Origin of the sequence: Prevotella sp. khp1, assembly GCF_900102205.1 — a bacterium.
In the GTDB taxonomy this organism is placed as follows: domain Bacteria; phylum Bacteroidota; class Bacteroidia; order Bacteroidales; family Bacteroidaceae; genus Prevotella; species Prevotella ruminicola.
Genome location: NZ_FNJZ01000004.1, coordinates 57,672 through 113,715, shown reverse-complemented (window position 1 = coordinate 113,715; position 56,044 = coordinate 57,672). Strand labels below are relative to the sequence as shown.

At 49.0% G+C, this 56,044-nt stretch carries 65 protein-coding genes (2 of these 65 only partly in view); 10 read left to right on the top strand and 55 right to left on the bottom strand.

Features of this window, described 5'->3' with window-relative positions; translation table 11 throughout:
• On the bottom strand, positions 1-828 hold the 5' portion of the coding sequence (locus tag BLR73_RS11570) for a glycoside hydrolase family 43 protein (protein WP_233456391.1). It extends 141 nt beyond the left edge of the window; 828 of the gene's 969 nt are visible here — the first part of the coding sequence; the start codon lies at positions 826-828; its stop codon lies beyond the left edge, outside the window.
• Positions 829-1,047: 219 nt separating this feature from the next.
• Here BLR73_RS11570 and BLR73_RS11565 point away from each other — a divergent pair, with 219 nt between their 5' ends.
• Positions 1,048-5,031 (top strand): hybrid sensor histidine kinase/response regulator transcription factor, encoded by a 3,984-nt coding sequence (locus BLR73_RS11565; protein ID WP_091862161.1) that lies wholly within the window; start codon positions 1,048-1,050, stop codon positions 5,029-5,031.
• 1 nt (position 5,032) lies between these two features.
• Here BLR73_RS11565 and BLR73_RS11560 read toward each other — a convergent pair whose 3' ends face one another.
• Positions 5,033-6,589: a carboxylesterase/lipase family protein gene (locus BLR73_RS11560; RefSeq protein ID WP_176763683.1), complete on the bottom strand. Its 1,557-nt coding sequence runs from the start codon at positions 6,587-6,589 to the stop codon at positions 5,033-5,035.
• Positions 6,590-6,662: 73 nt separating this feature from the next.
• On the opposite strand from BLR73_RS11560, the gene BLR73_RS11555 reads away from it, so the two are divergent.
• Complete coding sequence (locus BLR73_RS11555; protein WP_255327354.1) at positions 6,663-7,079, top strand: DUF6078 family protein; 417 nt, start codon at positions 6,663-6,665, stop codon at positions 7,077-7,079.
• A gap of 4 nt (positions 7,080-7,083) precedes the next feature.
• Here BLR73_RS11555 and BLR73_RS11550 read toward each other — a convergent pair whose 3' ends face one another.
• Entirely contained in the window at positions 7,084-8,058 is a 975-nt protein-coding gene (locus BLR73_RS11550) for a S66 peptidase family protein (RefSeq protein WP_091862155.1), read from the bottom strand.
• Between the two features lie 144 nt (positions 8,059-8,202).
• Between BLR73_RS11550 and BLR73_RS11545 the strand changes: the two genes are divergently transcribed.
• The 6 genes from BLR73_RS11545 (at position 8,203) to BLR73_RS11520 (ending at position 16,036) form a co-directional block, all read left to right on the top strand.
• Positions 8,203-9,486 carry an O-acetylhomoserine aminocarboxypropyltransferase/cysteine synthase family protein gene (locus BLR73_RS11545; RefSeq protein WP_013063038.1) on the top strand — a complete coding sequence of 428 codons (1,284 nt, stop codon included), beginning with the start codon at positions 8,203-8,205 and terminating at the stop codon, positions 9,484-9,486.
• Positions 9,487-9,616: 130 nt separating this feature from the next.
• Positions 9,617-12,073: an outer membrane beta-barrel family protein gene (locus tag BLR73_RS11540; protein ID WP_091862152.1), complete on the top strand. Its 2,457-nt coding sequence runs from the start codon at positions 9,617-9,619 to the stop codon at positions 12,071-12,073.
• Between the two features lie 77 nt (positions 12,074-12,150).
• Positions 12,151-13,200: a sensor histidine kinase gene (locus BLR73_RS11535; protein ID WP_091862149.1), complete on the top strand. Its 1,050-nt coding sequence runs from the start codon at positions 12,151-12,153 to the stop codon at positions 13,198-13,200.
• A 42-nt stretch (positions 13,201-13,242) separates the two neighbouring features.
• The gene (locus BLR73_RS11530; RefSeq protein ID WP_091862147.1) at positions 13,243-13,983 is read left to right on the top strand and encodes a LytR/AlgR family response regulator transcription factor; all 741 of its coding nucleotides are present in this window, start codon (positions 13,243-13,245) and stop codon (positions 13,981-13,983) included.
• 106 nt (positions 13,984-14,089) lie between these two features.
• Positions 14,090-15,427, top strand: coding sequence for an NADP-specific glutamate dehydrogenase (gdhA, locus tag BLR73_RS11525; protein WP_013063372.1), 1,338 nt, complete (start codon positions 14,090-14,092; stop codon positions 15,425-15,427).
• 96 nt (positions 15,428-15,523) lie between these two features.
• Positions 15,524-16,036: a septal ring lytic transglycosylase RlpA family protein gene (locus BLR73_RS11520; RefSeq protein ID WP_073046932.1), complete on the top strand. Its 513-nt coding sequence runs from the start codon at positions 15,524-15,526 to the stop codon at positions 16,034-16,036.
• Positions 16,037-16,044: 8 nt separating this feature from the next.
• On the opposite strand, the gene BLR73_RS11515 is transcribed toward BLR73_RS11520, so the two are convergent.
• From BLR73_RS11515 to BLR73_RS14205, 38 genes are all read right to left on the bottom strand, one after another.
• Positions 16,045-16,743, bottom strand: coding sequence for a glycine zipper domain-containing protein (locus BLR73_RS11515; RefSeq protein ID WP_091862144.1), 699 nt, complete (start codon positions 16,741-16,743; stop codon positions 16,045-16,047).
• A gap of 132 nt (positions 16,744-16,875) precedes the next feature.
• The gene (gene rplQ / locus BLR73_RS11510) at positions 16,876-17,370 is read right to left on the bottom strand and encodes a 50S ribosomal protein L17 (protein ID WP_013065636.1); all 495 of its coding nucleotides are present in this window, start codon (positions 17,368-17,370) and stop codon (positions 16,876-16,878) included.
• 30 nt (positions 17,371-17,400) lie between these two features.
• Entirely contained in the window at positions 17,401-18,393 is a 993-nt protein-coding gene (locus BLR73_RS11505) for a DNA-directed RNA polymerase subunit alpha (RefSeq protein ID WP_013064365.1), read from the bottom strand.
• Between the two features lie 14 nt (positions 18,394-18,407).
• Complete coding sequence (rpsD, locus tag BLR73_RS11500; RefSeq protein ID WP_013064747.1) at positions 18,408-19,016, bottom strand: 30S ribosomal protein S4; 609 nt, start codon at positions 19,014-19,016, stop codon at positions 18,408-18,410.
• A gap of 40 nt (positions 19,017-19,056) precedes the next feature.
• Positions 19,057-19,446: a 30S ribosomal protein S11 gene (gene rpsK, locus BLR73_RS11495; protein WP_013063216.1), complete on the bottom strand. Its 390-nt coding sequence runs from the start codon at positions 19,444-19,446 to the stop codon at positions 19,057-19,059.
• A 32-nt stretch (positions 19,447-19,478) separates the two neighbouring features.
• Entirely contained in the window at positions 19,479-19,859 is a 381-nt protein-coding gene (gene rpsM / locus BLR73_RS11490; protein ID WP_013065210.1) for a 30S ribosomal protein S13, read from the bottom strand.
• Positions 19,860-19,971: 112 nt separating this feature from the next.
• On the bottom strand, positions 19,972-20,088 hold the full coding sequence (rpmJ, locus tag BLR73_RS11485) for a 50S ribosomal protein L36 (protein ID WP_009160995.1): 117 nt from the start codon (positions 20,086-20,088) through the stop codon (positions 19,972-19,974).
• A gap of 15 nt (positions 20,089-20,103) precedes the next feature.
• The gene (infA, locus tag BLR73_RS11480) at positions 20,104-20,322 is read right to left on the bottom strand and encodes a translation initiation factor IF-1 (protein WP_004341775.1); all 219 of its coding nucleotides are present in this window, start codon (positions 20,320-20,322) and stop codon (positions 20,104-20,106) included.
• A gap of 9 nt (positions 20,323-20,331) precedes the next feature.
• A complete protein-coding gene (gene map, locus BLR73_RS11475) occupies positions 20,332-21,132 on the bottom strand; it encodes a type I methionyl aminopeptidase (protein WP_013064374.1) in 801 nt (266 codons plus the stop codon).
• Positions 21,133-21,138: 6 nt separating this feature from the next.
• Positions 21,139-22,479, bottom strand: a complete 1,341-nt coding sequence (gene secY / locus BLR73_RS11470; protein WP_013063504.1) for a preprotein translocase subunit SecY — start codon at positions 22,477-22,479, stop codon at positions 21,139-21,141.
• 8 nt (positions 22,480-22,487) lie between these two features.
• A complete protein-coding gene (rplO, locus tag BLR73_RS11465; RefSeq protein ID WP_013064744.1) occupies positions 22,488-22,934 on the bottom strand; it encodes a 50S ribosomal protein L15 in 447 nt (148 codons plus the stop codon).
• A 26-nt stretch (positions 22,935-22,960) separates the two neighbouring features.
• The gene (rpmD, locus tag BLR73_RS11460) at positions 22,961-23,137 is read right to left on the bottom strand and encodes a 50S ribosomal protein L30 (RefSeq protein ID WP_013063208.1); all 177 of its coding nucleotides are present in this window, start codon (positions 23,135-23,137) and stop codon (positions 22,961-22,963) included.
• Positions 23,138-23,151: 14 nt separating this feature from the next.
• A complete protein-coding gene (rpsE, locus tag BLR73_RS11455) occupies positions 23,152-23,664 on the bottom strand; it encodes a 30S ribosomal protein S5 (RefSeq protein WP_028902366.1) in 513 nt (170 codons plus the stop codon).
• A gap of 6 nt (positions 23,665-23,670) precedes the next feature.
• Positions 23,671-24,015, bottom strand: coding sequence for a 50S ribosomal protein L18 (rplR, locus tag BLR73_RS11450; protein ID WP_033149489.1), 345 nt, complete (start codon positions 24,013-24,015; stop codon positions 23,671-23,673).
• Between the two features lie 34 nt (positions 24,016-24,049).
• Entirely contained in the window at positions 24,050-24,619 is a 570-nt protein-coding gene (rplF, locus tag BLR73_RS11445) for a 50S ribosomal protein L6 (RefSeq protein ID WP_013064742.1), read from the bottom strand.
• A gap of 14 nt (positions 24,620-24,633) precedes the next feature.
• Entirely contained in the window at positions 24,634-25,029 is a 396-nt protein-coding gene (gene rpsH / locus BLR73_RS11440) for a 30S ribosomal protein S8 (RefSeq protein WP_013064141.1), read from the bottom strand.
• Positions 25,030-25,109: 80 nt separating this feature from the next.
• Complete coding sequence (rpsN, locus tag BLR73_RS11435) at positions 25,110-25,412, bottom strand: 30S ribosomal protein S14 (protein WP_013063532.1); 303 nt, start codon at positions 25,410-25,412, stop codon at positions 25,110-25,112.
• 5 nt (positions 25,413-25,417) lie between these two features.
• The gene (gene rplE / locus BLR73_RS11430; protein WP_013065667.1) at positions 25,418-25,975 is read right to left on the bottom strand and encodes a 50S ribosomal protein L5; all 558 of its coding nucleotides are present in this window, start codon (positions 25,973-25,975) and stop codon (positions 25,418-25,420) included.
• Positions 25,975-26,292 carry a 50S ribosomal protein L24 gene (gene rplX, locus BLR73_RS11425; protein WP_013065652.1) on the bottom strand — a complete coding sequence of 106 codons (318 nt, stop codon included), beginning with the start codon at positions 26,290-26,292 and terminating at the stop codon, positions 25,975-25,977. The genes rplE and rplX overlap by 1 nt, the downstream gene beginning before the upstream one ends.
• 33 nt (positions 26,293-26,325) lie before the next feature.
• Positions 26,326-26,691: a 50S ribosomal protein L14 gene (gene rplN / locus BLR73_RS11420; RefSeq protein WP_013065032.1), complete on the bottom strand. Its 366-nt coding sequence runs from the start codon at positions 26,689-26,691 to the stop codon at positions 26,326-26,328.
• 2 nt (positions 26,692-26,693) lie between these two features.
• Positions 26,694-26,960, bottom strand: coding sequence for a 30S ribosomal protein S17 (gene rpsQ / locus BLR73_RS11415; RefSeq protein ID WP_013063072.1), 267 nt, complete (start codon positions 26,958-26,960; stop codon positions 26,694-26,696).
• A 2-nt stretch (positions 26,961-26,962) separates the two neighbouring features.
• On the bottom strand, positions 26,963-27,157 hold the full coding sequence (gene rpmC, locus BLR73_RS11410; protein WP_013065209.1) for a 50S ribosomal protein L29: 195 nt from the start codon (positions 27,155-27,157) through the stop codon (positions 26,963-26,965).
• A gap of 6 nt (positions 27,158-27,163) precedes the next feature.
• A complete protein-coding gene (rplP, locus tag BLR73_RS11405; protein WP_028902374.1) occupies positions 27,164-27,592 on the bottom strand; it encodes a 50S ribosomal protein L16 in 429 nt (142 codons plus the stop codon).
• Positions 27,593-27,617: 25 nt separating this feature from the next.
• Positions 27,618-28,340 (bottom strand): 30S ribosomal protein S3, encoded by a 723-nt coding sequence (gene rpsC / locus BLR73_RS11400; protein ID WP_013064542.1) that lies wholly within the window; start codon positions 28,338-28,340, stop codon positions 27,618-27,620.
• 2 nt (positions 28,341-28,342) lie between these two features.
• A complete protein-coding gene (rplV, locus tag BLR73_RS11395) occupies positions 28,343-28,750 on the bottom strand; it encodes a 50S ribosomal protein L22 (protein ID WP_013064877.1) in 408 nt (135 codons plus the stop codon).
• Between the two features lie 40 nt (positions 28,751-28,790).
• Positions 28,791-29,057: a 30S ribosomal protein S19 gene (rpsS, locus tag BLR73_RS11390; protein WP_013065476.1), complete on the bottom strand. Its 267-nt coding sequence runs from the start codon at positions 29,055-29,057 to the stop codon at positions 28,791-28,793.
• Positions 29,058-29,078: 21 nt separating this feature from the next.
• Positions 29,079-29,906, bottom strand: coding sequence for a 50S ribosomal protein L2 (rplB, locus tag BLR73_RS11385; protein ID WP_013064908.1), 828 nt, complete (start codon positions 29,904-29,906; stop codon positions 29,079-29,081).
• A gap of 5 nt (positions 29,907-29,911) precedes the next feature.
• Entirely contained in the window at positions 29,912-30,259 is a 348-nt protein-coding gene (rplW, locus tag BLR73_RS11380; protein ID WP_013065472.1) for a 50S ribosomal protein L23, read from the bottom strand.
• 16 nt (positions 30,260-30,275) lie between these two features.
• Positions 30,276-30,905: a 50S ribosomal protein L4 gene (gene rplD / locus BLR73_RS11375; RefSeq protein ID WP_033149488.1), complete on the bottom strand. Its 630-nt coding sequence runs from the start codon at positions 30,903-30,905 to the stop codon at positions 30,276-30,278.
• Position 30,906: 1 nt separating this feature from the next.
• A complete protein-coding gene (gene rplC, locus BLR73_RS11370; RefSeq protein WP_013064246.1) occupies positions 30,907-31,521 on the bottom strand; it encodes a 50S ribosomal protein L3 in 615 nt (204 codons plus the stop codon).
• A 321-nt stretch (positions 31,522-31,842) separates the two neighbouring features.
• Entirely contained in the window at positions 31,843-32,265 is a 423-nt protein-coding gene (locus BLR73_RS11365; RefSeq protein WP_091862141.1) for an N-acetylmuramoyl-L-alanine amidase, read from the bottom strand.
• Entirely contained in the window at positions 32,253-32,357 is a 105-nt protein-coding gene (locus tag BLR73_RS14785; RefSeq protein ID WP_224082987.1) for a DUF6486 family protein, read from the bottom strand. Before BLR73_RS14785 ends, BLR73_RS11365 begins: the two co-directional genes overlap by 13 nt.
• A gap of 21 nt (positions 32,358-32,378) precedes the next feature.
• A complete protein-coding gene (locus BLR73_RS11360; RefSeq protein ID WP_091862138.1) occupies positions 32,379-32,942 on the bottom strand; it encodes an HU family DNA-binding protein in 564 nt (187 codons plus the stop codon).
• Between the two features lie 129 nt (positions 32,943-33,071).
• Positions 33,072-33,242: a helix-turn-helix domain-containing protein gene (locus BLR73_RS14395; protein WP_176763681.1), complete on the bottom strand. Its 171-nt coding sequence runs from the start codon at positions 33,240-33,242 to the stop codon at positions 33,072-33,074.
• A gap of 172 nt (positions 33,243-33,414) precedes the next feature.
• A complete protein-coding gene (locus tag BLR73_RS11355; protein ID WP_091862135.1) occupies positions 33,415-34,785 on the bottom strand; it encodes a VapE domain-containing protein in 1,371 nt (456 codons plus the stop codon).
• Positions 34,786-34,906: 121 nt separating this feature from the next.
• Positions 34,907-35,080: a helix-turn-helix domain-containing protein gene (locus tag BLR73_RS11350; RefSeq protein ID WP_255397374.1), complete on the bottom strand. Its 174-nt coding sequence runs from the start codon at positions 35,078-35,080 to the stop codon at positions 34,907-34,909.
• A 294-nt stretch (positions 35,081-35,374) separates the two neighbouring features.
• Complete coding sequence (locus tag BLR73_RS14635) at positions 35,375-35,497, bottom strand: hypothetical protein (protein WP_255397373.1); 123 nt, start codon at positions 35,495-35,497, stop codon at positions 35,375-35,377.
• A gap of 12 nt (positions 35,498-35,509) precedes the next feature.
• The gene (locus BLR73_RS14205) at positions 35,510-38,017 is read right to left on the bottom strand and encodes an autotransporter outer membrane beta-barrel domain-containing protein (protein ID WP_143010945.1); all 2,508 of its coding nucleotides are present in this window, start codon (positions 38,015-38,017) and stop codon (positions 35,510-35,512) included.
• A gap of 1,150 nt (positions 38,018-39,167) precedes the next feature.
• Here BLR73_RS14205 and BLR73_RS14200 point away from each other — a divergent pair.
• Both BLR73_RS14200 and BLR73_RS14195 read left to right on the top strand, forming a co-directional pair.
• The gene (locus BLR73_RS14200; RefSeq protein ID WP_143010944.1) at positions 39,168-39,413 is read left to right on the top strand and encodes a hypothetical protein; all 246 of its coding nucleotides are present in this window, start codon (positions 39,168-39,170) and stop codon (positions 39,411-39,413) included.
• Entirely contained in the window at positions 39,410-39,628 is a 219-nt protein-coding gene (locus tag BLR73_RS14195; protein ID WP_143010943.1) for a hypothetical protein, read from the top strand. Before BLR73_RS14200 ends, BLR73_RS14195 begins: the two co-directional genes overlap by 4 nt.
• A 223-nt stretch (positions 39,629-39,851) precedes the next feature.
• On the opposite strand, the gene BLR73_RS11340 is transcribed toward BLR73_RS14195, so the two are convergent.
• The 14 genes from BLR73_RS11340 to rpoC all read right to left on the bottom strand — a co-directional run.
• The gene (locus tag BLR73_RS11340) at positions 39,852-40,934 is read right to left on the bottom strand and encodes a helix-turn-helix domain-containing protein (protein WP_233456390.1); all 1,083 of its coding nucleotides are present in this window, start codon (positions 40,932-40,934) and stop codon (positions 39,852-39,854) included.
• 20 nt (positions 40,935-40,954) lie between these two features.
• Positions 40,955-42,544, bottom strand: coding sequence for an ABC transporter ATP-binding protein (locus tag BLR73_RS11335; protein WP_091862123.1), 1,590 nt, complete (start codon positions 42,542-42,544; stop codon positions 40,955-40,957).
• 24 nt (positions 42,545-42,568) lie between these two features.
• A complete protein-coding gene (locus tag BLR73_RS11330) occupies positions 42,569-42,838 on the bottom strand; it encodes a PqqD family protein (protein WP_091862121.1) in 270 nt (89 codons plus the stop codon).
• Positions 42,839-42,865: 27 nt separating this feature from the next.
• A complete protein-coding gene (locus tag BLR73_RS11325) occupies positions 42,866-43,291 on the bottom strand; it encodes a S24/S26 family peptidase (protein WP_091862119.1) in 426 nt (141 codons plus the stop codon).
• Positions 43,292-43,312: 21 nt separating this feature from the next.
• Positions 43,313-44,167, bottom strand: a complete 855-nt coding sequence (locus BLR73_RS11320) for a hypothetical protein (protein WP_091862116.1) — start codon at positions 44,165-44,167, stop codon at positions 43,313-43,315.
• Positions 44,158-45,255, bottom strand: a complete 1,098-nt coding sequence (locus BLR73_RS11315; RefSeq protein ID WP_091862113.1) for a nucleotidyltransferase domain-containing protein — start codon at positions 45,253-45,255, stop codon at positions 44,158-44,160. The genes BLR73_RS11320 and BLR73_RS11315 overlap by 10 nt, the downstream gene beginning before the upstream one ends.
• Positions 45,256-45,357: 102 nt before the next feature.
• Positions 45,358-46,461, bottom strand: a complete 1,104-nt coding sequence (locus BLR73_RS11310) for a tetratricopeptide repeat protein (protein ID WP_091862110.1) — start codon at positions 46,459-46,461, stop codon at positions 45,358-45,360.
• An 18-nt stretch (positions 46,462-46,479) separates the two neighbouring features.
• Complete coding sequence (locus BLR73_RS11305; protein ID WP_091862107.1) at positions 46,480-48,087, bottom strand: M56 family metallopeptidase; 1,608 nt, start codon at positions 48,085-48,087, stop codon at positions 46,480-46,482.
• 28 nt (positions 48,088-48,115) lie between these two features.
• Entirely contained in the window at positions 48,116-48,475 is a 360-nt protein-coding gene (locus BLR73_RS11300; RefSeq protein WP_013063741.1) for a BlaI/MecI/CopY family transcriptional regulator, read from the bottom strand.
• A 220-nt stretch (positions 48,476-48,695) separates the two neighbouring features.
• Positions 48,696-49,001 (bottom strand): 30S ribosomal protein S10, encoded by a 306-nt coding sequence (rpsJ, locus tag BLR73_RS11295; RefSeq protein WP_013064715.1) that lies wholly within the window; start codon positions 48,999-49,001, stop codon positions 48,696-48,698.
• Positions 49,002-49,121: 120 nt separating this feature from the next.
• On the bottom strand, positions 49,122-51,248 hold the full coding sequence (gene fusA, locus BLR73_RS11290) for an elongation factor G (protein ID WP_013063203.1): 2,127 nt from the start codon (positions 51,246-51,248) through the stop codon (positions 49,122-49,124).
• 34 nt (positions 51,249-51,282) lie between these two features.
• Entirely contained in the window at positions 51,283-51,759 is a 477-nt protein-coding gene (gene rpsG, locus BLR73_RS11285) for a 30S ribosomal protein S7 (RefSeq protein ID WP_091862105.1), read from the bottom strand.
• A 156-nt stretch (positions 51,760-51,915) separates the two neighbouring features.
• The gene (gene rpsL / locus BLR73_RS11280) at positions 51,916-52,296 is read right to left on the bottom strand and encodes a 30S ribosomal protein S12 (protein WP_013063973.1); all 381 of its coding nucleotides are present in this window, start codon (positions 52,294-52,296) and stop codon (positions 51,916-51,918) included.
• A 277-nt stretch (positions 52,297-52,573) separates the two neighbouring features.
• Positions 52,574-56,044, bottom strand: the 3' portion of a protein-coding gene (gene rpoC, locus BLR73_RS11275) for a DNA-directed RNA polymerase subunit beta' (protein WP_091862103.1). 861 nt of this gene lie beyond the right edge of the window; the window shows 3,471 of its 4,332 coding nt (coding positions 862-4,332); the start codon falls outside the window, past its right edge; its stop codon occupies positions 52,574-52,576.

The window sequence follows — 56,044 nt, the reverse complement described above, 5'->3', positions numbered from 1 at the left end:
CTGGGCATCCTTAAACATATCACCATGACCGGTGCCGTAATAGCCTATGTTGGCACGATTGATAACCGACTGCGATGATTTGGTCCAAGGACCGAAAGGCGACGAGGCTGTAGCCACACCAACGGCATAGTCGATATTACGGAAATCGTTAGCCGAGTAGAACATATAATAGGTATCGCCAAGATGCAGTACAGTAGGACCCTCGGTTACTCCCCAACTGGCCTGTGCCGTATTCTCCCACAGCTCCGAGGCATGGATACACTCCTGGGCTGTTTCTTCCTTAATGCCCATCAGGTCGTCGGTCATCTCGGCCACAAAGATACGGTTGCCATCCTGCAATCGCACATGATACAGATAAACCTTACCGTCGGTATCAAACAGCAGAAAAGGATCGATCGCTTTTCCTGGGGTAGCAATGCACTTTTTCTCCTGCTGGGTAAAAGGTCCTTTGGGCGAGGTGGCTATTGCTACGGCAATCTGCTCGTTGGCTGTGTAGAACATATAATAGGTATCACCACGCTTCACTACCTGTGGTGCCCAGAAACCTGTAGTACCATACGAGGTAGCTCCTGTTAAGCAGAATCCATTGGCTTTACCAACTGGTCCCTGCCAGGTTTTCATATCGGCAGAACGGTATACATAGAAACCAGTATCCGAGTTGCTACCTGTACCATATAAATAATAGGTGCCATCGGTATCAACAAAAATGGTGGGGTCGGCTTCAGTCAGCACTTCCTGTTGGGGTACAGATGGTTTCTCGGGCACAGGTGCTACTGCGCTACCCGTGTCGTTCGAACTACATGATGGTAAAACAGTAAATACTGCCATCAGAGTCATCGATAATCTTAAATTGGCTTTCTTATACATTTAGTTACAATTGGGTTGGTAATAAAGATTTCGGCGGCAAAAGTAATAAAAAGGATTATTAGGCACGGGTAATATTGTTCTGAAAACGGGTAATATCGTCAAAAGTACAGAATTACTGCACAAAAATAGGGTTAAAATCAGAATTAATCGCTAAATTTGCACACAGATAAAAACGAAGCAATGCGATATATAACGTTACTCCTTACTTGGATATTTGCCAGCGTCATGGTAAATGCTGCCGACTTTAAGTTCCAGCATCTGAACACCTCGTGCGGTTTACCCAACCAGCAGGTCGAGTGCATGGTGCAGGATAACAACGGCTATATATGGATAGGTACACGTAACGGACTGGCCAGATATGATGGTTATAATGTAGATACCTACTACCATGTTGAGGGACAGCCCAACTCATTAGTGCATAACTTTGTTCATGGATTGTTTGTGGATAGCAAGCACCGCCTATGGATTAGTACCGAGAACGGTGTGAGCATGTATCGCCCCCAAACCAACGACTTCCGTAACTATTTCAACGTGCGGGGCTACTGTACCAGTTTTGTAGAAACCAACGATGGCAGGATACTCACCGGCTCGGGACAGTTGTATGCTTACGATGCCAAGACCGACTCGTTTGTAGTGATTCCATCGCTCAATGCCGGCACCATTGCCTCGCTGGCTAAGGATAGGGCTGGCAACATCTACGTGTCGGCCAGTCAGATGATATTCTCGATGAGCGCCAACCTCACCAAAATACTACCGCTAAACATCAGTCTTAACGATGGACAGCCCGTAAGCCATAACGCCATCCTCCCCTTGCTAGTTGATTCAAAACAGCGCCTATGGGTGGGCTGCAACGATGGTAGTGCCATCTGCTACAATCTGAAGAGTCATGCCCAACAGCGTTATACCGCCAACCAACTAACCGGCGGCATCATCCGTGTGATTATCGAGGACAAGCAGCACCGCATCTGGTTTGGTACCGAGAACGGCATCCTGACGTTGAATCCCGATGGCAGCAGCATACTCACACAGAAGCACTATGGTAGCGACGGTCTGTCGGACAATGCGGTATATACTATCCTGGCCGACCGTCAGAACAACATCTGGATAGGCTCATACTTCGGTGGCGTAGATTATCTGTCGACTCAGAAACCGCAGTTCCGCCATTTCGAGCCCAGTGCCGCGAAAGGCGAGTTAAAGGCGCGCATACCACGCATGATTACCGAGACATCGCCTGGCATCTTCTGGATTGCTAGCGAAGACCAGGGTGTAAACATCTACAACTCTATCACAGGTCTGTTCACACCTTTTACCGAGATTCCTGGTCTCGACTCGAACACGCACAGCATCTACTACGATGCCAAGACTGCCGACATCTGGATTGGTACACGATTCAAAGGGTTGTACCGCTACAACCTGCAAACCCGCAAAACCACCCAGTATTACCGTACCAAGGGACTTACATCGGAGGGTATTTTTTACCTGACCCGTGATAAGAACAGACGCTTGTGGATAGCCACCATGGAGGGACTGCGCTACTACGACGAGCAATCGGATACGTTCTGCACGATAGGCGACGACCTGCTGGACCGCACATTTATCTACTCGCTGTTTGTAGATCGCCACAACCAGTTATGGGCCAGCACTGTAGCTTGCGGCTTGTATTGCATCAGCAACGGCAAGGTAACAAGTTACAGCAGGGATAACGGCAGCGGACTGACCGATAATTACATCATATCATCATTCGAGGACTCGAAAGGTCGCCTGTGGATAGGCACCAACAACAACGGCTTGTTCTGGCTCGACAACAAGAACGGAAAAATTCATCAGGCAGGCACATGGATACCCCGCCAATGTACGGTTTGCAGCATTGTTGAGGATAAAACGGGTAGCTTGTGGATTGGTACCGACCAAGGTTTGTTCAGCCACCGACTGAGCGATGGGCATACCCGCTGTTTCTCGGCAGGTGCCGAACTGCCCGTCAACCAGTTTAACTTCACATCAACCTATCTGGCCACCGACGGACGCGTGCTGATGGGAACCTTCGACGGTCTGATAGCCTTCCAGCCCAAACAGATGCACACCGAGGCCAGGAACATGTATGTGCATTTCAAGAAACTGTTTGTAAACGATCAGGTACGCTCGCAGATCGACTATACCGACTGCATCACACTCACCTACGAAGAGTCGCACTCGTTCCACATCGAGTATGGTGTAGTGATGCCCGAGAATGTGCAGGGCATACAGTATCAGATAAAGGTGGATGGTATTGATAAGGAATGGCGCAGTGTAGGTGCCGAAAGCCGGTTCTATGGTTATCTGCTCAGTCCGGGCACCTACCAGCTGCACGTAAGGGCAAACACCTGCGACAGCGACTGGGATAAATGTCCTGAACGCACGCTTACCATCGTTATCAAGGCACCGTTCTATCTCTCCACCCTCGCGTACATTATATACTTTATATGTTTTGCCGCACTGGTGTGGGGCGGACTCACGCTCTACAATATCCGCATGAAAGAGCAGGCCAAGGTGCGCTATGCCAACATGGAGAAAGCCAAGGTTGAGGAGATCGACCGCATGAAGTCGAACTTCTTCACGATGGTATCACATGAGCTCAAGACACCACTCTCGCTCATCATCGCGCCACTAAAGAGTATCAGCGCCAGCGAGGTGGATAAGGAGGTGGGCGAATCGCTGAACCTTGCCATTCGCAACTGCTCTAAGATGGAACACCTGATTAACGAGCTGGTGACCTTCAACAAGATTGAGTCAGACAATTTCCCGTTCTACGTGCAACAGGGCAACCCTGTAGAGTTTGTGGGTGTGGTGGCCGATAACTTTAACGAGGCCGTTCAGGCCAAGGGCTTACACCTCACCGTGAACTGCATCGACAACGGCGAAGACGGTTGGTTCTCGCCCTCGTATATCGAGCATATACTGAACAACCTCATGTCGAACGCCATCAAGTTCACAGGTAACGGCGGCGCCATCACCATCCATGCCGAGATTACACAGACGGCGGATTCGCCCGACCTGTTTCTGAAGATGCAGGTAACCGATACCGGTATCGGCATTATCAAAGACGAGCAGAAGAATATATTTGAACGTTTCTACCAAACCAAGCGCGGCTACAGCACCAACAGCAGTGGCTGGGGTATCGGTCTGGCGCTCATCCGCCGACTGGTTGAGATCCATAAAGGCTCGGTATCGGTAGAGAGCGAGCTGGGCAAGGGCAGCACGTTTACGATACTGCTGAACATCTCTGGCAACGCATTCTCGGATAAGAACAAGATAGCAGGCGATAGCGAACAAGCCACGGTAAGCAACTATCTCAGTAAACTCGATGCCACACCCGTTACCATTGCGGGCAGTGCCGTTTCGGCCACTGCTGCCCCATCGGCCTCAGCAACACATAAACATACCTTGCTGGTGGTTGAGGATAATGAGGATATGCTGAAATTCCTGGAGCAGCTGTTTGCTGCCGATTACAACGTGATAACGGCGCCCGACGGACAGCAGGCATGGGACATCGCCATCAGTCGTTCGGATATCGACCTGGTGGTATCGGATGTGATGATGCCTGTGATGACCGGTGCCGAGCTATGTAACATGATAAAAGGCAACATGAGCACCAGTCATATACCCGTGATTCTGCTCACTGCCAAGGGCGATCCCGAGGACGTGAAGGATGGTTATCGCAACGGTGCCGATGCCTATGTACTGAAGCCTTTCGACCCCGAATCGCTTTCGCTACAGATCAGTAACCTGCTCAAACTGATACAGAACCGTCAGCAATCCATCTTTAATGACGGTGAAGAATCGCTGAAACAGAACGACAGTCTGACGCAGCTCGACCGCGACTTTATCCAGCGACTGATGGAACTGGTGGACAGCAACATCGGCAACGCCAACTTCTCGGTTACCGATATCACCACCGAATTAGGTATGAGTCGCAGTCTGCTGCACACCAAGATGAAGAATCTGATGAACACCTCGGCTGGCGACTACATCCGCCACAAGCGCATACAAAAGGCTTGCCAGATGATTACCGACGGACATAATGTTTCGGAAACAGCCTACAGCTGCGGCTTTGCCGACCCCAACTACTTCTCAAAGGTATTCAAGAAAGTAGTTGGCGTGGCACCATCCGAATATACTAAACAGTAACTTAGTGCGATTGTTTAAACGCATCTAACTGCTTAAAGCAGTGGCGGTTGATGATTTGCTGCAACTGGCGGTCGGGATTGTTGCGGATATAGCAACGATGATCGAACACCATCAGTTCGCCATTCACAGCCGAATAAGGATGCCAGCCTGGTAGCCCTTTGATATTTGGATTACCGGTATGGGCAAACTGCGCCCAAGCACTGCTCATCTTATCGGCCAACAGCAGATCCTGAGCCGATGGCTGTGGCAACTCATTAGGCGACTGATGCAAGGTGTTGAAACAGAACTTCAACTCGTGACCATGTACCGAGCCCTTGTTTACAGGCGAGCGCCAGGTAAACATATACATATAGGTAGGTGTCTTACGACTCTTGGTCATGGCATCGGCAGTAATCAGTGTTTTGGGACGGAACAGCCAGTCGATACACAGCAAATCCTGTGGCACATAGTCGGGATGTGCCTTGGCAAAGGCGGCAATATAAGCATCGGTATCATCGCCAAAGGTAGCCTTCAGCTGCTCACGAGCCTCATCTTCGGTCATGGGCTGATCGTAACGCAGGCGCTGTAACTCGTTAAAGGTAGTACCAATCATCACGGGGATGTCGTCTGATATCTGGGCAAACGTAGGCTGGAAAGGCTGTTGCAACAGCACCTTACCATCGGGTGTTGGACCGAAGCCCCACATCATAGGCGTGCCCGGTTTGCGGGTACCGATACTGGCAGCCATCGCACGCTGACCGGCATCATAGAGTGTCTGATAAGGCACATCTTTTATTTTATCCACTTCGGCCTCGCTGATGCCAAGCTCCTTCAGCACAGCCTTACCGAGTGTCTGTGTCATCTCGTGGTTGTTCACGTTCAGGATGGTGCCACTCATAATAATGGCTTTATGGAATAAACCTTTGGCCTGAGGCATACACATCAGCGTGCCTACCTTACCGCCACCACCCGACTCACCGAACACGGTTACGTTCTTAGGGTCGCCACCAAAGTTAGCGATGTTATCACGAATCCACTCCAAGGCCTGCACCACATCCAGCATACCTACATTACCCGAGTATTCGTATTTCTTGGATACTGCCGAGAGGTCGAGAAAGCCCAGGATGTTCAAACGGTGGTTGATGCTTACCACTACCACATCCTTCTTAGCCAACTGCATACCTGGATTCCAGGCCGACGTGCCCGAATCGAAACCACCACCATGCAACCACAGCATCACAGGCTTACGGGCTTTCAGGTCGGTGCTCCACACATTCAGCACGCACGAGTTCTTCTCCGACATCTCATCCTCAGAGAGCTGCTGCCCCCACGTCTGCTGCATCACCTGCGGTCCCCAGTGGTCGCACTTGCGTATGCCCTTCCACTTATCCACAGGCAGTGGCGGCATCAGTCGTTCCACCTTGGCATAGGGAATACCCAGCCACGCCATCGTGCCCTCCTGCACAATGCCGCTCACCTTTCCACTCTTGGTGCTAACCACCAGTTCACTACTCTCTTGCGCCGTTGCCGTAACCGCGCACAACAGCAAAACCATTAGGCTTATAGTTATTTTTTTCATAATCATGCCGCAAAGATAGAAAAATTATTGCAAAAAGTGATGCACATTCGGTATTTATTTGTATATTTGCCACATGAAAGATAAAGTTGACCACTATACTATATGTTTTATAGACAGTTGCCCGTTGCACAGGCACTGTTTGAGATGGATGGTAGGCCGTTATGCCGATACCAGTAGAGAAACATACCTGTCTGTTAACCCACATAACCCACTGATGGGAAGCGACAGTTGTCCGTTGTATCGCGAAGATATACGTGTTATCAAGAAGAAAGGCTTTACCAACATGTATTACGACATGCCTTGGCACCTGGAGTTTAAGATACGTCGACAGCTGATTGCCAAGTTCGGGCGCAAGCAGTATTTCCAGATGCGTAAGGGCGAACGCCTGATAACACCCGACCAGCAAAAGGTGATAGAACAGGTAATGCGTGCCAACAACTGGCAAGGCCCCATCAAGTTCGACGGGGAGGTAGAAGATTACCTGTGGTAAGAACTTAATCTTTTTGTGATTTCAAGAGTTGTTGATCGGCAGGTGCCACATCAACAGTCTGTACGTCGCCCTCAACATCAAAGGCAAGCGTAGTTACATCGGGTGTTACATCAAGTGTGCATGTAGCTCCCACATACAGCGGCATACACCTGTTAGCACCAAAGGGCAGTCCGCAGGCAATAGGAATATCCAGATCGTTAAGATGCGCAATAAGCATCTGCTCAACGCTATCGTACTGAATATCGAACCTGATAGAACTGAAAGTACCGAAGATAATACCTTTTACACGCGAGAAATCTAACTGCAGTCGCAACATATAGAACAAACGGTCGATATCGTGCAACGACTCTTCCATCTCCTCAAGAAACAGAATAATGTCCTGATCTTCGGGCAGGTTGAACTTTGTTCCTGCGATGGCCGAATAGCTCGACAGATTTCCACCTATCAGAATACCTTCGCCATGACCGCACTGGTTGTGTGGATTACCAGGCACCTTAAAAAGCGGCACCATGCCAAACAGCATATTGCGCATCAACGTAGAACAGGGCTCCAGATTACCTGCCAACTGGAATGCCATCGGTCCGTGCATGCTCATCACCCCTGCCCCAGCCTCAGCATAAAGCAGTGTGGTAATATCGCCATGCCCCACCAGCCACTTGGGGTGCTGACGATAACTCTCCCTACTGATACGGTTAAGCAGATGGATAGAGCCGTAACCACCTCGACTACAGATGATGGCCTTAATGCTATCATCCTGCAGTGCCCACATCATATCGGCTGCACGCTCATCGGCTGTGCCTGCATACACATCAGCATTCAAACAGTTGGTATGAGGACCGATAACAGGTTGTAAGCCCCAGCTCTCGATAACTGCTGCGGCTTCGGCTATCACTGCCTCATCTACCCTGTAGGCAGGCGACACCAATGCGACCTTATCACCCGGTATTAGAAACGGTGGTGGTACAATTGTTTTCGTCATAAAGTTAATAGATAGTCACGGAGACATGTTTCTGTTGCAAAGATAAACAATTCTTTCAATTTATGCAAGAAAAACGCCCAAAATTTGGCATATTGCCATCTTTTTTGTACTTTTGCCGGCAAATTGTAAAACAAGAGGATCAAGATGGTAAAGAAACTAAGACAAGGTACACTTTGTGTACAGGCCGGCTACAAGGCCAAGAACGGAGAACCAATTGAGTTGCCCATCATCCAGAGTACCACGTTTAAGTACGACGACTCTGAGGAGATGGCAAAGTTGTTCGACCTGGAGAAGGAGGGCTATTTCTATACCCGCCTGCAGAATCCCACCAACGATGCGGTAGCAGCTAAGATCTGCACACTCGAAGGCGGTGTAGGTGCTATGCTCACATCTAGCGGTCAGGCAGCTAACTTCTACGCTATGTTCAATATCTGCCAGGCTGGCGACCACTTCATCACATCGAACGAGATTTATGGTGGCACTTACAACCTCTTTGGCGTCACCATGAAGAAGCTGGGCATCGAATGTACCTTCGTATCGCCCGAAGCCAGCGACGAGGAGATTCAGGCAGCCTTCCGCCCGAACACAAAGGCTGTGTTTGGCGAGACTATCTCGAACCCTGGTTGTGCCGTGTTCGATATTGAGCGTTTCGCTAAGATTGCTCACAAGAACGGTGTTCCCCTGATTGTGGATAACACCTTTGCCACACCAGTAAACTGCCGCCCCTTTGAGTGGGGTGCCGATATCGTAACCCACAGTACCACCAAGTATATGGACGGAATGGCCACACAGGTTGGCGGTTGTGTTGTGGATAGCGGTAACTTCGACTGGTTGGCTCATGCCGAGAAGTTCCCCGGACTATGTACACCTGATGAGAGCTACCACGGACTTACCTACGTAAAGGCCTTTGGCAAGATGGGCTACATGACCAAACTGGTGGCTCAGCTGATGCGCGACCTGGGCTCTATCCCTGCCCCACAGAACTCGTTCCTGCTGAACATGGGACTGCAGACACTGCACCTGCGCATGGCCCAGCACTGCAAGAATGCTCAGAAGGTGGCCGAGTTCCTGAACGCCAACGATAAGGTGGCTTGGGTACACTACTGCGGACTGCCTACAGATAAGTACTACGCACTGGGACAGAAGTATCTGCCCAACGGCAGTTGCGGTGTGATTGCCTTCGGACTGAAGGGTACTCGCGAGACAGCCATTAAGTGGATGGACTCGCTGGAGATGATCAACATCGTAACCCACGTGGCCGATGCCCGCACCTGTGTGCTGCATCCTGCCAGTCACACCCACCGTCAGCTCAGCGATGAGCAGCTGCGCGAGGCTGGTGTAGCACCCGACTTGATCCGTCTTTCAGTAGGTATCGAGGATGTAGAGGATATCCTGGACGACATCAAGCAGGCACTCGAAAAGATATAAGCCGACGGCAAACGTCGAAACACATGGGGGTAAACGTCGAAAGAGATTTCACGCTTGCCCCCATTTTTCATACCTTTGCAGCAGAAAAATTTAAAAATTCAAGAATGTAAAAATTAAAAATATAAAAGGTATGAAACAGATTAGATTTTTCCTGGTAACAATGATGCTGACACTCTCAGCAGTAGTAATGGCACAGAAGACTACCGTTAGTGGTGTGCTGATGGACAAGACCCTGAACGAGGGCGAACCATTTGCCACCGTACGCGTGTTTAAGGCAGGCAAGAGCGATAAACCCATCGCCATGTTTATCACCGACGAGAACGGTCGCTTCCAGCAGGAGGTAAAAGGTAAGGGTAAGTTCGACATCGTATTCAGCAGCGTAGGTAAGGAAGAGCTGCGCCAGAGCATCGAACTGGGAAAAGAAACACCACTCGATCTGGGCACCATTTTTATGAAGGAGAACGAGACCATGCTGAAGGGCGTTGAGGTAGTAGCCCAGAAGCCATTGGTAAAAATGGAGGTCGACAAGATGAGCTACAACGTAGCCGAGGACGAGGATTCGAAATCGAATACCGTACTGGATATGCTGCGTAAGGTGCCCATGGTAACGGTTGACGGACAGGATAACATCACCGTTAACGGATCGTCATCATTCAAGGTATATGTAGATGGTATGCCCAACGTGATGTTCTCGAGCAATCCATCGATGGTATTCAAAAGCATGCCAGCCTCAGCCGTTAAGAGCATCGAGGTAATGACCAACCCAGGCGCCAAGTACGATGCCGAGGGTGCCGCAGGTGTACTGAACATCGTGATGAACAAGCAGAACCCACAGGCTGCACAGAGCATGAACGGCTATAACGGAACTGTACGTGCATCGGCTGGTAACAAGCAGTTGGGCGGAAGCCTGTTCCTGAACGGACAGCAGGGTAAGCTGAGCTATAGCGCTAACGTGATGACCAGCTACAACAAGCCTGGTAACACCACCACCGAAATGGAGCAGATTCAGGACAACGGAGTTAGCCAGTTGATGACATCGAGCAACAACGTAAAAACACCATTCACCATGGGAAGCTTGAGTCTGGGATACCAGCTCGACTCGATGAGTGTGCTGAACCTGACTGCCCAGGTGAACTCGATGAACATGAAGAGCACCGGCACATCTACCACCACCATGGGTGGCAACGCTTACGGCAATGGATTCAGTTACGGCAGTACTACAGATATGAAGAACTCGCGTACTTCATTCAGCGGAAGTATCGATTACCAGCGCTTCTTCAACAAGGAGCACACCCAAAGCCTGGCTCTGACCTACCAGTTGAACTACAGCCCCGCCACCACCGAGATGACCAACAACTTTGGAACAAGCTCGACCATTATCGATCTGACCGACCGTTTCTCGGAGAATAAGGATAAGACCACCAACCACATCTTCCAGCTCGACTACACCATGCCACTGGCACAGGGACAAACACTGAGTATGGGTAGTAAATTGCAACTGCACGATGCCACATCAGATGCCAAGTACTATCTGAAGGGCACCTACGATCCCAACTCAAGCTCCGATTACGAGTACAAGAACTCTATCTTGGCTGGCTATGGCGAGTATGTAGGCAACTTTGGCAAGTTCGGTATGAAGGCAGGCTTGCGTTACGAATATACCTGGCAGGATGTAGAGTACCATTTGGGTAACGGTCAGGACTTCAGCACCAGTTACGGTAGTCTGGTTCCTACAGCCAGCATGCAGTACACCATCTCGCAAGGTTCAAATCTCGGTCTTACCTACAATATGCGAATCAGTCGTCCTGGTATCTCATATCTTAACCCATACGTAGATAAAACCAACCCCATTGCACTGAGCTACGGTAACCCCGACCTGGATGTAGAGAAGGCACATAACGTATCACTGGTTTACAATGCCTTTACATCAAAGTTGATGGTGAACCTGAACCTGCATCACAATTTTGTGGATAACGCCATCTCGCAGTACAGTTTCTACGATACCGACAACCTGTTGAACACCACCTACGGCAACGTTGTAAAGAGTCATCAGACTGGTTTGAGCGGCTATGTTAACTACCTGCTCACAAAGGATACCCGTATCTTCTTCAACGGCGGTCTGAACTACACCGACCTGCGCAGTACAGCCCTCGACCAGAAAAACAGCGGTTGGACAGCTAACATCATGGCCGGCATACAGCAGACACTGCCTTGGGACCTGAAGCTGAGCGCCTTTGCCATCACCTCTACCAAGAGCTACAACCTGCAGGGCTACAGCGGCGGTTTCAACCTGGTAACAGCCAGCGTATCGAAGAGTCTGCTCAAGGATAAGCTGAACCTGAGCATTTCAGGACTGATGGGACTGAACAAGGGCGGCAACATCAATATTGAGACATCAAGCCGCGGTAAGGACTTTACCAGCAACACCAGCATCAAGGTGCCCATCTACGGCGTAACCTTCACCGTCAGCTACACCTTCGGCAACTCAAGAGTATCGCAGAAGCAGCATCAGAGCCGCGTACAGAACGACTTCATCGAGCAGCAGTCGCAGGGCGAGATGTTGAACAGCATCGGCAGCGATATGTAAGAAAAAGATGGAATAAAGCGTTCTTTTTACAAAAAAGGACGCTTTATTCTAAATTATTTCATATATTTGCAAGCGTTATGAAGAAGATAGATAAAAAAAATATCTGGTTACTACTGACACAACTTGGTGTTTGGGCCATCATCATACTGGCAATGCCGCTGGCCACATTCCTTAGCACGCAAGACTTACATGCCACAAAGACCTCGTTCTTTGTGGTTTGGGGTATTCTACACTCGCCCTTCGTAATCTATTTCATCAACTTCTACCTGTTCGGTCCATTCCTGTTTTTCCGCCGCAGGTTCTGGTGGTTCGCACTGTGCAACCTGCTCACTATCCTACTGATGAACAGTCAGTTCTTCATGCTATGGTTCCATCGTGACCGCATTCCGCATGAGATAACGATGACACCAAACATGTGGATAGGTATCTTTGCAGGTATGTTGATGTTCATACTGCTCAACTGCTTTGTGGGCGCCATTGCCATCGGCATCCGTCACTTTATGCGCATCCGACAAATCAAACAGCAACTGAAAGATGAGAAAGCCAAGAACACTGAGGCCGAACTGGCTTGGCTCAAAAATCAGATAAACCCACATTTCTTATTTAATACACTCAACAATATTTCGAGTTTGTGTCAAATAGATGCAGATGCCGCCCAGGATGCTATCGCACAACTGAGCGATTTGTTGCGCTACGCTATGTACGAGACAAATAAGAAAACGGTGCCCATCGAGGGCGAGGTGGAGTTTATGCGTAACTATATCGAACTGATGAAACTGCGCTGCAACGAAAAGACCGAGGTAACCACATCGTTCGATGTAAAACAGACCATGGAGATTGCCCCATTGCTGTTTATCTCGTTGGTTGAGAATGCCTTTAAACATGGTGTGAGCAGCAACCGTCCGTCGAAGATCGACATCCGATTGCTGCAGAACGCCGACGAACTGATATTCAACTGCGACAACACCAACTTCCCCAAGGATGATGCCGACCGTAGTGGTTCGGGCATCGGACTGGAGAACACCCGTCGCCGCCTCGACCTGATGTACAAGGGGCATTATACCTGGGAGCAAACGCTCGAAGATGATATCTATCACGTGAGGATTACTTTAAACATTATACATTAAACATTATACATTAAACATTAAAGATTAAACATTAAACATTATATGCCATTAACCTGTATTATAGTAGATGATGAGCCACTGGCCGTAAAGCTGATGGAATCGTTTGTAGCTAAGACACCCGACTTGAAACTGCTGGGCAGTTTTACCGACTCTGTCGAGGCCATCAATGCCGTGAAAGAGCAGAAACCCAACCTATTGTTTCTCGACATACAGATGCCCGACCTGAACGGCATGGAGCTGGCCCACATGATTCCAGCCGAAACACGTGTGGTGTTCACCACCGCCTTCAAGGAGTATGCCTTTGAGAGTTACGAGGTGAGTGCCCTCGACTTCCTGCTCAAGCCCATCCGCTATAACAAGTTCATGGTGGCCGTAGAGAAAGCCAAGGAGTGGTTTGCCAAAAGCGAATCGCCTATCAGCCAACACCCATCCCCCATCACCAATCACCCATCAGCCATCTTCGTTCGCGTGGATGGCGAGTTGCGTAATATCACCATCAGTGATATCATCTATGTAAATGGTATGAAGGATTACGTGATGTTCTATCTCGACAGCGAGCCCAAGCCACTCATCACCCACCTCACGATGAAAGCTGTTGAGGAGATGCTGCCACCTGAGAAATTTCTGCGTGTACACCGATCATATATTATAGCGGTTGACAAAATAAGAAAGGTTGACCGCAACGATTGCATTTACATCGGAAACGAGATTATTCACGTGCCCGATGGCTACCAAGATGCCTTCCATAAATTCCTGGGAACGCGCACAATTAACAAAATGTAACTTTGCGATAAAAATTTTCGGGTTTTTACTTGGATGGTATCGGTAATTTTCCTACTTTTGCAGTACAATTAGTAACAAAATGTAAACTTAAAACGTTTTAACGACAATGGAAGTTGAGAAAATTATGCAGGCCTTGGAGCAGAAGCATCCAGGCGAAATGGAGTACTTACAGGCAGTAAGAGAGGTGTTGGACAGCATTAAGGATGTGTACAACCAGCACCCCGAGTTTGAGAAAGCCAAAATCATAGAGCGCATCGTAGAGCCAGAGCGTATCACAACCTTCCGTGTGCCCTGGGTCGACGACAAGGGCGAGGTACAGGTAAACATTGGCTACCGTGTGCAGTTCAATAGCGCCATCGGCCCCTACAAAGGCGGTTTGCGTTTCCACCCATCAGTAAACCTCAGTATCCTGAAGTTCCTCGGTTTCGAGCAGACCTTCAAGAATGCACTTACCACCCTGCCTATGGGTGGCGGTAAGGGCGGATCCGACTTTGCTCCCCGTGGTAAGAGCGATGCCGAGATTATGCGTTTCTGCCAGGCATTCATGTGCGAGCTGTACAAGGTGATCGGTCCTGATATGGACGTACCTGCCGGTGATATCGGCGTAGGTGGTCGCGAGATTGGTTATCTGTTCGGCTACTACAAGAAGCTCACCAGCCAGTTCCATGGCGCTACCCTCACTGGTAAGGGTATGGAATGGGGCGGCTCTATCCTGCGCCCAGAGGCTACAGGTTATGGTGCACTCTACTTTGTTCACCACATGCTGGAGACTCACGGACTCGACATCAAGGGTAAGACCGTTGCTCTGTCAGGTTTCGGTAACGTAGCATGGGGTGCTGCCAAGAAGGCCACCGAGATGGGTGCCAAGGTTATCACCATCTCAGGTCCTGATGGATACATCTACGATCCCGCAGGTCTCGATGCAGAGAAGATTGAGTACATGCTGGAGCTCCGTGCCAGTGGTAACGACGTATGTCAGCCATACGAGGAGGAGTTCGAGGGTTCTAAGTTCTTCGCAGGCAAGAAGCCTTGGGAGCAGAAGGCCGACATCTATCTGCCATGTGCTACTCAGAACGAGCTGAATGGTGCTGATGCCGACATGATTCTGGCCAACAAGCCACTCTGCGTAGCCGAGGTATCTAACATGGGTTGCACAGCCGAGGCTGTCAACAAGTTCATCGCCGCTGGTCAGCTGTTCGCTCCTGGTAAGGCTGTTAACGCCGGTGGTGTAGCCACATCAGGTTTGGAGATGACTCAGAACTCAATGCGCATGAGCTGGACCGCTGAGGAGGTTGACCAGCGTCTGCACCAGATTATGAGTGGTATCCACGAGCAGTGCGTGAAGTACGGTAAGGAAGGCAACTACATTAACTATGTAAAGGGTGCCAACGTAGCCGGCTTCATGAAGGTCGCTAAGGCTATGCTCGCTCAGGGCATCGTATAGAGCTCGGCGATAGCCAAGGTCTATTCTGCCATGCTGTCAGGCATTGGCGGCGATAGCCAAGGTCTATTCTGCCATGCTTCGGCATGAAGGCATTGTATGATCAAATTCATAAAGATAGTCGCAACGACACTAACACTAATAATAAGCTTTACCGCTCAGGCGCAAACCGAGAGCGGTAAGGCTTCGTTTTATTCTAAAAGCTCCAGCGGCCGCCGAACGGCCAGCGGTGTGCGACTGCATCACGACAGTCTTACATGCGCCCACCGCACCTACCCTTTCGGTACACTGCTGTTAGTAACCAACCCAGCCAATGGTAACCATGTTATCGTAAAGGTCATCGACCGTGGTCCGTACGTTAAAGGTCGCGTTATCGACCTCTCGCATCGTGCCGCCAAAGAGTTAGGCATCATCGCCCAGGGCATAGCCCCTGTGATTGTCGAGGAGTTTAACGAGTCGGTCATCCCGTTCAAACCTGCCGAGGTATTCAGCAAGCCAGAGCTCGACTTAAGTACCAGCGATGGCGATGCCGCCACACCAATCTGGGTTGAACTAAACCAACAGATGAAACTGAAAAAGCAGCAGGAGCATAAAGAAAAAAAGAAGCGATAGGACGAACCCTATCGCTTACTTGTTTGAATCCTGAACTCCCTTGTCTGGGAAACAATCTCATTACGACCTAGAAAAACTCCTATACGGAAAACAGCCTCGCCATCTCTTAATCCATTATCAGCCCGTACGAGCGCTGTATATCTGATGCCCTTGCCTGGGGCTATACTCTCTATCATAACGTTGTCAGAAACCTCTATATGCTTGTTTCCGCTTATTTCTGTTACATTGGGACGTACGCGGTATAGAATCTTATCCGTAGTATTGAAAACCTCGAACACAATTCTGGCCTCCTCACCACGTGCCAGCACCTGGTCGCGACTACTGTCGATCAGCATCGGACGGCGGATCTCCAACACATCAGGTGTGCGAGCTGGTGTATTATCCATATATATGCGATCATCGGGATAATCATAATCCGACTGGCGTTGAACGCTGCCACGATCCATACGGCGCTGCTGATACTCCTCCATCTTCTTTTGATGTGCTTCATCGGCTGCTTGTCCTACAGCTGCACCAACAATTGCACCGCCGGCCATGCCAATCAGCGTACCGACATCACTGCCACGTGGACCGCCAGAAAGGCCTCCGATAGCCGAACCGATGATTGATCCGAACCAGGCACCTGTGGTAGCCCCTGTCTCCGTGTAGGTGCCACAACTACTCAGCAGCAGCATGGCACCAAGCGACATAACAAACAACTTCTTCATAACCAATCTAACTAACTAATTAACTATTTCGGTGCAAAGATACGCATATATACAAAAAAAAGAAAAGGAATTCCCCCACACTTTGGTAGGAAAATCCCTATTCTTTATAATTAGAATATAAAATTCTAACGATTACTCAGCCTTAGCCTCTTCAGCAGGAGCCTCAGTTGCAGGAGCCTCAGCTACGGGAGCCTCAGCAGCCTCTGCCTTAGGAGCAGCCTTGCGTGAACGACGGGTTGACTTCTTCTTAGTGTCCTTTGCCATCTCTGGATCAAAGTCAACGAGCTCGATGAAGCAAACCTGAGCAGCGTCACCCTGACGAGTACCGAGCTTAATGATACGAGTGTATCCACCGGGACGATCGCCAACCTTCTCACTTACAGTAGAGAAAAGCTCCTTGATAGCCTCCTTGTTCTGGAGGTAGCTGAATACTACACGACGAGAGTTGGTAGAATCCTCCTTAGCCTTAGTGATCAGGGGCTCTACATACTTCTTCAGGGCCTTAGCCTTTGCTACGGTCGTAGTGATTCTTTTGTGCATGATCAGCGAGATAGCCATGTTTGCGAGCATGGCACTGCGGTGAGATGCAGTACGACCGAGATGATTAAATTTCTTATTATGTCTCATAATTATTTTTTGCTTTTATTGGGCAAGAGATTACTCTCTGTCCAGTTTGTATTTTGAAATATCAGTTCCAAACGACAGATTCAGACTCTCGAGCAAATCATCAAGCTCAGTGAGCGATTTCTTACCAAAGTTACGGAACTTCAGGAGGTCTGTCTTATTGTACTGTACCAGATCGCCAAGTGTCTCAACATCAGCGGCCTTGAGGCAGTTGAGGGCACGAACCGAGAGGTTCATGTCAACGAGACGAGTCTTAAGCAGCTGGCGCATGTGCAGGATCTCCTCGTCGAACTCCTGGTTGCTCTCAGTCTCAGAACTCTCGAGAGAGATCTTCTCGTCAGAGAACAGCATGAAGTGGTAGATGAGGATCTTAGCAGCCTCTTTCAGTGCATCCTTTGGGTGGATGGAACCGTCCGTAGTAACCTCGAGTACCAGCTTGTCATAGTCGGTCTTCTGTTCAACACGATATGGCTCAACAGCGTACTTTACGTTACGGATCGGAGTGTAAATAGAATCGATTGCAATTACATTAACGTCGGTGCAGAACTCGCGATTCTCATCGGCGGGAACATATCCACGACCTTTGTTGATTGTAATATCAATCTGCATCGATGCTTTGGAATCTAAATGACAAATCACCAAATCGGGATTTAACACTTCAAATCCAGAAAGATACTTGCTGATATCACCAGCCTTGAATTCTGTAGAATTCTCGACCGTGATACTTACTTTCTCGTTCTCGAATTCTTCTACTATTTGCTTGAATCGAACTTGCTTCAGATTCAAGATAATGTTGGTTACATCTTCCTTTACACCGGGAACTGATGAGAATTCATGCTCAACACCAGCAATGCGGATGGTGTTGATAGCATAACCCTCGAGTGATGAAAGCAGAATGCGGCGAAGGGCGTTACCAATGGTCACACCAAAGCCAGGCTCCAAAGGACGGAATTCGAACTTGCCGAACTTGTCGTTGGCCTCCAACATTACGACTTTATCGGGTTTTTGAAATGCTAATATCGCCATTAATTTAAATGATTTTAGTTCTTAGAGTACAACTCAACGATTAACTGCTCCTTAATATTCTCGGGGATGTCGGCGCGCTCAGGCTTGTGCAGGAACTTACCGCCCTTTACATTCTCATCCCACTCAATCCAAGGATACTTGCTGTGATTGAAACCTGCGAGAGCAGCCTCAATAACCTCAAGTGACTTAGACTTCTCACGAACAGCTACAACCTGACCAGGCTTAACAGCATAAGAAGGAATATTAACAACCTGACCATCAACTGTAATGTGCTTGTGACCTACGAGCTGACGAGCAGCAGCGCGAGTTGGAGCAATACCAAGACGGAATACTACGTTGTCGAGACGACTCTCGAGGTTCTGCAGCAGAACCTCACCAGTGATACCCTCAGCCTTAGCTGCCTTCTCAAACATATTACGGAACTGACGCTCGAGTACACCATAGGTATACTTGGCTTTCTGCTTCTCTGCCAGCATGACTGCATACTCCGACATCTTACGACGACGGTTGTTGCCATGCTGTCCAGGAGGGAAGTTTCTCCTAGACAAAACTTTGTCTGCGCCGAAGATGGGCTCACCAAAACGACGCGCAATTTTTGATTTCGGTCCTAAATATCTTGCCATAATAATAAAATATGTTTCTTCTTAATAATCCTTCTAATAATTATACGCGACGACGCTTTGGAGGACGACATCCGTTGTGTGGCAGTGGAGTTACATCGATAATCTCCATTACCTCGATACCAGCACCATGAATGGCACGGATAGCTGACTCACGACCGTTACCGGGACCCTTAACATAAGCCTTAACCTTGCGAAGACCCAGGTCGTAAGCAACCTTAGCGCAATCCTCAGCAGCCATCTGGGCAGCATAAGGAGTATTCTTCTTAGAGCCACGGAAGCCCATCTTACCAGCTGATGACCAAGAGATGATCTGACCCTCGTCGTTAGCCAGCGATACAATAATATTATTAAAAGAACTGTGTACGTGGAGCTGGCCGATAGCGTTTACTCTCACGTTTCTCTTCTTTGAAGTGACTGTTTTCTTTGCCATAATTCCTAATTTCTTAAATGTTCAACTTAGAATTACTTCGTAGCCTTCTTCTTGTTAGCAACAGTCTTCTTCTTACCCTTACGAGTACGAGCATTATTCTTAGTGCTCTGACCGCGAACGGGAAGACCGTTACGATGACGGACGCCACGATAGCAACCAATATCCATCAGTCGCTTGATATTCAACTGGATCTCTGAACGGAGATCACCTTCTACTTTGAATTCAGCGCCGATAATTTCACGGATTTTGGCTGCCTGGTCGTCAGTCCACTCGTTAACCTTCAGGTCACGGCTGACACCTGCCTTATCCAATATCTTTGCTGAACTACTTCGACCAATACCGTAGATATAGGTCAATGCGATTTCGCCACGCTTATTCTGGGGCAAATCTACTCCAACAATTCTTATTGCCATTGTTAATTAAAAAGATAAAAATAAATTACTCTAAAAATTACATTTCTTGCTAAAAAGCATGCAAAGGTACGAAGAATTTTTCAATTCTCCGCCATTTTATGCATTTTTAACATTAACCCTGACGCATTTTGTACTTAGGGTTCTTCTTGTTGATAACGAACAGGCGGCCCTTACGACGTACGATTTTGCAGTCTGGGGTACGCTTCTTCAATGATGCTCTTGTCTTCATATTAATTCGTATTGTTTATTTGTATCTGAATACAATTCGTCCCTTTGTCAGGTCATAGGGGCTCATTTCCACCTTAACCTTATCACCGGGGAGGATCTTGATATAGTGCATTCTCATCTTACCAGAGATATGCGCAATAATCTGGACCCCATTTTCAAGTTCTACACGAAACATCGCATTCGACAGCGATTCTACAATTGTTCCGTCCTGCTCAATAGCGGATTGTTTTGCCATACTTAATGTTTAATATAACTTACCTTCTAATTTCTCCACTTCTTCAAAAGAAGACAGGATTTCGGCCTGACCTTTTCTTACAGCAATGGTATGCTCAAAATGAGCTGCTGGCTTTCCGTCGCGTGTACGGATTGTCCAGCGATCAGCATCCATCCAGATGGCTCGGTTACCCATTGTTACCATAGGCTCGATTGCCAAGCACATACCGGCTTTCAGCATGATACCGTTGCCACGTCGACCATAGTTAGGCACCTGTGGGTCTTCGTGCATCTCGCGACCGATACCGTGACCGGTCAACTCACGTACGATGCCGTACTTCTGTGCCTCACAATGCTCCTGCACTGCAGCGCTGATATCCCCCAGGTGTTTGCCTGCAACGGCACTTTCGATACCTTTGTAAAGCGACTCCTTGGTAGTCTTCAACAGCTGCTTGACCTCGTCGGAAACCTCGCCCACACAGAATGTGTAACACGAATCTCCATTAAAGCCGTTCAACAGTGTACCGCAGTCGATCGAAATGATGTCGCCCTCTTTGAGAACAGTCTCAGCGTTGGGCACGCCATGAACCACTACGTCGTTCACCGATGTGCAGATGCTGGCAGGAAACGGCCCTCCATATGGATTGGGGAAACCCTTGAAAGTTGGGATAGCACCATTATCTCTAATGAACTCATCCGCTATCTTATCCAACTGGAGGGTCGTTATACCAGGCTTAATATGTTTAGCCAATTCGCCAAGCGTTTTGCCAACAAGTTGGTTGGCCTGGCGCATCAGCTCTATCTCATCTTCAGTTTTTAGATATATCTTCATAGAAGATTAGTATGCGGCCATTCCACGTCCGTGAATACGACCTGAACTGAGCAGACCGTCGTAATGACGCATCAGCAGGTGACTCTCGATCTGAGCGAGTGTGTCGAGCACAACGCCCACCAGAATCAGCAACGATGTTCCACCGAAGAACTGAGAGAACGCATCCTGAACATTCAGCAAGCTTGCCAATGCAGGCATGATAGCTATGAATGCGATGAACAATGAACCGGGGAGAGTAATGCGACTCATAACTGTGTCGATGTACTCAGCGGTCTCCTTACCGGGCTTAACTCCGGGGATGAAACCATTGTTACGCTTCATGTCCTCAGCCATCTGAGTAGGATTCAGAGTGATGGCTGTGTAGAAGTATGTGAAAGCGATAATCAGTATAGCGAAAATGATGTTGTAGGTCCAGCTGTGATGATCGAGCATCGTGCGAACGAACCAACTTGCATTCTCAGGAGCTGAATACTGTACGATAGTCAATGGAATGAACATCAGAGCCTGAGCAAAGATGATAGGCATTACATTGGCAGCGAACAGCTTCAGGGGGATATACTGACGTGCTCCACCTACCTGCTTGTTACCTACGAGGCGCTTAGCGTACTGAACGGGCACTTTGCGAACACCCTGTACCAGAACAATTGATGCGCAAACAACTGCATAGAGAATGATGATCTCGACCAAGAACATAACCAGTCCACCACCAGTGATGGCAGTGAATCGCGAGCTAACCTCCTGGATGAATGCCTGAGGCAGACGTGCGATAATACCGATCATAATAATCAGTGAGATACCATTACCTATACCCTTATCCGTAATGCGCTCACCCAACCACAGGATAAACATGCTACCTGCAGCCAGAATGATAACAGCAGGAACCATGAAGTATGACCATGAGATGCCTGTTGCCAGGGCAGCTCCCGAAGTCATCTTCAGGTTCATCAGGTAACCCGGTGCCTGGAACATCAGGATGGCTACAGTGAGCCAACGGGTGTACATGCTGATCTTCTTGCGGCCGCTTTCACCTTCGCGCTGCATTTTCTGCACGTAGGGAACAGCGACAGCAAGAAGCTGCATTACGATAGAAGCAGAGATGTAAGGCATGATTCCAAGCGCAAAGATAGATGCGTTGGAGAATGCACCACCGGAGAACATGTCGAGCAATGACATCAAACCACCGGCAGTCTGTGACTGCAATTGGCTTAACATGGCTGGGTTGATACCAGGAAGTACAACGAACGAACCAAAACGATAAATTGCTACGAACAGGAGAGTGATGAGGATGCGCTGGCGCAGGTCCTCAATCTTCCAGATGTTCTTCAGTGTCTCTATTAACTTCTTCATTTTTAATGTTAGATTTTTGTTGCGTTACCACCTACTGCCTTGATTGCCTCTTCAGCAGTCTTTGAGAAAGCGTTAGCTTCTACGTCAACCTTAGCCTTGAGCTCACCGTTGCCAAGAACCTTTACCAGCACCTTGCCATTGGTAAGACCAGCAGCGATCAACTCCTCAATGCCGATCTTGGTGAGGTTCTTCTCCTCAGCAAGCTTCTGCAGTGTAGAGAGGTTAACTGCAAAGTACTCCTTGTGGTTGATGTTCTTGAAACCAGACTTCGGAACGCGACGCTGGAGTGGCATCTGACCACCTTCGAATCCAATCTTTCTCTTATAACCAGAACGAGCCTTGGCACCCTTGTGTCCACGAGTAGAAGTACCACCCAGACCTGAACCAGGTCCGCGACCGATACGACGACTTGAGTGGGTAGAACCCTCAGCCGGCTTTAAATTATTCAGTTTCATAATCGAATCTACTTTTAAAATGTTAATTACTCAACTACTGTTACCAGGTGGTGTACCTTACGGATCATACCACGGATTGAAGGAGTATCCTCTACCTCAACAACCTGAGAGATCTTGCGCAGGCCGAGAGCCTCGAGAGTGCGCTTCTGATCAACTGGATAACCGATCTTACTCTTAATCTGCTTTACCTTAATTGTTGCCATAGTTATTTTCTCCTTTAACCTCTAAATACTTTATCCATACTGATTCCACGAGTACCTGCTACAGTATAGGCATCACGCATCTGACTCAGAGCTACGATAGTTGCCTTAACCAGGTTGTGAGGGTTAGATGAGCCCTTTGACTTAGCGAGCACATCCTTGATACCAACACTCTCCAGTACGGCACGCATAGCACCACCGGCAACAAGACCGGTACCAGCAGCAGCTGGCTTCAGGAATACCTGAGCACCGCCGAAGCGAGCCTCCATCTCATGAGGGATGGTACCCTTGAGTACGGGAACTTTAACAAGATTCTTCTTAGCTGCCTCAACACCCTTGGCGATAGCTGCTGTAACCTCACCAGCCTTACCAAGACCCCAGCCGATGATACCGTTGCCGTCGCCGACAACTACAATGGCTGCGAATGTAAAGGTGCGACCTCCCTTTGTTACCTTGGTAACACGGTTGATGGCAACCAGTCTGTCTTTCAACTCTACGTCACTATTTACTTTAACTTTGTTCATTGCCATAATCGTTTAGAATTTAAGTCCACCTTTACGAGCTGCGTCTGCAAGCGACTTTACGCGGCCGTGATACAGATAACCGTTACGGTCGAAGACAACGGCGCTAACGCCAGCCTCCTGAGCCTTCTTGGCTACCAGCTCACCTACCTTCTCAGCCTGCTCGATCTTAGGCATAGCCTCGAGACCCAGTGAAGATGCAGAAGCAAGTGTTTTACCTTCCAAATCATTGATCACCTGAGCATAGATCTGCTTGTTGCTGCGGAAAACGCTCAGACGAGGACGCTCGGCTGTGCCGAATACGTTCTTACGAATTCTATATTTGATCTTAATTCGTCTTTCTACTTTCTTTGTTGTCATAATCTTCAATTTTTAATGATGTTAATTTTCAAGATTACTTAGCTGAAGCTGACTTACCCGACTTACGACGGATAACCTCACCCTTGAACAAAATACCCTTTCCTTTGTAAGGCTCAGGCATACGGAAAGAACGAATCTTAGCACAAATCAGACCGAGCAGTGCCTTGTCGCATGACTCGAGGATAATCTGAGGATTCTGGTTACGCTCAGACTTGGTCTCAACCTTAACCTCCTTAGGAAGCTGGATGAAGATGGGGTGAGTATAACCCAGAGCGAACTCGATGATGTTACCCTGGTTAGAAACACGGTAACCTACACCTACGAGCTCCATCTCCTTCTTATAACCTTCGCTTACGCCTACTACCATGTTGTTAACAAGCGCACGATACAGACCGTGGAAAGCCTGCTTCTGCTTGATGTTAACAGGGCTGTTCTCGTCGATCTCAAACTTAATCTGACCGTCCTCGATAGTCATCTTGATAGAGGGGTCAACCTTCTGTGTCAGCTCTCCCTTTGGACCCTTAACGGTAACAACACCGTCCTTGTCCTGAGCAACAGTAACGCCTGCAGGGATACTAATTGGCAATTTTCCTATTCTTGACATATTCTATCCTCCAATTAATATACATAGCAAAGAACCTCACCACCGATCTTCAGGGCTGCGGCCTCTTTGTCTGTCATTACACCTTTAGACGTGGAAAGGATGGCAATTCCAAGTCCGTTAATTACTCTCGGCATGTCTTTGTAGCCAGTGTACTGGCGAAGACCTGGGGTTGAAACTCGCTTCAAGCACTTGATAGCGTTTTCACGAGTAGCTGGGTTGTACTTCAAAGCAACCTTGATAGTACCCTGAGGACCATCCTCGATGAACTTGTAGTTCAGGATGTAACCCTTCTCGAAGAGGATCTTAGTGATCTCTTTCTTCAAGTTTGACGCAGGAACCTCAACGACACGGTGATGTGCCATGATGGCGTTTCTGAGTCTTGTCAGATAATCTGCTATTGGATCTGTCATAAAAATAAATGTTTTAATTAATCGGGACTACCCCGACAATATTAAATTAATAAATCTCTTTTTTGCTTAAATCAGGTAGATTACCAGCTGGCCTTCTTTACTCCAGGAATCAGACCGTTTGATGCCATCTCACGGAACTGGATACGAGAAAGACCGAACTGACGCATATATCCCTTTGGACGACCTGTGATCTTGCAACGGTTGTGCAGACGGATAGGGTTAGCGTTCTTAGGGATGCTCTGCAACTTGCGAGCTGCCTCATAAGCCTCTGCGGGATCCTCAGTAGTAGCGATCACCTTCTTCAGAGTTGCACGTTTCTCAGCGTAGCGAGCAACGAGCTTAGCGCGCTTTACCTCGCGGGCTTTCATTGATTCTTTTGCCATATCTCTTAATCGTTTTTAGCGTTCTTGAATGGAAGACCGAAAGCCTTCAGCAGTGCGAAACCTTCCTCGTCGGTCTGAGCCGATGTAACGAAGGTGATGTTCATACCCTGAATGCGGTCAACTGAATCGATATTGATCTCTGGGAAGATAATCTGCTCCTGGATACCCAGTGTGTAGTTACCACGGCCATCGAACTTGCTCTCGATACCCTTGAAGTCGCGGATACGAGGGAGAGCGATGCGAACGAGCTTCTCGAGGAACTCGTACATGCGCTCACGACGAAGAGTTACCATCACACCGATAGGCATCTTCTTACGAAGCTTGAAGTTTGCGATATCCTTCTTAGAATATGTAGCAACTGCCTTCTGACCACAGATAGCGGTAATCTCGTTGATAGCAACCTCGATGATCTTCTTATCCTGAGTAGCGTCACCAAGACCCTGGTTTACTACGATCTTCTTCAGGACAGGAATCTGCATTGCAGAAGTGTAGTTGAACTGCTTCTGAAGAGCAGGAGCAATCTTCTCCTTGTACTCTTTCTTTAACTGTGCTGTATTTGCCATTACTTAATCTCCTCTCCTGACTTTTTAGCGATACGAACGACATTCTTACCCTCGCGCTTGATAGCAACACGGGTAGCCTTGCCACTCTTCGGATCAATCAAACTAATATTCGAAATGTGAATAGGAGCCTCCATCTTCACAAAGCCTCCCTGAGGATTCTTGGCGCTTGGCTTGGCACTCTTGTTCACCATGTTGATGCCCTCTACGAGAGCACGCTGCTTGTCGGTCAGAACCTTCAGTACCTTACCAGTCTTGCCCTTGTCCTCACCGGCCAGAACGATGACTGTATCGTTTTTCTTAATATTGAACTTTGCCATTTCTCTTAACTCTTAACTGTTAATTATTAACTATTACAGTACCTCAGGTGCCAAAGAAACGACCTTCATATTCACGGCACGGAGCTCACGGGCAACGGGGCCGAAGATACGGCTACCGCGGAGCTCACCTGCATTGTTCAGCAGTACGCAGGCATTGTCGTCGAAACGGATGTAAGAACCATCAGCACGACGGATTTCCTTCTTAGTGCGAACAACCAAAGCCTTTGATACTGCACCCTTCTTTACATCACTTGTAGGGATCGCGTTCTTGATAGACACAACGATGATATCACCTACGCTGGCATAACGGCGCTTGGTACCGCCCAATACACGGATGCAGAGAGCCTCGCGTGCACCGCTGTTGTCAGCTACTGTAAGTCTTGATTCTGTCTGTATCATAATTACTTAGCTTTTTCTACGATGTTAACTAATCTCCATCTCTTTGTCTTTGACAGAGGACGGGTTTCCATAATGAGCACTGTATCACCTACATTGCACTCGTTATTCTCATCGTGTGCGTGATACTTCTTTGTCTTCTGGACAAACTTACCATACATAGGGTGCTTCTCCTTGAACTTGGCTGCAATAACAATGGTTTTATCCATCTTGTTGCTGATAACGACACCCTGTCTTGTCTTTCTTAAATTTCTTGTTTCCATCTGGACCATTGTTATTTATTAAGTTCTCTCTGATGAAGTTCTGATTTCATTCGTGCGATATCGCGACGAGCGGCCTTAATCTGAGATGGATTCTCAAGTGGAGTGATTGCGTGGTTCAACTTCATCTGGTTGTACTTTGCAACCTCAGCCTCAATGCGCTCTGCCAGATCCTTGGTCTCGAGCTCTCTTACTTCTTTAATCTTCATACTCAATTAAGCGTTTTTATCGAAATCACGTCTTACAACAAACTTAGTCTTTACGGGCAGCTTCTGAGCACCGAGGCGAAGAGCCTCCTTAGCGATGTCGAAAGGTACACCCTCTACTTCAAAGAGAATACGGCCTGGTGTAACAGGTGCAACCCATCCTGCGGGATCTCCCTTACCTTTACCCATTCGCACGTCAGCAGGCTTGCGAGTGATTGGCTTATCAGGGAAGATGCGAATCCATACCTGACCTTCACGGTTCATATAACGATTGATAGCAACACGGGCTGCCTCAATCTGGCGGCTGTCGATCCACTTGGCATCCATTGTCTTGATACCGAAAGATCCGAAAGCCAGTGTTGTTCCTCTGTGGGCGTTGCCTTTGTTGCCACGACCATCCTGAGGTCTTCTATATCTTACTCTTTTGGGCTGTAACATAATAAGTTTCTACTTTAAATCGTTATTACTTCTTCTTATTACGGAACTTTCTGTCACGACCATTACCGCCGTTAGAGCGACCATTTGATTTCTCCTGAGTGAAGTTAGGTGCGAGGTCAACGTTTCCGTAGATCTCACCACGGCAAATCCATACCTTGATACCCAGAATACCAACCTTGGTCAGAGCCTCAGCGTGGCAGTAGTCAATGTCAGCACGATAAGTGTGCAGAGGAGTACGACCCTCCTTCAGCATCTCGCTACGTGCGATTTCAGCTCCATTAAGACGACCTGAAATCTGAACCTTAATACCCTCGGCACCAGCACGCATTGTGTTCTGGATAGCCATCTTGATGGCACGGCGATAAGCGATCTTACCCTCTACCTGGCGAGCGATGTTGTTGGCAACAATCGTGGCATCGAGCTCAGGACGCTTTACCTCGAAGATATTTATCTGAATCTCCTTATCATAGAGCTTCTTCAGTTCTTCCTTCAGTTTGTCGACATCTTGTCCACCTTTACCAATGACGAGACCTGGACGGGCTGTGCAAATAGTAATGGTAACCAGCTTCAATGTGCGCTCGATGACAATCTTCGATACGCTGGCCTTAGCCAGACGCTCGTTCAGGTACTTACGGATTTTCTGATCCTCTACCAGGTTATCTCCGAAGTCCTTGCCTCCGAACCAATTTGAATCCCAACCTCTTACGATTCCAAGACGGTTGCTAATTGGATTAACTTTCTGTCCCATACTTATTCTTTTACATCATTAGTTTTAGCATCAACAAACAGAGTCACGTGATTAGAACGCTTGCGGATACGATAGCCGCGACCCTGTGGTGCAGGTCTCATTCTCTTCATTGTAACACCCTCGTCAACGAATACGCGAGTGATGAACAGCTCACCATCCTCAGCCTTGCGATCGTTCTTGGCTTCCCAGTTAGCGATGGCCGAACGGAGGAGTTTCTCTACATTAGCTGCAGCTGCCTTCTTCGAGAAACGGAGTACACCCAGAGCGCGATTAACCTCCATGCCGCGGATCATGTCCACAACATAGCGCATCTTGCGGGGTGAAGAGGGGCAGCCGTTGAGCTTGGCAAAATACTGTGTCTTAAGTGCTGCTTTTCTTTCTTCAGCCTTAATATGTTTTCTTGCTCCCATTTTAATTCTTTAATTTTTTAATTCTTAATTCTCCCTGGGATTACTTCTTGTTACCGGCGTGACCACCGAAACGACGTGTAGGTGCAAACTCTCCGAGCTTGTGACCAACCATGTTTTCTGTAACGTAAACAGGGATAAATTTGTTACCGTTATGAACTGCAACAGTGTGTCCCACGAAATCGGGTGAGATCATTGATGCTCTGGCCCATGTCTTAACGACATTCTTCTTACCACTCTCATTCATAGCGAGAATCTTCTTCTCGAGTGATACGTTGATGTATGGACCCTTCTTTAATGAACGACTCATAATTTACTCTAATTAACTTGTTTACTTCTTGTTAGCTCTTTCAATAATGTACTTGTTTGAAAGCTTCTTAGGTGCACGAGTCTTAAGACCCTTAGCGTACAAGCCCTTACGTGAACGTGGGTGACCTCCAGACTGACGTCCTTCACCACCACCCATTGGGTGATCATGTGGGTTCATAACTACACCACGGTTGTGAGGACGCTGACCCAACCAGCGAGAGCGACCAGCCTTACCTGATGCCTCCAGAGCGTGATCTGAGTTACCTACACTACCTACAGTTGCTTTACAAGCTGAGAGAATCTGACGAGTCTCGCCTGAAGGAAGCTTGATTACACAATAGCTACCCTCACGAGAAGTCAACTGAGCGAAATTACCAGCCGAACGAACCAGCTTGGCACCCTGACCAGGACGCATCTCAATGTTGTGGATGACTGTACCTACAGGGATGTTTGCCAAAGGAAGGGCGTTACCAACCTCGGGTACTGCATCAGCACCCGACATCAGAGTTGCACCAACCTGCAGTCCATTAGGAGCAATGATATAACGTTTTTCACCATCAGCGTAGAAAAGAAGTGCAATGCGAGCTGAACGGTTAGGATCGTACTCGATTGTCTTTACTACAGCTGGAACACCATCTTTCTCTCGCTTGAAGTCGATCAGACGATACTTCTTCTTGTGACCACCGCCCATGTAGCGAACAGTCATCTTACCGGTGTTGTTTCGACCACCGGTTGAACGCTTACCGTAAACGAGAGACTTCTCTGGCACGGATGCAGTAATATCCTCGAACGTGCCAATAATCTTGTGTCTTTGACCCGGAGTTACGGGCTTTAATTTACGTACTGCCATTTTTATTACTGAATATTGCTATAAAAATCAATTACATCGCCCTCCTTAAGAGTAACGATTGCCTTCTTGAACGCGTTCTTCTGACCCTTGATCAGACCAGCCTTAGTGTAGCGTGAGCTACGCTTGCCGGCGTAACGAACAGTGTTCACGTCGATTACTGTAACATTGTACAGAGCCTCAACCTCATTCTTAATCTCAAGCTTATTAGCCTCAGGACGAACGATGAAACCATACTTGGCCTCAGCCTTCTTGGTACGCTCCTCGCCCTTTACCTTATAAGTTTTCTCTACAGAAGACTTGTCTGTAATCTTGGTCATCTTCTCAGTGACCAGGGGTTTAATGATAAATGCCATATCCTTAGTCCTCCTTTTACTTGTTTAAGATACCGTCGATTGTCTCCAGCGACTTCTCAGTGATAACGAGTACATCAGCGTTCAGCACCTTGTAGGTGTTAACCAGTGAAGCCTCCATTACCTCTGTGCCCTGCAGATTGCGAGCCGACAGATATACATTGTTATTAGTACCTGACATTACGAAGAGAGTCTTCTTGCCGTCAACCTTCAGGTTCTTTGCAATGTTGATGAACTCCTTAGTCTTAGGAGCCTCCATGGTGAAGTCCTCAACAACTACGATTGCATTCTCCTGAGCCTTGTATGACAGAGCTGACTTACGAGCAAGAGCCTTAACCTTCTTATTCAGCTTGAAGCTGTAGTCACGAGGTGTAGGACCAAACACACGACCACCACCACGCAGCAGAGGTGAGTTGATATCTCCGTGACGGGCACCGCCGCCACCCTTCTGACGTCCAAGCTTACGAGTAGAACCAGAAATCTCGCTTCTCTCCTTTGACTTAGCTGTACCCTGACGCTGGTTAGCGAGATACTGCTTAACGTCCAGGTAGAGAACGTGGTCATTAGGTTCAATACCGAAGATAGCCTCGTTCAGAGTTACCTTACGTCCGGTCTCCTGACCTTTGATATTCAATACGCTAACTTCCATCTTACTTGTTAATTAAAACAGTTGAACCATTATAACCAGCGCAGCTACCCTTAACAAGGATAAGATTGTGCTCTGGAATTACCTTTAACACTTTGAGGTTCTGAGTAGTAACTCGATCGCCTCCCATCTGGCCGCCCATGCGCATTCCCTTGAATACCTTGGCGGGATAAGAACAGGCACCGATAGAACCTGGCTTACGCAGACGGTCGTCCTGACCGTGAGTAGCCTGGCCTACGCCACCAAAACCATGACGCTTCACAACGCCCTGAAAACCTTTACCTTTTGAAGTTCCTACAACGTCAACAAACTCGGCACCCTCGAAGATGTCGACTGTAACGGTGTCACCGAGATTCAACTCGGTATCAAACTTGAACTCGGCCAAGTGGGCCTTTGGTGTAGTGTTAGCCTTCTTGAAGATACCCATCATTGCTTTTGTGGTATTCTTCTCCTTCTTCTCACCGAAGGCGAGCTGAACAGCCTCATAGCCATCCTTCTCAACAGACTTAACCTGAGTTACAACACAAGGACCAGCTTCGATAACAGTGCACGGTACATTCTTACCGTCGGCACTGAAAACGGATGTCATTCCGATTTTTCTTCCAATTAATCCTGGCATTTCAGTTTAAAAATTAATAATGTTTATAAAATATATAATAAATGTTCCTTTTTAAGTGGTTCTCGCAACTTCCGTGCACACAAAACACCCACTTAAAAAGGAACTTCAACTACTTCGTTTTCGAAGGCTAAGTCGCTATTTATCAGGGCATTGTTAGCTCCACGGCCAGCGCAATACTCACTTTTGCGGGTGCAAAGGTACAAATAATATATAATATACACAAATATTATTAAAGCTTAGTAGTAACTTTTAAGTATTTTTATACTTTACACCTCCAAAAACACAACAATTCCCCACTCTTCTGAGCAGGGAATCGTCAATCTATGGCTGCAAAGCAGCGTACTCTTTTGTGACATTTGCGATACACGGGCAGGCCTTTTGCGGGTTCAGATCGTGATGACCTACGATAACCGCACGGGGATAGCGCCGATGCAAATCAGCCAGTAGTGTGCGCAGGGCCGCCTTCTGTTCTGGTGTACGCGTATCGGCAGGTTGTCCGCGGGCATCCAAGCCTCCCTCGTAGCACACGCCGATGGAGTACTTGTTATGGTTCATACAGTGAGCCCCAACCAGCCATTCAGGCCTACCCTGTTCAATCTCTCCGTTCCGACGCACCACGTAATGGTAGCCAATACCGAGCTTAAAGCCTCGCTGGCGGTGCCATGTATCTATCTGGGCTGCCGAAGAAGTCTGTTCAGGTTTCACTGCCGAACAATGAATCACTATCAGGGTTATCGTCCGCATGACTGCACAGCAATAGTTCCCAGAACTGTTGTAATCACTGTTGCCACAAATCGCAACACCTTAGCTACTCTATTCCAATTTACTTTTACCATACGCTTTTATTTTTTTACAGATTAATCACCAATTGGCTCGTGACTTGAGTTACCGCCACTGTTACCACCGCCGGTGTTACCACCATTGCCTGGGTTATCATTACCACCAGTCGAAGGCTGATCGGTTGGCGAATCAGGGTCCTCGATATTGCCAGGATCGGTACTGGTAACACGCTTTACGATCTTACCCTCACGGTCGTAACAGGTAATGTTGATGGCCGTATCCTTCAGCTCATCCTTGATCTCAACCGATGGTGAGAAAATCACACGTCGGGTGGTAATCAGTCCCGTACTTACCTTGTTCACGTCATCCACCGTGGTGGCCTTTACACCAAATCGCATACGGCCCAGACCAGGGATGGCGATGGAGTGTCCCTCGGTGGCCCAAACCTTTACCACCTGTCCGATGGCATCCCATGCCGCACTCAGTGCACCCTCGGCGATACCACTGCGAACAGAGGCTTCGCTAATCACCTTCTGTGCCGACAACGTGTTGTAGATCTCGGCCTGCATCATAAAACGATACTTGCCTGCATCCTTGCCTACCTTGAGCTCGCGCTCTACTGCTTTTACTTTAATTGCCATAAGCTACATAAACATTAAACATTAAACATTAAAAATTAAACATTAAAGATTGTCTGATTGACATGGCAAAGATACAACATTTTCTAGGGGCGTTTTGGGATTCTTGGTGATTCTCGGTGATTCTTTCAGTTACTTGTCGATATCAAAAGTATCTACGATATATTTCACTACATTTGGTGGCAGGGCACCCTTTCCGGTTGGCATACCAATGGAATGTAGGTAGTCCAGGTGTGGCCCCATCCAGTTCTTGAGTGTCTGTGTTGTTACACCGGCATGCTCGGCCAGTTGCTTTCTTGTCATTGTTTTCATAAGCTATCTTTTTGTTTTTTTTGAAAAGTACCTAATGTTTTTTTGCACGCTAACTACTTTGCATTTGAAAAGTACTTAGAGAAATTTGACGCTTTTGACAGATTAATTTGTAAAAGTTACGTGCGTACCGTGTAGGTGCGTGCGCGGTACGCGCGAGGCATTCCTAAAACAATGCGTCAAATGTGTCAAGTATAACTTCGTGGCTTATCACCGACACCTCGTCCTCTGGCTTGGCTTCCTGGGCCATCAGGGTTCTGTTCAGGTCGATATCGGCACCACTATACGCCACCACGTTATAGCCACGCTCACCACGTGAGCGCACGCTTACAAAGCCCATGGCCTTCATGGCACGCCCCAGCTTGTTGGGTGTCAATCGGTGTATCAGCAAGCCGCCAATGGTTTGCATAATCTCCGAGGCACTCACAAACACGCACGGTTCGTTCTTAGCAGGCACACGATAGAACTTGCTTACCAGCTCCTGTTCGGGCTTCGACACCTCGAACCGTTTGTTATGCAGCTGCACAACATCCATTTCCTTTTTCTCAAACCAATAGTGGAATCCCCGCAGATACAGGGCATAGGCCTGGGCAAAAATCTCATCGTGATGGATAGGATACTCGTAGGGCGAACGGATACTCTCCACCTCGAACGGCAACCAGCGGCGGGTGCCCGTATCGTCGTCGATAAACTGCAGGTTGTTACTGGTACCACAGTAGCTGGCTATGTGTACACGACGTTCCGAATTGTGCGCATACGGTTTGCGGGCATCGGTAGCTTTTGTGGTCACAGCCCATTTCAGCCTACTCATTGCCTCTGTCTTCAGCGCATCTATCTCATCCAGACAAATCAGTCCGAACGATGACAGTTTCAGCACCTCGTCCTTATCCATCTTACCGAAAGTAGAAGTAGAGTGGAAATAGGCCGACAGTTCGGGAGGTATCAGATTCTCAAGCCAACGGGTTTTGTAGATACCCTGTTCGCCTACCAGCACCAGCACTTCCTCGTTCACCACTTTCTCCTCCAGCCACCCTGCCACCACGCCCACCAGCCATTTGCGCAAACAGGCGTAAAACAGCAGTTGTTCGTCGGGACCGCCCTTTACGTTTACATCCATCGCCAACGAGAGTATGGGGTTAGTAGTCTCGTCCCATGGCGGCAAGCGGTTCAGGTACTCTCTGAGCGGATTATACAGCGGCACAAAATCAGAGTCGATAACCTGCCAGATTTTCTTGGCATTCACATCCTTCTGTTTCGACAGCATACTACACAGTGAGTTAACCAACCGGTCCTTCACTTCGAACCACTGGTCGGGCGATCGCCATTCGTCCAATGGCGTTTTACCCGTGGGATATTTAATCCCCATGGCCGCATACTCGCTGATTTCGGGCACTCGGAATTCGTCCTTACCCGTTATCACATTGTGGCGCAGGTAGAGCGTGCCCATCAGGAATTTCTGTATGTCCTCCTCAGAGGCACGCACCTCGCGCCAGTTTTGCTTATGCTCTTTTGGAGCATCGCCACTTTTTTGTTTCATTCTATTAAGATTTATCGTTGAATCACGCTGCTAAATTACTGATAAAATTTGGCACGCACAAGTTTTTGCGCCACAATTTCACATCGCAGCGCAAAACTGTTAAGTGCCGCTTAACAAGTGGCTATCTGAACAGTTCCAGAATGCTCACTTCCAAAGCATCTGCTATCTGATACAACCTACTTAACTTGGGATCGGTATGGCCATTAATAATCTTATTCACCGACGTTCTACTAATGTTAATCCTGTCGGCTAACCATTGGTCATCTACCTCTTTTTGGTTCATTACTTTGCGCACATTCAGCTGTGGCTGGTAAATCGTTTTTTTTCATCTTTTAATTGTTTATGTGAGTACAAAAATCAATCCCCGTAGCGAATTACTACGAGGCTATATGAATTTAAAAATTTATTATTTGATATAAAGAGACTCCTGCGCCATACCTAACGATAGGCGCAGGAGTTTAAAGAATAGGTTGCTCATTATCCAAACAAATCATCGTAATCTGGTACATTTTCAGGTTGTTGCTCACCACTTGCCTGAAGTAGAACGATAAATGCTATTATATGAATCATACTCATAGCTCATCAGATGTTAATCCAGCCAGTCGTCGTAGTAGTCAGCGGGAGGTTGTTCACCACTTGCCTGAAGCAGACATGCACGATGTTGCAGTTCTATCACCTGTACTGATGGCTTAATATATGCTTTCTTTTTCATTTTTTTGTTTCCTTACTTTATAATAACCTTTTTACCATTATGAATATACAGTCCCTTCTTGGTGGGCTGAGCTGAGAGTTTGTGACCGCTCATGTCGTACCAGCCACCAAAGTCAATCTCACCAGTCTCGGTATCGAGTGTACCGATGGCTGTTGTACCGCCCTGATTGTCGTCGTCGCCCTGATTACCAGGTCCTACATTCGACAGTAGTCTGACTACGATGCTACTGGGCAGTTCATCTATGGTTCCACGCGTCATGCTACGAGTATTATTGGGTGTATCGTTCCACAGCAGGTATGCCCTCATCGGGCGAATCTTGGCGCCGCTGGCTACCCTTACGAAGTCACCCACATTAATGCCATCTTTCGCCACGCCGGCAAAGCCGTAGGCACGGCCTATCTCTTCTGCGGTATAATAATAATCATTGGAATTCCATTCTTTAAACCAGTATGTTCCCTTAAACGTCCAGTGGCTGCCAGGGTCAGCCGTCTCGCAGTTGCCGCCGCCTTCCGTGCTGAGCGCCACACTCCCATTAATATTGGGGAACGTCATTTCTGTCGCTGTAGGCATAAACAGATACGGCGTGTTGGCAATCAGCGTGCCCTCATTATTTGCATCATTGCCTGTTTCCTGCATCGTAGCAACCCACTTATCGTTTTCTTTCTTTACGCCCACAAACTTATAGAACGTGCCGCCCTCTTCGCCATTGCAGGTATAGTTGAATGGAAGCATCACCGTAGATGCCTTGCCGGGAGTGAACACGCGGTTGCTGGTTACGTGATTCACGGTTTTGTTAATAACAGAAGGAATATCGACTGGCTCTACCGATGTGCCTTCTAATAACGCTGTTTTTCCGTTCTGGTCTTGATAAACGTATACTGCACCAAATTGATCTGCTAAGTAGGGTGTTATGGTAAACATCGCTTCTCTTGAGCCAGCATAGTTGCCCATGCCGGTGATGGTATAGGCATGGTTGCCAGAATCCTCGACTGGCCCACTCGGAGCAGTCACGGTGTAGTCGGTATTCTCAGTGAGCACGTTCTCGCCGTCCTTCACGATGATGTCGGGTGTCAATTCGTTGCCCGTCCATGTCTGCGACGGAATGGTGACGGTGATGTCCTCGTTCGTCACGGCCTTCGGGGCGATGGTCACATCAAGAGAACCAAAAACATCGTTGTGATTGTTATCGCCCGCTACCTTATAATATACGGTATGAGTTCCAGCACTAGTCGCTGTTGGGATGTCCTCAGAATATGTCTCGCCATCAAGGCTGTAAAGCAGGGTTCCGAAGTCTGTAGAACCTGCATTCACAAGCGCCTGTGCCGAGCCGTTATATACAAGGTCTGCGACTGCAGTCGGAGCATTAACAGTGGGTGTAGCCTTTACTATGGCGAACTCCTTCTCCACAGAGCCCAGCGATACATAGTCGCCTTGGAAGGTAGCTCTCACCTTAGCTGTGCCAACATTCGTATTATTTGTGTAGGAATATTCATAATCCGTGCCTTTGGTAAGGCTGAGCGAGCCAGCGATGACTGTCGGCTCGGGGGTGATGGCACTGCCTGTATAGGTCTGGTCGGGAACATCGGCAATGGTTGGAGTGACTTTCTGCACAATGATGCGGCGGTTGCCGTTCTCAATGATTGTGAAGTAGTCGCTGGTGCTTGCAGTCACGTCATTTTCTTCGTGCTTATAGACGATGCTTCCGCTGTTCTTGATGCTCGATGCGTCCACAATGTCAATGCCTGTGGTGATGGTAATCGTTCCGATTTCGTTGGTACAACCGCTATAGGAAAATCCCGTGCCGATGCCGTCTGCTGATGTGCCGCCCGTTGCCTTTACAGTGCCACCCTTGATGGTGATATTGCCAAGCCTTGCAGTTTTACTACCACCATAGATAACGCCCGTGCCGATGCCTGCGCCCCACTTACTGCCGCCGTTGGCTGTGATGTTTCCGCCCTCGATGATAATATCGCCACCGATGACGTTATCATCAGGATTCCACGCACGGCTCAGACCGATACCTGCGGATTGATTACCGCCATTTGCCGTCAGCGAACCGTTGCCCTTAATCGTGAGCGTAGTGCCAAAGCCGCCAACCTGGATGCCCGCCTTGAAGGATGCGCCCGTCACGCTATTCGTGCCGACAAGAGTAATCTCCGCTGTTCCATCACAAACGATGCCGCCGCTGATGGTTGCATTGCTGAGCGTAATCTTTGCATTTTCAGCAATCGTCACGGTATGGCTCGTCGCAGCGGTCAAGATGTCGCCATCGACGACGGTGAAGTCACCGGGGGCTTGCGACAGGTCGATGTTGCTGCTGTGTTCGATGGTGGCCGTCACGGTTATGTCGGCTGTGCCTACGGTAACGCTGTAGTAGCCGCTGCCGTCAGCCGTCAGTGTGTTCGCGCCGTCATGCACATTAGATGCCGTATAGGAAAAGCTCGCCTTGAACGTGACAACCGTTCCCGAAATGTACTTGCCGTCGCCATCTGCTGTGATCGTTGCGCTTACAATCTCCATATTGGCAGGCAGATTGACGGAATAGGTGGTAGCGGTGGATGCCGTCACGGTTACGTCTGCCGCAGGTACGGTGAAGGTGTAAGTTCCGTTTCCTGCATCCGTCAGCGCGACACTGCCGTCATTCACCCGAAGAGTGCTTGCATCTATCAGATGGCTGACGGTAAGCGTCACGGTTGTCCCTGCAACAGCCTTGTCAACATTGCTCGTGACAAGACTGCTGATACCATCGGCAATCGTGATGGTGCGGTAAATCTTGGTGTCCTCTTCCGTTATCTCCGTGGTGCAAGCCTCGTTGCTGAAATACTTGCCGCACATGGAGCACTGCCAATACGCGATGTGCGTGTCCGTAGCATCGTTGTGTACGCCCGTGTGAGCAATCATAGGAATCTCAACATCCGATGCGTTGAGTTCATTCGTTCCGTTCGCGTCCGAGAAATACTTACCGTCGCTGCTGCGCTGCCAGCACTCCTTCTTGATGCCCACTTCTGTACAGGTTGCCGCCCTTACCGTCAAGTGCGTATAAACAAAAGGAAATAGCTTCTTGCCGTTCAACGTGGATAAATTTTCAATCGTGCCGCTGTAGTTAGTCGCGCCGTCGGTGAAAGTCTGCCCGTTGGCTATCGTCATTGTTTTGCCATTGGTATAGGTATCCACCTTTATGTAATCGTCAGTGCTGCTATAGCTCAGGTTGATATTGGCATCGATCTTCGATGCTTCCAGCTTGCCGCCGCTGATGTTAACAGCATTATCCGGCCAGATACCCGTCGAACCGTTTGTGGTGAACGAGCCGCCGCTGATATTAAAGCTACCATTAAGGCATCGCATTCCCATGAATGATGTAGTCAGATTTACAGAGCAGCCCGATTGCGTGTAACTGGAAACATCTACGGCTATCTTATATGAGCCTGTAGTCGTAACGTTGAGCGTTCCCTCGCCGAGGACGTTAAGCGCATACGACTCGCCATTGATACCATATTCGGAAGAGCTGACGGTCATCTTCGCTCCGCTGGCAATGACGAGGTAGGTGTTGCCGATGAGGTTGAGCGTGTGGTCAAACGAGATGTCGCTCTCTACCTTGTAATATCCTCCGGCCAGATTACTCACCGTCGCATCCGTCAAGGCCACAGCCGAGGCTTCGTCAGCACCGCCGATGAGACCGTCGCCAAACGTGACATTTATTGTCACTCCCGTACCATTCCAGATGTCGTTGGGCATCTGGAATGTGGCTGTCGAGCCGCTGACGGTGATGTCGCCCTCGGTGGAACCATACTCACTCGGTTTATATGATAGTTTTGCACCGGTCACGATATTACCGGCATCAGGCGCGAAGTTCAGCGTAACGCTTGCGCCATCATCAACCGACGTAGTGAACGGATTGCCCGCCGTAGCCGTTTGATTGCCAATAGACACCGAGCCGCTGCCCGTCACGTTGACGGTTACATCGACCGTCCCCGCCCACGCTGTTTGGGCGGTGAGGGACATCATGAGGGTGAGCAGGGCTACACTGAGGTGCTGACGGCTGCGCTTGATGATGCGCCAGCAGGCCCGGAAAAAGAAAAAGATGCCCACGGCTGCGAGGGCAATAAGAATAATCTCCAAAGGAGTAATTGATGATAGTTGATTCATAACTATTTTTAAGTTTTATTATTTTGTCCGCAAAGGTACACTATTTCCATGAAACAGGGCATTGAAAATTGTACATGTATGTTGCAATACGGTGCAAATTGATTGCATTTTAGCACAATAAACATTGAAAATTGTCCATAGCATGCAAGAATCCACACAAAAAAAGCCCGATGAACTCGGACTTTTTTAATGTTTTACACTATATGCGTTACGCACGCTCCATTTTCTGTTTGGCGCGGTAATAGGAATTATAGGATGCGTAGCCGGAAGCGAGGGCGGCTGCCTCCTTGGTCTCATCAGGATGGTCGACCATGTACTGATCGAAGTGCGCCAGGCGCAGACTGTTGACATAGTAGGCAAACGAGGTGAAGCGACGGCTGAACGTGAGCGACACGTAAGAACGGCCCAACTGGCAATGCTCTACTACATCGTCGATCTTTAAGTGAGGATTAAGATAGGCCTGCTGGTCGCGGATGTATGCCTCGATCTCGATAGCGGTCTGGCCGATGAGATCCTCATGATCGTCATCCTCATGATCGTCGCACTCTTGTATGTGGGCGGTTTCGGGCGTAACAAGGAGGGCCTTGCGGCGCCAAACGGGCATGACGGTGATGAGCAGACACACGTTAGACACTGCCAGCAGCACATTCTGGATGGCCATGGCAGCAGGCGAATCGAGTATGTAGGCAGGCCATATCAGGGGCGTGAGGAATACAGGATAGAGCAATACACGACTGGCGTAATCGGCGGGGAAGTCGTCGGGGTTAGAGTAGTTGGCATCGCGGGCCTCGTCCATCCAGTGTTTCACCTGCCACATGGCCAGTGCCACATAGCCCACCATCACCATACTCTCGGCCAGCACCACATTCTGCCAGATGCGCAACCCGTCGGCACTGAGAATGCCGGTGGGAAGCCAAGCGTTAAGCACGGGCACCAGCATGGTGCCGATAACGATGATGGCAGCCACCCAACTGATGCCTTTCCACTGGCTCCACTGCTTGACGGTGCCGGCAAAGCAGAGCAGCAGCACGCCGCAGTAGAAATAATAGGTGGCGGGGAAGTAGCTCTTGATGAGCAGCCATGCCGATGCGTCGGTGGGGTTGTAGACGTAAGGCAGCAGCACCGAGGCGCAGCTATAAAGCAGGCACTGCAGCTTGCGGTCGGGCCAGATATAGCGGTGGGTGCTCTTGGGTTGTTTACAAGTGTGGAACCAGCGTACTGCTGCAAACATCCAGCAGGTGGTAAGGTACATGAGTGCCGCTAGTCCGTAATAATAATGTTCTATTGTCATTGTATTCTTATTTTATTTCTTTAACTTAGGGTCAGGATCGACTCATCGCAGAGTTGACATACGGTGGGGCGATGGGTGATGAAAAGCATGGTTTTATGGGGGTGAGCCGTAAAAATGCGCTGGTAGAGCTCGCGTTCGGTGGGTTCGTCGAGCGAGCTGCTGATTTCATCCAGCAGGAAGATGTCGCCACCATGCAGCAAGCCGCGGGCGATGGCTATGCGCTGAGCCTGACCCTCGCTCAGGCCACTACCCTGCTCGCCAAGTTCGGTATCAAGAACGTCGGGTAGATCGAACACAAAGTCGGCACAGGCGGTATGCAGTACCTGGCGCAACTCGTCGTCGGTGGCATCGGGCTTAGCCAGTTGCAGGTTGTAACGGATGGTGCCGCTCATCAGGGTGTTGCCCTGCGGCACGTAACAGATGTTACCACCTACCTCTACCCGTCCGCTGGAGGGCTGGATAAAGCCAAGTATCAAGCGGAACAGGGTGGTTTTGCCAATACCCGTCTGACCCATGATAGCCGTCTTGGTGCCAGGGGCAAACTGGTGCGAAAAATGCTGTAATATCTCGCTGTCGCCATTCGCATAGCGGAAGCTCACGTCATCAAGCCTTACCATTTTATTTGGCACGGATGAACACGGAGATACACGGACTTCTTTTTTGTCCTGAACAGACAGTTCCTCTAACCTATCGATACTGGCGGTGCAGTGTATCACCGTGGGCACCATGTTAAGCAGCTGCAGAATGGGGTGCTGAATCATACCTACCAGCTGCAGGAACGAGGTCATGACGCCAAAGGTGATGGTGCCGTTACGCAAAGAAATGCCACCCCAGACGAAGGCTAACAGATAGCCCAGACCGAACACACAGCCCATCACAATCCTCATGGCCACGGTGAACCGCATGCGACGCATCACATTGCCTTTCAACCGTTGCTGCATCGACTCCAGGCGATCGGTAACCCACTGCTCTGAGCCCAGCGAGCGCAGCACGGCATTGTGCTCCATGCTCTCTTGCACCTGCATCTGTATGCGACTCTCGTCCTCACGGATGTCGAGCGTCATCTTGCGCAAACGGCGGGATATCAGCTTACCAAACACAATGGCCATAGGCGTGAGCAACAGCAGTGCCCAGGCCAGGCGGGCGTCGAACCAACGCATGAGCAGGAAAGCACCACACAGCTGTATAAAGGTGATGGCTATCTGGGGGATGGTGTCGGTACACACGCTGCTAATGGTCTCGATATCCTTGACCAGTCGCGAGGTAACATCGCCCGAGTGCAGCTCTTGTTCGGTATATAGCTGACGGCGGAACAGACTGCTGAAGATACGCAGGCGCAGGGCATTGGTTTGATGCACGCCAGCCGTGGTGGTGAGCCAGTAGCCCACCTGACGGAGCGCCACGCCACCCAATACGGTGAGCACCAACAGTAGCACCATACGCAACACATCGTCGGCCGAGCCAGTGCGGATGGTTTCGTCGATGAACTTACGACTGAGCCATACCATCAGCAGGCCAAGTGCCACCTGACCGATACCCGTAACGATACGCACCACCGTATTAAAGCGGATGCCACGTGAGTTATGCCAAAGCCACGCGATGTAGTTCATATTTTAGGCACGGATTACACGGATTTATTCTAATACGCCGACCTGCTGCCATTCGGCAACGATGGCGGCGACATCGGTTTTGGCCTCACCGACTGAAACTTCGTATTCGTCACAGAGTTTCTGGGCGAGGGTATCGATGGTGAAACCGTCCATTGCCACAGCCTGCTGCCACAGCCAGGCGGCCGTCTCGTTCAGCGCCAGCATCTTACCAAAATTGATGGCGCCAAGGCCCTCGCCTACTATCACATTCTCGCCGCACACCTGGCGCAGCACAAATCCATTCTTTATTCTCATTTTTCTAATTTTTACATTCTTACATTTTTACATTCTCCTATAAATGGCCAGCAAGTATCGGCGGATGGGGCGCAGATGCCACCACAGGCGGGCAGCACGACAGCGCCACGGGGTGTACAGATCGTGCATCTGCTCGTTGGCACCAACCACATGGGTAGCCACGGCCTTTACATCCTGCAGCGTACAACGCTCGGTGCCTACCAGATTGCCGTCACCCATCAATATGACGTTACGGCCATCAAAAAGTATAATCCTGTGCACCACATATTTGCTATTATCAACCCAAGCCAGCACCACATCGCCTACCTTCAGCTTATCGGGCTTCTGCAAAACCACACTCTCCTTACCACCGATGATAAACGGCAGCATGCTGTGGCCATTCACGGGCAGTGTCACGCTCACTCCTTCCCTCACCAGTCGGATGGCTTCCTCTATGATCTCATGATCCGTCACAATTATTTCATTTTTACATTATTACATTTTTACATTGCTCCAGCACAACCGTGCTGCAGCCTCGTCGGGCAGGCACTCCAGGTGCCACATGGGCACTTGCATGGCCAGGTTGTTCTCGGTGGCATGCAGACCATCGGCTATACGTGCGTCCCAGCGCTTGCCACTGATGCTGGGCACCAGAGCTGCATAGGCCTGCAGTCCGCCTAATGGCTGTATCTTATTGTAAGGCGCCTGACTGAGCATCACGATACCCCCCAAGGGATAGCGCACGTTACGATAGCAGGGTGTTTTACCGCTCCAGGGCGAGCCGAAGACCGTAGCCGCGCCATCCGCACCAATACGTACCACGGGATTATCATCGTTAACCAGTTCGGTGCCATCGATATACTGTAGCCACAGGCGGGCATGTGTACTCTTACCCGTGCCGCTGGGGCCCAGGAACATATAGCCCTTATCCTGATAACTCACGATAGCCGCATGGAACAGCGCCGTGCACTTATCGGCCGTTGCCAGGGCAAACATAATCATCAAGGCGTTATCGATAGCCATTTTTACGTGATGGGCAGTCATTATCAGTCGGCCCTCACTATAGTCGGCCTTGCAAACCAGCCAACCGGCATTTACGCCAAACCAACCAAACTGGAACACCATCTGACCAGTAGCGGTATGACCGCAGATAATGATCTGTTCATTATCTTCCTGTCGCAGTTCCTCGGTATAGGCGGGTGCATCGCCGCTGGTGATATCCAAGGTAAACAGCACGTCGCCTTCGGCACAGGCAAACGGCACATAGTTGGTCATGAGCGATAAACAAGCCTCATCGCCACGCACGCAGAACAGATGTTCTGCCACTTCATAATATCTGGTTATACACATTCCGGATAGTCTCTTAATGATATACTTCTGAGTCGAATACGTATGTGCAACGTACGCACGATACGTTTCCAATAGAACAGCTCTTGCCACAGTATCTCGAAGGCGTTAAACCGCATCAGCTGCAATCGGCGACGTTTGCTCTGTGCAACCCTGCGCCACACCCCCAGTTGTGTGCGTTTGGCATAACGTCCGAAGTTGCCACCAGCCATGATTTCGCGCAGCATCCACCCGCCACGGTAGCTATCTGGTTTACAAAGCATCTGTTCCTTTGGCAGGTGCAGCACCTCAGCCAGCACCCACATCAGGGCACCTGCCGCATGAAGTAAGCCCAAACGACGTAACTGAGCACTCACACACTGCCTGTCGTCGTCGGTAGCATTCTGCAGCAGCCAATAATAATCGCACACCTGGCGCAGCCCTACCCCTTCGCCTAAGAAATGGCGCTGTATGTGTGCCAACTGCATGACCAGGGCGAACCTTACCGATGGTACATAAAAACCTTCGGGCGAAAGCTCGGTATGCTGTATCTCCTGCTCCAGCCAGCACTGCAAGCGACGGTTGGTGATGGGATTGAAATGACCCGATGCCGGACGGAAATGTATCTCAACCTCAACCCCTTTCTCGTTCTTGGGCAGATGGGCATGGTGGTACGCTACAATAGCCTCGCCATCAATGAGTGCCAACACACTCTCACGACCGCCCTCTACCCAGATATCGATATCGCCAGGCTGGCGGGCATTTTTTTCGGGATAGAGGCGCGCGTTGGCCTGACCTTTCAGTATCGCCGTCTGGCGCCCTTTCTCTGAAAACTCCCGTGTGAGTCTGGCCGCCTCCTGATAGAGCAGTTCGTTCAGTCCCTTTATCGTCTCGGCCTCGCAAGTCCACTGCATAGCTATATCTACAGGTAGCTGTTGCTTACCCGACAACTGGCAAACGCCTTGGTAGCAAACGCCTACGAGCGACTGACGCACAGCCATCTGATACAGCCATCGCCAGTCATCTGCATTCACGCCATCAGGAAACTCCTGCGACAGTCCTAACGACAGGCGCAGCAGCTGATAGAATAGTTCGTTATCGCGTAGAATCATACTTCAATGTTAAAGCAACATGGCATTTGCGCCGCAAAGGTAATACTTTTCTACAACATTCAGCACATTCTACAGGAAAAAATTTACAATGAGAACTCGGCGTTATTTTTTTCTTGCTTTGAATTTCTCGCGCAACTCATAGACACGCAGCATCTCCTTGGTTTTCTCTATCATCTCAGTCAGTTGTTTGGTTGGCTTCTCTACACCGGCAGCCTGCTCCATGAATTGTTGATAATAACTTTTTGCCTGCTCCTCATCCTTGATAAGATAGCAATAGGCATTAGCTATATTATAATAGGTAGCTACCGACGAGGGATTATAACCGAGATGCTCTTTCCAAGCCGCCACTGCCTCGGAGTATTGATGAGTGAGATAATACCCCTCACCTTCAGACAGGGTGATAGCTTTCATCACGGTAGTATCGGGGCGCATCAGTTCCTTTGCCAGTGCCAGATAGTTCAGTCCCTCGGAATAGCGCTGAGTATCGACACATACCACGCCCAAGCGATAGGCACAGCCGGCGTGCTTCATACCACTCAGGAGAAAAGCCATCTGCAGATACTTGTAGGCACGCTCAAGATCATCTAACTGCGAGTAGCTCATGCCTGCCGAATAAAGGGTATTAAAAGTTGAATCACCCTGTTCCAACAAACGCTCGTACATCATGGCAGCAGCAGTGAAGCTACGATTTACAAACCAGGCATCGGCCAAGGCACGATTCACCTCAACGTTAGTAGAGTCAACAGCAAAGTACTGCTGTCCGCACTTGATGCCGTTTTGTGGTTGTTCCAACTGCGCATATGCCAAGGTGAGTCCTGCCACCATCTCCCCATCCATAGGGAAACGCGCCAACAACTGACTTGTCCAAAACACATAAGAGTCCAGATCACTCTGTTTCTTATAGCTCTGAGCCAACTGACGGAAGGCATCGTGCGACAGGCTATCCTCGGGGACATTCTTGAGCAGTTCGGCTGCCTGACGATAATTAGCACGCTTATAGTAGCAGTCGGCCAGTTTGGTGCGGGTTATCAATGTATCCCTCAGACCAAAAGCTTTTTGATAGCACTTCAGCGCTTCGAAAGTATTATACTGCTGCATGCAGCTGTCGCCAGACTGCAGGCAGATGGTAAGCGAGTCGAGAACCTCGCCCTTGGCGGGAGAAACCGCCAAGAGAACGAGGGCTACAATAGTTAACACTATCTTCATGATAAAGAGAGAGAGATTTTATTTCTTTGTTGTAATCAGGATGACACCGTTCTTGGCCTTGTCGCCATACTTCTCGGTGGCTGCCTTATCCTTCAGGATTTCCATGTGACTGATGGTATTCGTATCGATTGCTCTCATCTGAGCGTAATCTACAGCCTTGCCATCAAGAATCACCAACGGGGCCGTTTCGAGTTCAGTAGTACTGGTCTTATCATAGCCTACGATTACCAGTGGACCTAACACATTTTTTCCTTCGGGATTACCCTTGTCGTCAATCTTCGAATTAGAGCGACCACCCTGGAGTGCAAAATTGATAGGTACGGTATATTTTACACGTACGGCCTTGCCATTCTGCGTACCGGGCTTCCAGTTAGGCATGGCGTTGATAACACGCACTGCCTCGGCATCGAGTTCGGGACTAACCGATCGGGTTACAGTTGGTTCGCCAATAGAGCCATCCTGCTCAACGACGAAGGTAACGATGACACGGCCCTGGGTGCCAGCCTTTTCGGCTGCAGCAGGATACTTAACGTTTTTAGCCAGGAACTCGAAGAGAGCTGATGCGCCACCAGGATACTCCGGCATATGCTCTACCACATCGAAGGGGCGCTGCTTGCTGGTCTGAGCGGTTGCAGCATCGGTCTTTGACTGGGCATCGGCCTTGACAACCTTGATTGACTTGCTACCCATCTTAATGGTACCAGCTTTTGCACCTTTCTTAACGGGTGTTTGCTGCTGGGGCTGGGCATAAACATAGTCGGTAACAGTCTCGGCATTAACAGCGAGCGCTACAGCTACGATAGGCAGGAGTGCCAGCAGTTTAAGGTAGCGCTGACGGGGAGATTTAGTATGTAACATCATATTAATTCGGTTTTTGAGGGTACTGTGAGAGATACCGTTAGCAAGGGAGTACCCACCAATGCTTGCGGCTTTTGTGATTAACAGGTATTGATATTGACGCGCATTGATCCCTTGAGAGAGTACTGCACCATCGGCCTCGTATTCGTGGATGGCACGCAGATCGCTGCGCAGCATCCAAATGGCGGGATTAAACCACTGGAGGGCGGTGAGGGTATCAACAAAGAGCAGGTCCCACGAGTGGTGGTAACGGATATGCCCTCGTTCATGTGTGAGAATAGCCGCATCGTTAGCCAAGTAATCGCTGCGGTTCATCACGATATAATGCATCCAACTGAATGGGGCCAGATCGGGGTTACCGGTCACACAGATCACGGTACCATCAGACTGCGGATACTTTTGACTATGCTTAATGAGTTTTACGATTCTGAACAACGACCAGAGGGTATGACCAAGCGTGGCAGCCATGCCGATGAAGAACAGGGCAATGGCCACAGACTGCCAAAGCGGATACATACCGGTTTCGGTCGACATATCGGCCACAGCCTCGAAGGCGCCAAACGACACACTGGGGGCCGACTCTACCACAACGGTTTTATGCAGAGTGATGACGCACAGCGGCAGTACAAACGATGCCACAGCTGTAGCCAGAAGCACCATGCGATTAACACGATGGAACGTTTCGTGAGACAGCATCAAACGATAGAACATGTAGAACACCGCCAAGATAGCAGCCACTTTCAGGTCGTAGGTCAGAAAATCTATCATTGTACAATTTAGTTATTTACGATTTCGACTATTGGTTCTTTTCTATCTGATCGAGAAGTTCCCGGAGTTCTTCAACAGAAATCTTCTCTTCCTTAACGAAAGCAGACACTGCTGAAAGATAAGAGTTATTAAAGTAGTTCTTGATAACACCGGCAATGGATTTACGACCGTACTCAGCCTCGGTGATGAGGGGATAGTACTGATAGGTATTACCAAACTGCTTATGATCAAGATAGCCTTCCTTCTCCAGAATGCGTACCATCGTAGATAGCGTATTGAAGTGCGGACGCGGCTCGTCGTAGTACTCTAAGAGCTCCTTGACGAACATCGGACCATGCTGCCAATACAAATCCATGATCTCCTTTTCCTTGTTTGTTAACTTTTTCATTTTACTACAGTTTGCTTTAAGTTCGAAAATCAAATTGCGCGTTGTAATCAATATCCGAATGCAAAGTAACTAAAAGTTTTCGTTAGATACAACTAAAAGATATAGTTTTTAAACTAAATTAATTAGTTAAGGATGGTTTTAACGATTATTCAGGCTATCAAAACAAAAAAAACAGCGCATCCTTGGGGATACGCTGCTTTATAATCAGATAAAGATAAAACTATACCTTGATCTCAACCTCAACACCGCTGGGGAGCTCGAGCTTCATCAGAGCGTCAACAGTCTTAGCAGTTGAGCTGTAGATGTCGATCAGACGCTTGTAGTCTGAGAGCTGGAACTGCTCACGAGCCTTCTTGTTTACGAAGGTAGAGCGGTTAACGGTGTAGATACGCTTGTGTGTAGGAAGGGGGATAGGACCGCTGATGATAGCACCTGTGGCCTTAACAGCCTTCACAATCTTCTCGGCTGACTTGTCTACGAGTTTGTGGTCGTAGCTCTTCAGCTTGATACGAATTTTCTGACTCATTTCTAAAATTTAATAATTATATAATTTAATAATGTAAAAATGGGGCTGTCACTAAAGAGTCATTTGCTCAGCGGCAGACCCCATTTTCTATTTTTTACATTTTTACATTGCGCGCAGCGCTTACACGAGGTCGGCACGGCCCTTAACCTCCTCCAGAACTGCCTTAGCGATAGAGCTTGACAGAGGAGCGTGGTGATCGTACTCCATTGAGCTGGTAGCACGACCTGAAGTGATGGTACGCAGAGCGGTTACATAACCGAACATCTCTGACAGGGGCACCTGAGCCTTAACAACACGGGCACCGCTGCGAGCCTCTTCCATACCCTCTACCTGGCCACGACGCTTGTTCAGGTCACCGATAACGTCACCCATGTTCTCCTCAGGTGTTACAACCTCGAGCTTCATGATAGGCTCCATCAGTACGGGCTTAGCCTGAGCGCATGCGTTCTTGTATGCCTGCAGAGCAGCGATCTCGAATGAGAGCTGGTCAGAGTCAACGGGGTGGAACGAACCGTCGAGTACAGTTACCTTCAGTGAATCCATTGGGTAACCACCGAGGATACCATTCTTCATAGCGTTCTCGAATCCCTTCTGGATAGATGGGATGAACTCCTTAGGAATGTTACCACCCTTAACCTCGTTAACGAACTGCAGACCGCCGTCCTTAGCGATATCCCAATCGTCGTCAACAGGACCAACGTTTACGATGATATCAGCGAACTTACCGCGACCACCCGACTGCTTCTTGTAAACCTCACGGAGGTTAACAGTCTTGGTGATGGCCTCCTTGTAGTTAACCTGAGGCTTACCCTGGTTACACTCAACCTTGAACTCACGCTTCAGACGGTCGATAATGATATCGAGGTGAAGCTCACCCATACCTGAGATAATGGTCTGACCACTCTGCTCGTCGGTACGAACGGTGAATGTTGGGTCCTCTTCGGCCAGCTTAGCAAGACCGTTATCGAGCTTAGCAACGTCGGCCTGGCTCTTTGGCTCAACTGCGATAGAGATCACAGTGTCGGGGAAGCTCATTGACTCCAGTACGATAGGTGCATCCTCAGAGCAGAGGGTATCACCAGTACGGATATCCTTGAAACCTACACCTGCGCCGATATCACCAGCGTCGATGCTCTCCATAGGAATTTCCTTGTTTGAGTTCATCTGGAACAGACGGCTGATACGCTCCTTCTTACCCGAACGTGGGTTGTAAACGTATGATCCGGCAGTGATCTTACCAGAGTAAACGCGGAAGAATACCAGACGGCCCATGTATGGGTCGGTAGCAATCTTAAAGGCCAGAGCCGATGTAGGCTCGTCCTCAGAAGGCTTACGATCCTCTTCCTCATCGGTATCAGGGTTGGTACCCTTAATAACCTCTACGTCAACAGGTGCGGGCAGGAATGCACATACGTAGTCGAGCAGAGGCTGCACACCCTTGTTCTTATAAGAAGAACCGAGCAGCATAGGAGTACACTGCATTGAGATAGTACCCTTACGGATAGCAGCGATGATCTCGTCCTCAGTGATTGAGTTAGGATCGTCGAAGTACTTCTCCATCAGAGCCTCGTCGTACTCAGCAGCAGCCTCAAGCAGCTTGTTACGCCACTCGTCGCACTCAGCCTCCAGGTCGGCGGGGATATCCTCAACATCGTACTCAGCACCCATGGTCTCATCGTGCCACAGGATAGCCTTCATCTTGATCAGGTCAACCAGACCCTTGAAGTTCTCCTCAGCACCGATGGGCACCTGGATAACAACAGGGTTAGCACCCAGGATGTCCTTCATCTGCTGAACAGTCTCGAAGAAGTCAGCACCTGAACGGTCCATCTTATTAACGTAACCGATACGAGGTACGTTGTACTTGTCGGCCTGGCGCCATACAGTCTCTGACTGAGGCTGAACACCGTCGGCAGCAGAGTAAGTAGCAACAGCACCATCCAGTACACGGAGTGAACGCTCTACCTCAGCGGTAAAGTCAACGTGTCCCGGAGTATCGATCAAGTTGATCTTGAAGTTCTTACCATTCCATGTCCAGTTACAGGTGGTAGCAGCAGATGTGATAGTAATACCACGCTCCTGCTCCTGAGCCATCCAGTCCATGGTAGCAGCTCCATCGTGTACCTCACCAATCTTATGAGTCTTACCTGTGTAGAACAGGATACGCTCAGAAGTGGTTGTCTTACCGGCATCGATGTGAGCCATAATACCGATATTTCTTGTTAAATGTAAATCGCGGTTTGCCATTGTTTTGTATCCTTTTAACTTCTTACCTTATTTATTAGAAACGGAAGTGAGCAAATGCGCGGTTAGCCTCGGCCATGCGATGCATATCCTCCTTACGCTTGAAGGCACCACCCTGATTGTTGAAGGCGTCCATGATCTCAGCAGCCAGCTTATCGGCCATTGACTTACCAGAACGCTTACGAGCGAACTGAATCATGTTCTTCATTGAGATACTCTCCTTACGGTCGGGACGGATCTCGGTAGGTACCTGGAAAGTAGCACCACCGATACGGCGGCTCTTTACCTCAACCTGTGGGGTAATGTTGTCGAGAGCCTGCTTCCAGATCTCCAGGGCAGACTTCTCCTCGTTGCTCATTTTGCTCTTCACTGTCTCCAGTGCATTGTAGAAGATCTCATAAGACTTGGTCTTCTTACCATCAAACATCAGGTGGTTTACAAACTTAGACACCTTCTGATCGTTGAATACGGGATCTGGCAGGATCACACGCTTCTTTGGTTTTGCTTTTCTCATTTTGTTTTTGAATTAAAATTCTGCTTGAGGGCTGTTCTTACTTGTTCTTCAACGTCACTTCGCTCGGACATTTACTCAACCTTTATAACATTATCTCCAGCAAAACGGATTAAATTTTTTGTTTCTTTTTGGCCTGACTGACCATCTCCGGTCATTTTACTTCTTAGCCTTTGGACGCTTAGCACCATACTTAGAACGGCGCTGTGTACGGTTAGCTACACCAGCAGTATCAAGAGTACCGCGAACGATGTGGTAACGTACACCTGGCAGGTCCTTTACACGACCACCGCGAACAAGCACGATTGAGTGCTCCTGCAGGTTGTGTCCCTCTCCAGGGATGTAAGAGTTAACTTCCTTCTGATTTGTCAGACGAACACGGGCTACCTTACGCATAGCCGAATTAGGCTTCTTAGGTGTTGTTGTGTAAACACGTACGCAGACACCACGACGCTGAGGACAGTTGTCCAAAGCAGGTGACTTTGACTTGTCAACAATTACCTTTCTGCCTTTTCTTACCAATTGTGAAATTGTAGGCATAATACTTTAATTTTTAATTTATATATATGTTATTTTATTTATAATCAGCGCTTTACACACCCTATCTCGCTTAATAGGGGCGTTTCGGGCTGCAAAGGTACAACTATTTTCCGATTCCACCTAACTTATATGGAGAAAATGCAAGTTTAAACCCTTGATTTAACAAGAAATAACGTTTTTTGAATTAATTAATAGTAGATTATGCACAAAATGAAGAAAAAAGAGTGCCGCACATACATGCAGCACTCTTAACATATTTTGCTAATCAAAGATAGCCTTATTTCTCCTCGAGAATGGTCTCATCAGCGAAGTCGAGAACGTTCTTGCGGTTAGCCTGAATGCGCTCATACTCCTCCTTTGAACCAACGATAATCTTCTCGAACTCACGCAGACCGGTACCAGCAGGAATCAGGTGTCCGCAGATTACGTTCTCCTTCATACCTACCAGGTGATCTACCTTACCACGGATGGCAGCCTCGTTAAGTACCTTGGTTGTCTCCTGGAACGATGCAGCCGACATGAACGACTTAGTCTGAAGAGCAGCACGTGTGATACCCTGCAGAATCTGAGTAGATGTAGCGGGCACTGCATCACGAACCTGTACCAGACGGAGGTCACGACGCTTCAGCATAGAGTTCTCGTCGCGCAGCTTGCGGGCGGTAACGATCTGACCCTTCTGCAGGTTCTCAGAGTCACCGGCATCGGTAACAACCTTCTTACCCCAGATACGATCGTTCTCCTCAGCGAAGTCGAGCTTGTCGACAATCTCCTGCTCGAGGAACGAGGTATCACCTGGTTCGTTGATCTGTACCTTACGCATCATCTGACGAACGATGATCTCGAAGTGCTTATCGTTAATCTTTACACCCTGCAGACGGTATACGTCCTGAACCTCGTTCACAATATACTCCTGTACAGCGGTGGGACCCTTAATGGCCAGGATGTCGCCTGGAGTGATAACACCATCAGAGAGTGGTGTACCAGCACGTACGGCATCGTGCTCCTGTACCAGGATCTGCTTCGACAGCGATACGAGATAACGACGCTGCTCACCAGTCTTAGAGGTTACGATAATCTCACGGTTACCACGCTTTACCTTACCCATGGTTACCTCACCATCGATCTCGGATACAACAGCAGGGTTAGATGGGTTACGAGCCTCGAACAGCTCGGTTACACGGGGCAGACCTCCGGTAATATCACCACCCTTGGCAGCAGCACGTGGAATCTTAACGAGGGTTTCACCAGTTGAAACTGTCTGGCCATCCTCAACAACAACGTGTCCACCTACAGGGAAGCTATATGTTCCGATTACCTCGCCATCGGCACCGATAACATCACAGGTAGGAACCTTAGTACGGTCGCGCGACTCGGTAACAATCTTTTCAGTCAGACCAGTGGTTTCGTCGGTCTCGGCACGGAAGGTAATACCCTCGATCACATCGTTGAACTTCAGGGTACCAGCGTACTCAGTAACGATAACGGCGTTGAATGGGTCCCACTGAGCAATCTTGTCGCCCTTGGCAACCTCGTCGCCGTGACCAAAGTAGAGTGACGAACCGTAAGGCACGTTAACGGTAGAGAGAACGATCTTGGTGTTAGGATCAACGAAACGCATCTCACCCAAACGGCTTACAACCATCTGACACTCGCGGCCATCCTCATCGAATGGAACGGTACGAACCTCTTCAAACTCGATCATAGCGCGATCATATTTAGATACGATGCTTGCATTTGCTGCGGCGTTGGCAGCCACACCACCGGCGTGGAACGTACGCAGAGTAAGCTGTGTACCTGGCTCACCGATAGCCTGAGCGGCAATCACACCAACAGCCTCACCTTTCTGTACCATACGACGGGTAGCGAGGTTACGTCCGTAACACTTCATGCAGACACCCTTCTTCGACTCACAAGTGAGCACTGAACGGATCTCGACCATCTCGATATCAGATGCCTCGATAGCGTCGGCAATAGACTCGGTGATCTCCTCACCGGCAGCTACAATCACCTCACCGGTCTTAGGATTGATCACATCGTGAACTGATACACGACCCAGGATACGCTCTGACAGGCTTGAGATAACCTCGTCGCCGCTCTTCAGGGCTGTGCACTGCAAACCACGCAGGGTACCGCAGTCCTCCTCGGTAATGATCACATCGTGCGATACGTCAACCAATCGACGTGTCAGGTAACCAGCGTCGGCTGTTTTCATAGCGGTATCAGCCAGACCCTTACGAGCACCGTGAGTAGAGATAAAGTACTCGAGCACTGACATACCCTCCTTAAAGTTAGAAAGGATTGGGTTTTCAATAATCTGGTGACCTTCGGCACCGGCCTTCTGAGGCTTAGCCATCAGACCACGGATACCTGAAAGCTGCTTAATCTGGTCCTTACTACCACGGGCACCTGAGTCAAGCATCATGAATACAGCGTTGAATCCCTGGTCGGCCTCGGTCATCTGCTTCAGCAGGATGTTACCGATATCGTTGTTGACGTGGGTCCAGGTATCAATAACCTGATTATAACGCTCGTTGTCGGTGATGAATCCCATGTTGTAGTTGTCGGTAATCTGCTGTACCTCCTCATTACCCTTGGCAATCAGCTCAGCCTTCTCCTTAGGAATAATGATATCATCGAGGTTGAACGACAGACCGGCCACGTAAGCCATGCGGTAACCCAGGTTCTTGATTCCATCAAGGAACTCACAAGCCTCGGCGAAACCTACATTCTTAATTACAGCACCGATAATGTCGCGCAGACTCTTCTTAGAAATAATCTTATTAACGTAACCAACCTCCTTTGGAATGATGCCGTTTACGATTACACGACCTACTGAAGTCTCTACCATGTGGCGAACAGGCTGACCGTCGACGATATCATCAACGATAACCTTAACCTGGGCGTGCAGTTCGCACTTACCCTCGTTGTGTGCGATGATAGCCTCTTCAGGACCGTAGAAGGTAAGTCCCTCACCCTTTGCACCTGGACGGATCTTGGTAATGTAGTACAAACCAAGTACCATATCCTGTGAAGGCACGGTGATAGGTGCACCGTTGGCAGGGTTCAGAATGTTATGGCTCTGCAGCATGAGCAGCTGAGCCTCGAGGATAGCCTCGTTACTCAATGGGAGGTGTACAGCCATCTGGTCACCGTCGAAGTCGGCGTTGAACGCAGTACATGCCAGTGGGTGCAGCTGGATAGCCTTACCCTCGATCATCTTTGGCTGGAAGGCCTGGATACCCAGACGGTGCAGTGTTGGTGCACGGTTCAGGAGTACAGGGTGACCCTTCATCACGTTCTCAAGGATATCCCAGATAACTGGCTCACGACGGTCAACAATCTTCTTGGCGCTCTTAACAGTCTTCACAATACCGCGCTCGATGAGCTTACGGATAATGAATGGCTTATACAGCTCGGCAGCCATCAGCTTTGGCAGACCGCACTCACCCATCTTCAGCTCAGGACCTACAACGATAACCGAACGGGCTGAATAGTCAACACGCTTACCCAGCAAGTTCTGACGGAAACGTCCCTGCTTACCTTTCAGCGAGTCAGAGAGTGACTTCAGAGGACGGTTGCTATCGCTCTTAACAGCAGACGACTTACGGCTGTTGTCGAAGAGTGAATCCACAGCCTCCTGCAGCATACGCTTCTCGTTTCGGAGAATTACCTCAGGAGCCTTAATCTCCATCAGACGCTTCAGACGGTTGTTACGGATGATGACACGACGATAGAGGTCGTTCAAGTC

What these genes read in the sequence shown, in the direction of transcription:
- BLR73_RS11355 (WP_091862135.1), bottom strand. Translation starts at nt 34,785, where the DNA reads ATGAAACAAAAAAGTGGCGATGCTCCAAAAGAGCATAAGCAAAACTGG.
- BLR73_RS11300 (WP_013063741.1), bottom strand. Translation starts at nt 48,475, where the DNA reads ATGAAAAAGTTAACAAACAAGGAAAAGGAGATCATGGATTTGTATTGG.
- BLR73_RS11305 (WP_091862107.1), bottom strand. Translation starts at nt 48,087, where the DNA reads ATGATAGATTTTCTGACCTACGACCTGAAAGTGGCTGCTATCTTGGCG.
- BLR73_RS11340 (WP_233456390.1), bottom strand. Translation starts at nt 40,934, where the DNA reads ATGACAATAGAACATTATTATTACGGACTAGCGGCACTCATGTACCTT.
- gdhA (WP_013063372.1), top strand. Translation starts at nt 14,090, where the DNA reads ATGGAAGTTGAGAAAATTATGCAGGCCTTGGAGCAGAAGCATCCAGGC.
- infA (WP_004341775.1), bottom strand. Translation starts at nt 20,322, where the DNA reads ATGGCAAAACAATCCGCTATTGAGCAGGACGGAACAATTGTAGAATCG.
- BLR73_RS11330 (WP_091862121.1), bottom strand. Translation starts at nt 42,838, where the DNA reads ATGAGAATAAAGAATGGATTTGTGCTGCGCCAGGTGTGCGGCGAGAAT.
- BLR73_RS11315 (WP_091862113.1), bottom strand. Translation starts at nt 45,255, where the DNA reads ATGATTCTACGCGATAACGAACTATTCTATCAGCTGCTGCGCCTGTCG.
- rpmC (WP_013065209.1), bottom strand. Translation starts at nt 27,157, where the DNA reads ATGAAGATTAAAGAAGTAAGAGAGCTCGAGACCAAGGATCTGGCAGAG.
- rplR (WP_033149489.1), bottom strand. Translation starts at nt 24,015, where the DNA reads ATGACAACAAAGAAAGTAGAAAGACGAATTAAGATCAAATATAGAATT.
- rplD (WP_033149488.1), bottom strand. Translation starts at nt 30,905, where the DNA reads ATGGAAGTTAGCGTATTGAATATCAAAGGTCAGGAGACCGGACGTAAG.
- rpsN (WP_013063532.1), bottom strand. Translation starts at nt 25,412, where the DNA reads ATGGCAAAAGAATCAATGAAAGCCCGCGAGGTAAAGCGCGCTAAGCTC.
- rplO (WP_013064744.1), bottom strand. Translation starts at nt 22,934, where the DNA reads ATGAAACTGAATAATTTAAAGCCGGCTGAGGGTTCTACCCACTCAAGT.
- rpmJ (WP_009160995.1), bottom strand. Translation starts at nt 20,088, where the DNA reads ATGAAGACAAGAGCATCATTGAAGAAGCGTACCCCAGACTGCAAAATC.
- rpsM (WP_013065210.1), bottom strand. Translation starts at nt 19,859, where the DNA reads ATGGCAATAAGAATTGTTGGAGTAGATTTGCCCCAGAATAAGCGTGGC.
- rpmD (WP_013063208.1), bottom strand. Translation starts at nt 23,137, where the DNA reads ATGGCAACAATTAAGGTAAAGCAGATTAAGAGTAAGATCGGTTATCCA.
- BLR73_RS11360 (WP_091862138.1), bottom strand. Translation starts at nt 32,942, where the DNA reads ATGGCAATTAAAGTAAAAGCAGTAGAGCGCGAGCTCAAGGTAGGCAAG.
- BLR73_RS11520 (WP_073046932.1), top strand. Translation starts at nt 15,524, where the DNA reads ATGATCAAATTCATAAAGATAGTCGCAACGACACTAACACTAATAATA.
- BLR73_RS11565 (WP_091862161.1), top strand. Translation starts at nt 1,048, where the DNA reads ATGCGATATATAACGTTACTCCTTACTTGGATATTTGCCAGCGTCATG.
- BLR73_RS14205 (WP_143010945.1), bottom strand. Translation starts at nt 38,017, where the DNA reads ATGGAGATTGTAAGCGCAACGATCACAGCAGATGGCGACGGCAAGTAC.
- BLR73_RS11320 (WP_091862116.1), bottom strand. Translation starts at nt 44,167, where the DNA reads ATGTGTATAACCAGATATTATGAAGTGGCAGAACATCTGTTCTGCGTG.
- BLR73_RS14635 (WP_255397373.1), bottom strand. Translation starts at nt 35,497, where the DNA reads ATGAAAAAGAAAGCATATATTAAGCCATCAGTACAGGTGATAGAACTG.
- rpsC (WP_013064542.1), bottom strand. Translation starts at nt 28,340, where the DNA reads ATGGGACAGAAAGTTAATCCAATTAGCAACCGTCTTGGAATCGTAAGA.
- rplB (WP_013064908.1), bottom strand. Translation starts at nt 29,906, where the DNA reads ATGGCAGTACGTAAATTAAAGCCCGTAACTCCGGGTCAAAGACACAAG.
- rpsQ (WP_013063072.1), bottom strand. Translation starts at nt 26,960, where the DNA reads ATGGTCCAGATGGAAACAAGAAATTTAAGAAAGACAAGACAGGGTGTC.
- BLR73_RS11530 (WP_091862147.1), top strand. Translation starts at nt 13,243, where the DNA reads ATGCCATTAACCTGTATTATAGTAGATGATGAGCCACTGGCCGTAAAG.
- BLR73_RS14785 (WP_224082987.1), bottom strand. Translation starts at nt 32,357, where the DNA reads ATGGTAAAAGTAAATTGGAATAGAGTAGCTAAGGTGTTGCGATTTGTG.
- rpsS (WP_013065476.1), bottom strand. Translation starts at nt 29,057, where the DNA reads ATGAGTCGTTCATTAAAGAAGGGTCCATACATCAACGTATCACTCGAG.
- BLR73_RS11515 (WP_091862144.1), bottom strand. Translation starts at nt 16,743, where the DNA reads ATGAAGAAGTTGTTTGTTATGTCGCTTGGTGCCATGCTGCTGCTGAGT.
- rplQ (WP_013065636.1), bottom strand. Translation starts at nt 17,370, where the DNA reads ATGAGACATAATAAGAAATTTAATCATCTCGGTCGTACTGCATCTCAC.
- BLR73_RS11560 (WP_176763683.1), bottom strand. Translation starts at nt 6,589, where the DNA reads ATGAAAAAAATAACTATAAGCCTAATGGTTTTGCTGTTGTGCGCGGTT.
- rplP (WP_028902374.1), bottom strand. Translation starts at nt 27,592, where the DNA reads ATGTTACAGCCCAAAAGAGTAAGATATAGAAGACCTCAGGATGGTCGT.
- rplW (WP_013065472.1), bottom strand. Translation starts at nt 30,259, where the DNA reads ATGGCATTTATCATTAAACCCCTGGTCACTGAGAAGATGACCAAGATT.
- rplX (WP_013065652.1), bottom strand. Translation starts at nt 26,292, where the DNA reads ATGGCAAAGTTCAATATTAAGAAAAACGATACAGTCATCGTTCTGGCC.
- BLR73_RS11545 (WP_013063038.1), top strand. Translation starts at nt 8,203, where the DNA reads ATGGTAAAGAAACTAAGACAAGGTACACTTTGTGTACAGGCCGGCTAC.
- rplN (WP_013065032.1), bottom strand. Translation starts at nt 26,691, where the DNA reads ATGATACAGACAGAATCAAGACTTACAGTAGCTGACAACAGCGGTGCA.
- BLR73_RS11365 (WP_091862141.1), bottom strand. Translation starts at nt 32,265, where the DNA reads ATGCGGACGATAACCCTGATAGTGATTCATTGTTCGGCAGTGAAACCT.
- BLR73_RS11550 (WP_091862155.1), bottom strand. Translation starts at nt 8,058, where the DNA reads ATGACGAAAACAATTGTACCACCACCGTTTCTAATACCGGGTGATAAG.
- rpsE (WP_028902366.1), bottom strand. Translation starts at nt 23,664, where the DNA reads ATGGCAATGAACAAAGTTAAAGTAAATAGTGACGTAGAGTTGAAAGAC.
- BLR73_RS11540 (WP_091862152.1), top strand. Translation starts at nt 9,617, where the DNA reads ATGAAACAGATTAGATTTTTCCTGGTAACAATGATGCTGACACTCTCA.
- rpsG (WP_091862105.1), bottom strand. Translation starts at nt 51,759, where the DNA reads ATGAGAAAAGCAAAACCAAAGAAGCGTGTGATCCTGCCAGATCCCGTA.
- BLR73_RS11335 (WP_091862123.1), bottom strand. Translation starts at nt 42,544, where the DNA reads ATGAACTACATCGCGTGGCTTTGGCATAACTCACGTGGCATCCGCTTT.
- secY (WP_013063504.1), bottom strand. Translation starts at nt 22,479, where the DNA reads ATGAAGAAGTTAATAGAGACACTGAAGAACATCTGGAAGATTGAGGAC.
- rpsH (WP_013064141.1), bottom strand. Translation starts at nt 25,029, where the DNA reads ATGACAGATCCAATAGCAGATTATCTGACAAGACTCAGAAACGCCATC.
- fusA (WP_013063203.1), bottom strand. Translation starts at nt 51,248, where the DNA reads ATGGCAAACCGCGATTTACATTTAACAAGAAATATCGGTATTATGGCT.
- rplC (WP_013064246.1), bottom strand. Translation starts at nt 31,521, where the DNA reads ATGCCAGGATTAATTGGAAGAAAAATCGGAATGACATCCGTTTTCAGT.
- BLR73_RS11555 (WP_255327354.1), top strand. Translation starts at nt 6,663, where the DNA reads ATGAAAGATAAAGTTGACCACTATACTATATGTTTTATAGACAGTTGC.
- BLR73_RS11535 (WP_091862149.1), top strand. Translation starts at nt 12,151, where the DNA reads ATGAAGAAGATAGATAAAAAAAATATCTGGTTACTACTGACACAACTT.
- rpsK (WP_013063216.1), bottom strand. Translation starts at nt 19,446, where the DNA reads ATGGCAAAGAAAACAGTCACTTCAAAGAAGAGAAACGTGAGAGTAAAC.
- rplV (WP_013064877.1), bottom strand. Translation starts at nt 28,750, where the DNA reads ATGGGAGCAAGAAAACATATTAAGGCTGAAGAAAGAAAAGCAGCACTT.
- rplF (WP_013064742.1), bottom strand. Translation starts at nt 24,619, where the DNA reads ATGTCAAGAATAGGAAAATTGCCAATTAGTATCCCTGCAGGCGTTACT.
- rpsJ (WP_013064715.1), bottom strand. Translation starts at nt 49,001, where the DNA reads ATGAGTCAGAAAATTCGTATCAAGCTGAAGAGCTACGACCACAAACTC.
- BLR73_RS11310 (WP_091862110.1), bottom strand. Translation starts at nt 46,461, where the DNA reads ATGAAGATAGTGTTAACTATTGTAGCCCTCGTTCTCTTGGCGGTTTCT.
- rpsD (WP_013064747.1), bottom strand. Translation starts at nt 19,016, where the DNA reads ATGGCAAGATATTTAGGACCGAAATCAAAAATTGCGCGTCGTTTTGGT.
- BLR73_RS14395 (WP_176763681.1), bottom strand. Translation starts at nt 33,242, where the DNA reads ATGACAAGAAAGCAACTGGCCGAGCATGCCGGTGTAACAACACAGACA.
- BLR73_RS14200 (WP_143010944.1), top strand. Translation starts at nt 39,168, where the DNA reads ATGAGACCGTCGCCAAACGTGACATTTATTGTCACTCCCGTACCATTC.
- rpsL (WP_013063973.1), bottom strand. Translation starts at nt 52,296, where the DNA reads ATGCCTACAATTTCACAATTGGTAAGAAAAGGCAGAAAGGTAATTGTT.
- map (WP_013064374.1), bottom strand. Translation starts at nt 21,132, where the DNA reads ATGAAGATATATCTAAAAACTGAAGATGAGATAGAGCTGATGCGCCAG.
- rplE (WP_013065667.1), bottom strand. Translation starts at nt 25,975, where the DNA reads ATGGCAAATACAGCACAGTTAAAGAAAGAGTACAAGGAGAAGATTGCT.
- BLR73_RS11505 (WP_013064365.1), bottom strand. Translation starts at nt 18,393, where the DNA reads ATGGCGATATTAGCATTTCAAAAACCCGATAAAGTCGTAATGTTGGAG.